65 protein-coding genes and 2 pseudogenes are annotated in these 42,648 nt (G+C 45.7%); 64 read left to right on the top strand and 3 right to left on the bottom strand.

The window, feature by feature from the left end; genetic code table 11:
* The 35 genes from Q3F21_RS23340 to Q3F21_RS23175 form a co-directional block, all read left to right on the top strand.
* Positions 1 to 317: hypothetical protein (locus Q3F21_RS23340; protein WP_340258381.1), on the top strand; the 317-nt coding region annotated here is incomplete at its 5' end.
* Positions 314 to 610 (top strand): BC1872 family protein, encoded by a 297-nt coding sequence (locus tag Q3F21_RS23335; protein WP_340258379.1) that lies wholly within the window; start codon positions 314 to 316, stop codon positions 608 to 610. The genes Q3F21_RS23340 and Q3F21_RS23335, both read left to right, overlap by 4 nt.
* Positions 611 to 646: 36 nt before the next feature.
* The gene (locus tag Q3F21_RS23330; RefSeq protein WP_340258377.1) at positions 647 to 853 is read left to right on the top strand and encodes a hypothetical protein; all 207 of its coding nucleotides are present in this window, start codon (positions 647 to 649) and stop codon (positions 851 to 853) included.
* 227 nt (positions 854 to 1,080) lie between these two features.
* The gene (locus tag Q3F21_RS23325; RefSeq protein ID WP_340256064.1) at positions 1,081 to 1,383 is read left to right on the top strand and encodes a hypothetical protein; all 303 of its coding nucleotides are present in this window, start codon (positions 1,081 to 1,083) and stop codon (positions 1,381 to 1,383) included.
* A gap of 35 nt (positions 1,384 to 1,418) precedes the next feature.
* On the top strand, positions 1,419 to 1,682 hold the full coding sequence (locus tag Q3F21_RS23320) for a DUF3850 domain-containing protein (protein ID WP_340258375.1): 264 nt from the start codon (positions 1,419 to 1,421) through the stop codon (positions 1,680 to 1,682).
* Positions 1,666 to 1,998, top strand: coding sequence for a hypothetical protein (locus tag Q3F21_RS23315; RefSeq protein ID WP_340258373.1), 333 nt, complete (start codon positions 1,666 to 1,668; stop codon positions 1,996 to 1,998). The genes Q3F21_RS23320 and Q3F21_RS23315 overlap by 17 nt, the downstream gene beginning before the upstream one ends.
* Before the next feature lie 167 nt (positions 1,999 to 2,165).
* Complete coding sequence (locus Q3F21_RS23310; protein WP_340258371.1) at positions 2,166 to 2,336, top strand: hypothetical protein; 171 nt, start codon at positions 2,166 to 2,168, stop codon at positions 2,334 to 2,336.
* Positions 2,337 to 2,366: 30 nt separating this feature from the next.
* Positions 2,367 to 3,014, top strand: coding sequence for a hypothetical protein (locus Q3F21_RS23305; RefSeq protein ID WP_340258369.1), 648 nt, complete (start codon positions 2,367 to 2,369; stop codon positions 3,012 to 3,014).
* Between the two features lie 42 nt (positions 3,015 to 3,056).
* Positions 3,057 to 3,317, top strand: coding sequence for a hypothetical protein (locus Q3F21_RS23300; protein ID WP_340258367.1), 261 nt, complete (start codon positions 3,057 to 3,059; stop codon positions 3,315 to 3,317).
* Positions 3,318 to 3,331: 14 nt separating this feature from the next.
* Positions 3,332 to 3,664, top strand: a complete 333-nt coding sequence (locus Q3F21_RS23295) for a hypothetical protein (RefSeq protein ID WP_340258365.1) — start codon at positions 3,332 to 3,334, stop codon at positions 3,662 to 3,664.
* A 201-nt stretch (positions 3,665 to 3,865) separates the two neighbouring features.
* Positions 3,866 to 4,294 (top strand): transcriptional regulator, encoded by a 429-nt coding sequence (locus tag Q3F21_RS23290; protein ID WP_340258363.1) that lies wholly within the window; start codon positions 3,866 to 3,868, stop codon positions 4,292 to 4,294.
* A gap of 674 nt (positions 4,295 to 4,968) precedes the next feature.
* On the top strand, positions 4,969 to 5,667 hold the full coding sequence (locus Q3F21_RS23285) for a Rha family transcriptional regulator (protein ID WP_340258361.1): 699 nt from the start codon (positions 4,969 to 4,971) through the stop codon (positions 5,665 to 5,667).
* 60 nt (positions 5,668 to 5,727) lie between these two features.
* Positions 5,728 to 6,054, top strand: coding sequence for a hypothetical protein (locus tag Q3F21_RS23280; protein ID WP_340258359.1), 327 nt, complete (start codon positions 5,728 to 5,730; stop codon positions 6,052 to 6,054).
* Between the two features lie 34 nt (positions 6,055 to 6,088).
* Positions 6,089 to 6,403: a hypothetical protein gene (locus Q3F21_RS23275; protein ID WP_340258357.1), complete on the top strand. Its 315-nt coding sequence runs from the start codon at positions 6,089 to 6,091 to the stop codon at positions 6,401 to 6,403.
* A gap of 66 nt (positions 6,404 to 6,469) precedes the next feature.
* Positions 6,470 to 6,916 carry a terminase small subunit gene (locus Q3F21_RS23270; protein WP_340258355.1) on the top strand — a complete coding sequence of 149 codons (447 nt, stop codon included), beginning with the start codon at positions 6,470 to 6,472 and terminating at the stop codon, positions 6,914 to 6,916.
* Positions 6,900 to 8,168, top strand: coding sequence for a PBSX family phage terminase large subunit (locus tag Q3F21_RS23265; protein ID WP_340258353.1), 1,269 nt, complete (start codon positions 6,900 to 6,902; stop codon positions 8,166 to 8,168). The genes Q3F21_RS23270 and Q3F21_RS23265 overlap by 17 nt, the downstream gene beginning before the upstream one ends.
* Before the next feature lie 4 nt (positions 8,169 to 8,172).
* Positions 8,173 to 9,669, top strand: coding sequence for a phage portal protein (locus Q3F21_RS23260; RefSeq protein WP_340258351.1), 1,497 nt, complete (start codon positions 8,173 to 8,175; stop codon positions 9,667 to 9,669).
* Positions 9,666 to 10,076 carry a helix-turn-helix domain-containing protein gene (locus Q3F21_RS23255; RefSeq protein WP_340258349.1) on the top strand — a complete coding sequence of 137 codons (411 nt, stop codon included), beginning with the start codon at positions 9,666 to 9,668 and terminating at the stop codon, positions 10,074 to 10,076. Before Q3F21_RS23260 ends, Q3F21_RS23255 begins: the two co-directional genes overlap by 4 nt.
* Positions 10,073 to 11,092 carry a minor capsid protein gene (locus Q3F21_RS23250; protein WP_340258347.1) on the top strand — a complete coding sequence of 340 codons (1,020 nt, stop codon included), beginning with the start codon at positions 10,073 to 10,075 and terminating at the stop codon, positions 11,090 to 11,092. Before Q3F21_RS23255 ends, Q3F21_RS23250 begins: the two co-directional genes overlap by 4 nt.
* A 3-nt stretch (positions 11,093 to 11,095) precedes the next feature.
* Positions 11,096 to 11,296 carry a hypothetical protein gene (locus Q3F21_RS27540; RefSeq protein ID WP_425341295.1) on the top strand — a complete coding sequence of 67 codons (201 nt, stop codon included), beginning with the start codon at positions 11,096 to 11,098 and terminating at the stop codon, positions 11,294 to 11,296.
* Between the two features lie 40 nt (positions 11,297 to 11,336).
* Entirely contained in the window at positions 11,337 to 11,693 is a 357-nt protein-coding gene (locus Q3F21_RS23245) for a hypothetical protein (protein ID WP_340258345.1), read from the top strand.
* A 133-nt stretch (positions 11,694 to 11,826) separates the two neighbouring features.
* Positions 11,827 to 12,453, top strand: coding sequence for a phage scaffolding protein (locus Q3F21_RS23240; protein ID WP_340258343.1), 627 nt, complete (start codon positions 11,827 to 11,829; stop codon positions 12,451 to 12,453).
* Positions 12,454 to 12,467: 14 nt separating this feature from the next.
* Entirely contained in the window at positions 12,468 to 12,827 is a 360-nt protein-coding gene (locus Q3F21_RS23235; RefSeq protein ID WP_340258341.1) for a hypothetical protein, read from the top strand.
* 13 nt (positions 12,828 to 12,840) lie between these two features.
* On the top strand, positions 12,841 to 13,893 hold the full coding sequence (locus tag Q3F21_RS23230) for a major capsid protein (RefSeq protein ID WP_340258339.1): 1,053 nt from the start codon (positions 12,841 to 12,843) through the stop codon (positions 13,891 to 13,893).
* A 222-nt stretch (positions 13,894 to 14,115) separates the two neighbouring features.
* Entirely contained in the window at positions 14,116 to 14,649 is a 534-nt protein-coding gene (locus Q3F21_RS23225) for a hypothetical protein (RefSeq protein WP_340258337.1), read from the top strand.
* A gap of 15 nt (positions 14,650 to 14,664) precedes the next feature.
* Positions 14,665 to 15,057 carry a phage head-tail connector protein gene (locus Q3F21_RS23220; protein WP_340258335.1) on the top strand — a complete coding sequence of 131 codons (393 nt, stop codon included), beginning with the start codon at positions 14,665 to 14,667 and terminating at the stop codon, positions 15,055 to 15,057.
* 3 nt (positions 15,058 to 15,060) lie between these two features.
* Positions 15,061 to 15,423 (top strand): ABC transporter ATP-binding protein, encoded by a 363-nt coding sequence (locus tag Q3F21_RS23215; protein ID WP_340258333.1) that lies wholly within the window; start codon positions 15,061 to 15,063, stop codon positions 15,421 to 15,423.
* Positions 15,423 to 15,869 (top strand): HK97 gp10 family phage protein, encoded by a 447-nt coding sequence (locus Q3F21_RS23210; protein ID WP_340258331.1) that lies wholly within the window; start codon positions 15,423 to 15,425, stop codon positions 15,867 to 15,869. Before Q3F21_RS23215 ends, Q3F21_RS23210 begins: the two co-directional genes overlap by 1 nt.
* 4 nt (positions 15,870 to 15,873) lie before the next feature.
* Positions 15,874 to 16,299, top strand: coding sequence for a phage tail terminator family protein (locus Q3F21_RS23205; RefSeq protein WP_340258329.1), 426 nt, complete (start codon positions 15,874 to 15,876; stop codon positions 16,297 to 16,299).
* A complete protein-coding gene (locus Q3F21_RS23200) occupies positions 16,296 to 16,484 on the top strand; it encodes a hypothetical protein (protein ID WP_340258327.1) in 189 nt (62 codons plus the stop codon). The genes Q3F21_RS23205 and Q3F21_RS23200 overlap by 4 nt, the downstream gene beginning before the upstream one ends.
* 2 nt (positions 16,485 to 16,486) lie before the next feature.
* Complete coding sequence (locus Q3F21_RS23195) at positions 16,487 to 17,803, top strand: phage tail sheath family protein (RefSeq protein WP_340258325.1); 1,317 nt, start codon at positions 16,487 to 16,489, stop codon at positions 17,801 to 17,803.
* A gap of 13 nt (positions 17,804 to 17,816) precedes the next feature.
* Positions 17,817 to 18,281: a phage tail tube protein gene (locus Q3F21_RS23190; protein WP_340258323.1), complete on the top strand. Its 465-nt coding sequence runs from the start codon at positions 17,817 to 17,819 to the stop codon at positions 18,279 to 18,281.
* Between the two features lie 13 nt (positions 18,282 to 18,294).
* A complete protein-coding gene (locus tag Q3F21_RS23185; RefSeq protein WP_340258321.1) occupies positions 18,295 to 18,714 on the top strand; it encodes a phage tail assembly chaperone in 420 nt (139 codons plus the stop codon).
* Between the two features lie 331 nt (positions 18,715 to 19,045).
* Positions 19,046 to 19,573 carry a hypothetical protein gene (locus Q3F21_RS23180; RefSeq protein WP_340258319.1) on the top strand — a complete coding sequence of 176 codons (528 nt, stop codon included), beginning with the start codon at positions 19,046 to 19,048 and terminating at the stop codon, positions 19,571 to 19,573.
* Positions 19,574 to 19,610: 37 nt separating this feature from the next.
* The gene (locus Q3F21_RS23175; RefSeq protein WP_340258317.1) at positions 19,611 to 21,548 is read left to right on the top strand and encodes a tape measure protein; all 1,938 of its coding nucleotides are present in this window, start codon (positions 19,611 to 19,613) and stop codon (positions 21,546 to 21,548) included.
* Positions 21,549 to 21,558: 10 nt separating this feature from the next.
* Here Q3F21_RS23175 and Q3F21_RS23170 read toward each other — a convergent pair whose 3' ends face one another.
* Entirely contained in the window at positions 21,559 to 21,738 is a 180-nt protein-coding gene (locus tag Q3F21_RS23170; RefSeq protein ID WP_340258315.1) for a hypothetical protein, read from the bottom strand.
* Positions 21,739 to 21,787: 49 nt separating this feature from the next.
* Here Q3F21_RS23170 and Q3F21_RS23165 point away from each other — a divergent pair, with 49 nt between their 5' ends.
* The 19 genes from Q3F21_RS23165 (at position 21,788) to Q3F21_RS23075 (ending at position 34,741) form a co-directional block, all read left to right on the top strand.
* Entirely contained in the window at positions 21,788 to 22,489 is a 702-nt protein-coding gene (locus Q3F21_RS23165; RefSeq protein WP_340258313.1) for a LysM peptidoglycan-binding domain-containing protein, read from the top strand.
* Positions 22,470 to 23,441 (top strand): XkdQ/YqbQ family protein, encoded by a 972-nt coding sequence (locus Q3F21_RS23160; RefSeq protein ID WP_340258311.1) that lies wholly within the window; start codon positions 22,470 to 22,472, stop codon positions 23,439 to 23,441. Before Q3F21_RS23165 ends, Q3F21_RS23160 begins: the two co-directional genes overlap by 20 nt.
* Positions 23,438 to 23,743 carry a DUF2577 domain-containing protein gene (locus Q3F21_RS23155; RefSeq protein WP_340258309.1) on the top strand — a complete coding sequence of 102 codons (306 nt, stop codon included), beginning with the start codon at positions 23,438 to 23,440 and terminating at the stop codon, positions 23,741 to 23,743. The genes Q3F21_RS23160 and Q3F21_RS23155 overlap by 4 nt, the downstream gene beginning before the upstream one ends.
* Positions 23,740 to 24,147, top strand: a complete 408-nt coding sequence (locus Q3F21_RS23150; protein WP_340258307.1) for a DUF2634 domain-containing protein — start codon at positions 23,740 to 23,742, stop codon at positions 24,145 to 24,147. The genes Q3F21_RS23155 and Q3F21_RS23150 overlap by 4 nt, the downstream gene beginning before the upstream one ends.
* Positions 24,140 to 25,177, top strand: a complete 1,038-nt coding sequence (locus Q3F21_RS23145; RefSeq protein ID WP_340258305.1) for a baseplate J/gp47 family protein — start codon at positions 24,140 to 24,142, stop codon at positions 25,175 to 25,177. The genes Q3F21_RS23150 and Q3F21_RS23145 overlap by 8 nt, the downstream gene beginning before the upstream one ends.
* Positions 25,174 to 25,833, top strand: coding sequence for a putative phage tail protein (locus Q3F21_RS23140; RefSeq protein ID WP_340258303.1), 660 nt, complete (start codon positions 25,174 to 25,176; stop codon positions 25,831 to 25,833). Before Q3F21_RS23145 ends, Q3F21_RS23140 begins: the two co-directional genes overlap by 4 nt.
* Positions 25,826 to 26,227 carry a hypothetical protein gene (locus Q3F21_RS23135; RefSeq protein ID WP_340258301.1) on the top strand — a complete coding sequence of 134 codons (402 nt, stop codon included), beginning with the start codon at positions 25,826 to 25,828 and terminating at the stop codon, positions 26,225 to 26,227. The genes Q3F21_RS23140 and Q3F21_RS23135 overlap by 8 nt, the downstream gene beginning before the upstream one ends.
* Before the next feature lies 1 nt (position 26,228).
* Positions 26,229 to 27,170: a Kelch repeat-containing protein gene (locus Q3F21_RS23130; RefSeq protein ID WP_340258299.1), complete on the top strand. Its 942-nt coding sequence runs from the start codon at positions 26,229 to 26,231 to the stop codon at positions 27,168 to 27,170.
* Between the two features lie 18 nt (positions 27,171 to 27,188).
* The gene (locus tag Q3F21_RS23125) at positions 27,189 to 28,091 is read left to right on the top strand and encodes a hypothetical protein (RefSeq protein WP_340258297.1); all 903 of its coding nucleotides are present in this window, start codon (positions 27,189 to 27,191) and stop codon (positions 28,089 to 28,091) included.
* Positions 28,092 to 28,096: 5 nt separating this feature from the next.
* A complete protein-coding gene (locus Q3F21_RS23120; protein ID WP_340258295.1) occupies positions 28,097 to 28,483 on the top strand; it encodes a hypothetical protein in 387 nt (128 codons plus the stop codon).
* A 21-nt stretch (positions 28,484 to 28,504) separates the two neighbouring features.
* Positions 28,505 to 28,738: a hypothetical protein gene (locus tag Q3F21_RS23115; RefSeq protein WP_340258293.1), complete on the top strand. Its 234-nt coding sequence runs from the start codon at positions 28,505 to 28,507 to the stop codon at positions 28,736 to 28,738.
* Positions 28,739 to 29,036: 298 nt separating this feature from the next.
* Entirely contained in the window at positions 29,037 to 29,273 is a 237-nt protein-coding gene (locus Q3F21_RS23110; protein WP_340258291.1) for a BhlA/UviB family holin-like peptide, read from the top strand.
* Between the two features lie 65 nt (positions 29,274 to 29,338).
* Entirely contained in the window at positions 29,339 to 29,548 is a 210-nt protein-coding gene (locus Q3F21_RS23105) for a hypothetical protein (RefSeq protein ID WP_340258289.1), read from the top strand.
* Positions 29,520 to 30,848, top strand: a complete 1,329-nt coding sequence (locus tag Q3F21_RS23100; RefSeq protein WP_340258287.1) for a glucosaminidase domain-containing protein — start codon at positions 29,520 to 29,522, stop codon at positions 30,846 to 30,848. Before Q3F21_RS23105 ends, Q3F21_RS23100 begins: the two co-directional genes overlap by 29 nt.
* Before the next feature lie 883 nt (positions 30,849 to 31,731).
* On the top strand, positions 31,732 to 32,829 hold the full coding sequence (locus Q3F21_RS23095; RefSeq protein ID WP_340258285.1) for a HigA family addiction module antitoxin: 1,098 nt from the start codon (positions 31,732 to 31,734) through the stop codon (positions 32,827 to 32,829).
* Between the two features lie 243 nt (positions 32,830 to 33,072).
* Entirely contained in the window at positions 33,073 to 33,288 is a 216-nt protein-coding gene (locus Q3F21_RS23090; RefSeq protein ID WP_340258283.1) for a WYL domain-containing protein, read from the top strand.
* Entirely contained in the window at positions 33,278 to 33,520 is a 243-nt protein-coding gene (locus tag Q3F21_RS23085) for a hypothetical protein (protein ID WP_340258281.1), read from the top strand. The genes Q3F21_RS23090 and Q3F21_RS23085 overlap by 11 nt, the downstream gene beginning before the upstream one ends.
* A complete protein-coding gene (locus Q3F21_RS23080; protein ID WP_340258279.1) occupies positions 33,505 to 33,846 on the top strand; it encodes a YolD-like family protein in 342 nt (113 codons plus the stop codon). The genes Q3F21_RS23085 and Q3F21_RS23080 overlap by 16 nt, the downstream gene beginning before the upstream one ends.
* A gap of 70 nt (positions 33,847 to 33,916) precedes the next feature.
* On the top strand, positions 33,917 to 34,741 hold the full coding sequence (locus Q3F21_RS23075) for an RNA ligase family protein (RefSeq protein WP_340258277.1): 825 nt from the start codon (positions 33,917 to 33,919) through the stop codon (positions 34,739 to 34,741).
* A gap of 18 nt (positions 34,742 to 34,759) precedes the next feature.
* Here the strand turns inward: Q3F21_RS23075 and Q3F21_RS23070 are convergent, their stop codons facing one another.
* Positions 34,760 to 35,413: a hypothetical protein gene (locus tag Q3F21_RS23070; protein WP_340258275.1), complete on the bottom strand. Its 654-nt coding sequence runs from the start codon at positions 35,411 to 35,413 to the stop codon at positions 34,760 to 34,762.
* A 169-nt stretch (positions 35,414 to 35,582) separates the two neighbouring features.
* Between Q3F21_RS23070 and Q3F21_RS23065 the strand changes: the two genes are divergently transcribed.
* The 6 genes from Q3F21_RS23065 to Q3F21_RS23040 all read left to right on the top strand — a co-directional run bounded on the left by Q3F21_RS23065 (position 35,583) and on the right by Q3F21_RS23040 (position 38,083).
* Positions 35,583 to 35,789: a helix-turn-helix transcriptional regulator gene (locus Q3F21_RS23065; protein ID WP_340258273.1), complete on the top strand. Its 207-nt coding sequence runs from the start codon at positions 35,583 to 35,585 to the stop codon at positions 35,787 to 35,789.
* Between the two features lie 252 nt (positions 35,790 to 36,041).
* The gene (locus tag Q3F21_RS23060; RefSeq protein WP_340258271.1) at positions 36,042 to 36,263 is read left to right on the top strand and encodes a DUF7667 family protein; all 222 of its coding nucleotides are present in this window, start codon (positions 36,042 to 36,044) and stop codon (positions 36,261 to 36,263) included.
* Positions 36,264 to 36,333: 70 nt separating this feature from the next.
* Complete coding sequence (locus Q3F21_RS23055; protein WP_340258269.1) at positions 36,334 to 37,053, top strand: hypothetical protein; 720 nt, start codon at positions 36,334 to 36,336, stop codon at positions 37,051 to 37,053.
* The gene (locus tag Q3F21_RS23050; protein WP_340258267.1) at positions 37,050 to 37,565 is read left to right on the top strand and encodes an accessory gene regulator ArgB-like protein; all 516 of its coding nucleotides are present in this window, start codon (positions 37,050 to 37,052) and stop codon (positions 37,563 to 37,565) included. Before Q3F21_RS23055 ends, Q3F21_RS23050 begins: the two co-directional genes overlap by 4 nt.
* Positions 37,566 to 37,570: 5 nt before the next feature.
* Positions 37,571 to 37,705, top strand: a complete 135-nt coding sequence (locus tag Q3F21_RS23045; RefSeq protein ID WP_340258266.1) for an AgrD family cyclic lactone autoinducer peptide — start codon at positions 37,571 to 37,573, stop codon at positions 37,703 to 37,705.
* A 12-nt stretch (positions 37,706 to 37,717) separates the two neighbouring features.
* Positions 37,718 to 38,083 (top strand): hypothetical protein, encoded by a 366-nt coding sequence (locus Q3F21_RS23040; protein ID WP_340258264.1) that lies wholly within the window; start codon positions 37,718 to 37,720, stop codon positions 38,081 to 38,083.
* Positions 38,084 to 38,335: 252 nt separating this feature from the next.
* Here Q3F21_RS23040 and Q3F21_RS23035 read toward each other — a convergent pair whose 3' ends face one another.
* Complete coding sequence (locus Q3F21_RS23035; RefSeq protein ID WP_340258262.1) at positions 38,336 to 38,536, bottom strand: helix-turn-helix domain-containing protein; 201 nt, start codon at positions 38,534 to 38,536, stop codon at positions 38,336 to 38,338.
* Positions 38,537 to 38,635: 99 nt separating this feature from the next.
* On the opposite strand from Q3F21_RS23035, the gene Q3F21_RS23030 reads away from it, so the two are divergent.
* From Q3F21_RS23030 to Q3F21_RS23015, 4 genes and pseudogenes are all read left to right on the top strand, one after another.
* Positions 38,636 to 38,875, top strand: coding sequence for a hypothetical protein (locus tag Q3F21_RS23030; protein WP_340258260.1), 240 nt, complete (start codon positions 38,636 to 38,638; stop codon positions 38,873 to 38,875).
* Positions 38,876 to 38,889: 14 nt separating this feature from the next.
* Positions 38,890 to 40,374: pseudogene (locus Q3F21_RS23025) on the top strand (PrkA family serine protein kinase); the annotation flags it as partial.
* Positions 40,375 to 40,489: 115 nt separating this feature from the next.
* Positions 40,490 to 41,650: a sporulation protein YhbH gene (gene yhbH / locus Q3F21_RS23020; protein ID WP_340258258.1), complete on the top strand. Its 1,161-nt coding sequence runs from the start codon at positions 40,490 to 40,492 to the stop codon at positions 41,648 to 41,650.
* A 684-nt stretch (positions 41,651 to 42,334) separates the two neighbouring features.
* A pseudogene (locus tag Q3F21_RS23015) lies at positions 42,335 to 42,469 on the top strand (transposase); the annotation flags it as partial.
* Between the last annotated feature and the right edge of the window lie 179 nt (positions 42,470 to 42,648).

Genomic DNA, 42,648 nt, shown 5'->3' with positions numbered 1-42,648 from the left:
TTCAGGAAAGGGAGGAAAGAAGAATGGAAAACAAATTGGTTATGTGGGCTGGAAATGCTGAGGACAAGGATTCTCTCGTTAATAACATCAAGGGACATCTGGATGTTGAATATTTGATTAAGGTAAGAGAATTTACGGAAACTGACAATGGATTCAGATTCCTGTTTGACGATGAAACTGGCAGCGAAATTGAAATTTCCTTCTACCAACAACAGGATAACCTTTCGGTAAGTGTGGCCGGTAATTGCTCCTGGGACGTGATCAGGCTTTACGACGAAATCCTTTCGCTACTTCCTGAAGAGGAGGAATGCGCATGACCGAGCAGCAGATCATTGTAACGCTGGCCACGAAGGTGATGGGGTGGGAAAGGTTCTTTCATGATGGCATGCAGTTGTGGGGGTGGAAACAAGATTCACCTTACTACTTCACATCTCATTGGAATCCGTTTCACAACATAGCCGATGCGTGGATGATCGTGGAAAAATTCGATGACTATAAAATCGGGAAAGACTGGTGTCGTTTATACAGGGGCGACGACAAGTGGTTCGTGTGGGGGTTCAATACCTCCCGGGAGGCAATTTGCCAAGCTGCTCTTAAATCGGTTGCTTAGCACAACGGTAATTTTGAATCTATGGAGGAAAATAGCATGGCAAAAATCCGTGTAGTAGGCGAAGCGACATTAAAGGTTCGTTTCTGGGTTGACCTTCCTATGAGTGAAGAAGAATTTGACAGACTTACTGAACGGTCGCAAAACAAACTACTGGAGGATCATATTGACTGGAGAAGTGCATGCCAGGGTGCAGATGTTGATGATATCTGGATCGATGATTTGGAAGAAATAGAAAGCGATTGAACACAACACACGATTTGTTAAACTCAAGACTTGTCCTTCTGTATAGCAGCCACAAACAAGCCACAAGTAATAAGGAAAGCAATGCCTACTCCAATCCATGATCCGTCCATAAATATCACTCCGTTCAACATATTTATAATACTTACGAATTGGATTGGAAGAAATTTCATCTCGAGCGGCAGTATCTGTCACAACAATCGATTTGTTAAATGAGAGGAGAATAAAAAATGTCAAAAATCAAAGTTGAACGAGTTCTTGTACAAGGCACTGTAACTTTCACTGTATCCTGCAACGACTTGCTGGGATTGGTCACGCCCGAGCAAGCAGCTGACGAGGGCTTTATGGCGGGATGGTTCGCAGATAAAGCAGCAAAGATGCTGGACTTGGCAGATGAGGACGTAGAACTCGACTATGTAGTACCTGTTCTGGTCAGTGAAGAGACCGCTCACACGTATACGGGGAAGATCATCACGTCATCCGATTGGAAGGCGATCAGAGCCGAACATAAAGCCAACGAAGGGTCTTCTTAACATTTCATTACTTGTGTGCCCAAGGAGGGGAAGGGATGATTCACGATCTTAAAGTTTGGCCCGGGTATTTTGCAGATATACGGGCTGGCATCAAAACCGCCGAGCTGCGATTTAATGATCGGAACTATCAGCCGGGGGACGTGTTGGTGCTGCGCGAGTACGATCCGATTTCTGGCGAATATACAGGCGCGGTAGAAACGCGAACGGTAACTCATGTGCTGGCGGGAGAACAGTGGCTGCAGCCAGGCGTGGTAATGTTGTCGATGACAGGAGGGGAACGGGATGCAAGCAGGACGTGAGCTGGATGTGAAAGTGGCGGAAGCGTTGGGGTACAAGGTCTTACGTGATAAAAAGCCGTGGATGATCGAATCAAATCCAATGGTAAGAAACATACTTCCGTCTTATTCCACTACATGGGGAGGCATGGGCGTACTGGTGGAGGAGGCAGCAAAGAAGCAAGATATTTACTTGAAGGTAGAAGCTGATCCTCATGGAGGGTATGAAGCTAGCGCCTGGGACGAGAGAGATTGGATCAACTACGAATCAATAACCGCCGAGTCCGCACCTCATGCTGTAAGCATCGCCTTCCTGGAAGCAATGAGGATTGCCATTTAACAAAAGAGAAATTGAGAGAAGAGGGTGATTGTCATCCGAATACAAGATGCATTCCGTTTAACAGTCACCTTTAAATACCTAGATGATCTGGGACTGGCGATCAAGATAGGTCGAATATTCATGAATCGCATTGAACCAGAGAAATTGTGATGAGGAGGGGACAGGCTGTGAAGAAAGTGAAGTTTCTAACCACTGATACAAAAAACGTTCCACTGAACGAACTTGAGGATCAAATAAAAACTGAAATTGAAATGATCAAAATGTTCGCTCGGACAAGCAATCCGTTGGTCGACATCAAGATTGTGGCTCATGAAAGAAGAGAAGTTGCTCCGGATTAAAAGAGAAATTGTGAAGAGAGGTGTTTAAAAATGCTCGAGCAAATTTTGGAGAAACAGCAGGAGTTTAATCAATACTTAGACAGTATTGATTTGTCGGTCCTTAAAGAGCAGTACACTAGGAGTGAATTGGACAATTTTTCAAATCAGCTCTATAGCCTGAAAACAAGAAGCCTCGCTTTCGAGGTGAAGAGATTGACCGATGAAATGAAGAAAGAGGAGTATCCAGAGCTTTTAGGAGTTCATCACTTTCCAGTTTTGCGTCAGATCGATTTCCTGACAGAGGAACAAAAAATCGAACTGGATAAATTTCTCGTCAGTTACCGAAAAGGAAATTACGTGTCTGGCTTATGGCGCATCACGAAAAAACACGGCACAGTTAAGGAGATCGAAAAGTTTCTCTTGGATAAAGGTGTAGTCGAAGAAAGGCACTATGCAATCTGCCCTAAATGTGATCAGGGATACATTTCCTCGTTGCTTACACCAGAACAAAAACAAGGCATCGAGAAAATTATCACTGAAAATGAAAGTGAAGAACGATACGAGTACCTTGATACGTTTCTGGACCATGTTTGCATGGAGTGTGATCGCAGCACTGTTCCAGAGGAAATAGAAACACTTAATTTCAAAACAGTATATAAAATGGTCCAAGAACGAGATACGAGTTTGGACAATGTATAGCAGGTGTTTAACTTAATATTTCTGGAGGAAAGAAGGCGACGAATGACCATACTCATTTCGCTGGCGGTACTTCTATCAATATATCTTCTGACGGGTTTTATTATGGCTATACGCATTGTTAAATCCGTCACAGACGAAGAGATAGAGGAGGGTCTATATGAGGAATTGAGAGGGAATCCATTCAAAGAAGAGTTTCTCTACTACGCTAAAAAAAGATGGTTACTCTTAATTGCATTCACAATAATTGGGCCAGCAGATGTGATAAACGAGTTTATAAATGGCGAAGAGGATCGCGACGAGTGAAAGGGTGATAAGCCATGAACGCCAAAGACTTACAATACCGACCAATTATTATAGACAGGCTTGATCGGCAAACAGAAAAAGGGATCAGGAAGTACGGCGGCACAATCGATAAGTCAGGACATCTTAAAACAGTCAGTGAAAGCCTGGAATATCTGGCAGAAGAATTGACGGACGCTTTAGTCTACATTGAACACGGAAAGAGACAGGTTCGTTCATTGGTCAATGAGGCAGCTACTGTCATGAGAAAGTGCGATATTGCAACGTTGGCACTCAGAGCAATTGCCAAAAGAGAAGGGGAAGAGGCATGGATTGCACAAAGGGCACTTAAAGACATGGAAGTGGAGTGATTGCTCTGAAGGATATGCTGGATATCATCCTCGCCTTAATCACAACAGCTCTGTTGATCAGCATAGGAATACCTTTGTTGATAGTATTGATTGTCGCCCTCGTTGCTACGTTACTGATTGGCTTTTTGTGCATGGGGATCGACCAGATTTTTAAACGACTAAAGGGAAGAAAGCAAAAATCGGTTTAACGGAGGAGATAGCTTGAGTGCACAAACAAAGATTAAAAAAGGTACATTCCAGCATGTCGAGTCTGAACTTTACGCATACCACGAGACGAGAAAAGAGATTGTGCGGCTGAAAAACGAAATCCTTTATTCCAACAGTTCGGCAGACGAAAACGTCGGAGGAGGGAAGGGGAACATTCCGGGGGACCCAACCGGACGAACGGCGATACTGCTGACCAGCCATAAAAAACTAGAGCAGTTGCAAATGATCGTGGATGCCATTGAGAGTGTTGTTGAAAGGCTAACAGACGACCGAAAAAAGCTACTCCGTTTGCGGTATTGGGACAAGCCACAAATATTGACGTGGGATGGAATTGCAGCAGAATTGCATGTTAGTCGCCGAACGGCCGTTAACTGGAGAGATGAGATTGTGAGGGCCATAGCCGAGAAGCTGGGCTGGAGATAATCTTTGCACTATGTTTGCACTTTTGGCCCATAAAATCGTGATAGTATGAAAGTATCAGGTAGTGGCATGATCGAAGTCTGCCCTCTGAACAAGGGATCGGGGTGTCCCGGTCGGCTCCCGTATATGATCGATTCCGCCGGGCGCGATGACGCGCCTTATACCGGTTGGCGGATAGATAGGGGTTATTGAAGGGGCTGCGCTTACGCGGGCCTTTCGCTTTCGGAGGTGCGCCGGGAAAAGGGAACGCCAGTCTGACGAGGCTGGGTTCCTCCGGGACTCCATAAATGCCCTATGTACCATGTTGTATATGAGGGCTCCGGGTTCCTATTAGGCTTCCGGATTTTCGGCTTTAACGTGGTTGAAGTGTCTGCCTGTGGCCGGGCAGTTGGAAATGATATGGCTTGTACCCGCGGCGATCGGGTTTGAATCGCAAAACCACGCACAAACACAGCGCATGACGGGCCTGGGTATCAGATTACCCGCCGTGCTTATAAAAACCGCTCGTTAATTGAGCCATACGTATCGTGTGACTCGGCTAATTGGGCGGTTTTTCATTTGGGGAAACGAATGGCGGGCATAATCTCCCGTCGCCTCATTCGTTATAAACGCCATGTCGAAGCTTGATTATGCTGGCATGGCGTCACTCCTATCAACTTTAAGGAGTGCGATAATCGATGAGTGGTCTGGTTGTAGTCAAAAAGAATCACGGTACGCAAGAATTATATGTGAGCAGTCGAGTGATAGCGGAATTATCCGAGTACCAACACGAAAGCGTCATGAGGCTCATCTACAATCATCAAAGATCGCTGGAACGTTTCGGGAGGCTCCGATTTGGAATCGGAACCTTAGAAACCAATGGTGGGGTACAAGAAGTCAAATGGGTTGACTTGAATGAACAGCAGATGACGTTGCTTGTTACGTTTATGCGTAATAACGAAAAAGTAATCGAGATGAAGATCCGGTTAGTGGAAGAGTTTTTCCGAATGCGCGAAGCGCTCCGAGAGCTTCAATCAAGCGACTGGAAGGAAACACGCATTAAGGGTAAACTCGCTCGCCGAAATGAAACAGACGTAATCATGACAAAATTGATTCCATTAGCCATATCACAGGGTAGTAAAAATGCAGAAAAACTGTATATGACATATAGTAAGCTCGTCAATGATTGTGTTGGCATCCCACCGAAGAGTAGAGACAAGGCTACTCAACGTGTGTTGGATGTCATTTTTAATTTGGAGAACCTGATTGAACACGTCATTTCCGAAGAAGTGGAGAAGGGAACGTACTACAAAGACATTTACCAGATATGCAAAGGCAAATGCAGGTTACTCACTGAATTGAGTTACCTACCCAAACAGAAAATGCTTGCGGGATAATGGATGGAGAAACAGGAAAATCCTACCTGATGTCGAAGCTTGACGTAGGGAGGGATGGATATGGAATTATTTAAAGAAGATGGGGAAGTAAAAGGGTACTATCCCCCAGGGCATGGATTTATCATGGATGGATACAGCATGTTTTTTGCTTACAAAAATCTAATGCTACTCCAATTAAATATTGCGGATTCAGCACTGGCCAGTGAAGATTGTGGAGTTAGCAGGAGCAATGCTTATCAGTGGCTTTGGGAGACCGGTAAGGAATTGATAGAGAGAGGGGAAGTAAAGACAGCCGAGACTGTAACCATCCTTTCATATGATGTTAAAAACGGGCAGTTGATTACACCATATTGCAGATTAAGGCGTGACCCAAGCTTGCGCCATTAAGGCAAAAAAGAGATTAGTAATGGAGGAGATCGCAATGGAAGATTGGAAAGAAAAAATAAAGGCGAACGTTGATGCACACAGGAAAAGAAGGGATGACGTCACAAACAATTTAAACACCATGCTTGGAGAATTAAAAGAAGTTGGGGTTGTTGCGCATCTCATCGATTCTAAAGAATATCCCTTGTCATGGACGCTTGACATTGCTGGGAAAAGATTTGAGATAACAGATATGGAGATTCAAAACAAAGAGTTTGAAACCGATGAATGGTACAGAGGAAAACAAGTTGAGGGAAGAAAAGAATTAAAGGAAGCGTTGCAGGAATTGCTTGTGAAAAAATACGAAGATTAAATGGTTTTAACGGAGCGCCCACGAGGTGCTCTTTTATTTTTGGAATATTGGTGGTGGTGATGTCATGTGAAACTAACGGAGAAACAAAAAAAATTTGCTGATTATTACATTGAAACAGGCAATGCGACAGAGGCTTATAGGCGCGCTGGTTACACAGGCAGAGGAAATGTAGCAGAAGCAGCTGCAAGCAGACTGTTAAGTAATGTTAAGGTAAGGGAATACATCGACAACCTCATTGCTCAGAAAGACAGTGAACGCATTGCCAGTCAAGATGAGATCCTGGAGTTTCTGACTAGCGTATTGCGTGGGCAAGTGAAAGAACAGTTTCCGCTTGGCTTGGGGATGGGCGAACAAACTCTCGTCAAAAAGGAATTGGACGGCAAAGATCGGATCAAAGCAGCAGAATTGCTTGGTAAACGATACGCCATGTGGACGGATAAACAACAGGTAGATAGCAACGTAGCCGTACAAATCATCGACGACATTGGAAGTGGCGATGATGAAGCAGATTAAGCTGTCCAACATCGTTACACCAAAGTTCCAGTCATTCTGGCAAGCATCAAATTCACGTAAATACCTGCGGTACGTTCTGAAAGGTGGACGCGCATCGTCTAAATCTACGCATGTGGCTCTGAAATTGGTCAAAGACATGATGAAGTACCCGGTTACAACCCTGTGTATCAGGAAGGTCGCCAGGACACTTGAGGAATCGGTGTTTGAGCAATTGAAAGAAGCTATCGACATGCTTGGAGTCTCCGAGTATTGGCGTGTGGTAAAAAGTCCGCTTCAGCTCGTCTATTTGCCCCGAGGAAACAAAATTATATTTCGTGGCGCCGACGATCCAATGAAGATTAAGTCGATCAAAGTCAGCAAGTTCCCAATCGCTTTTCTGTGGATTGAGGAATTGGCAGAATTCAAAACTGAAGAAGAAATATCGACCATCGAAAATTCTGTGCTTCGTGCAGAGTTGCCGGATGGTCTTTTTTATGCGTTTTATTACAGCTACAACCCACCAAAACGAAAGCAGTCATGGGTGAACAAGAAGTATGAGTCGCACATGATACCGGCGAACACATTCATTCATCATTCGACGTATCTGGATAACCCCCACATATCAAAAGCCTTTATCGAAGAGGCTGAACATGTGAAGGTGACAAGGCCGGATAAATACAAATGGGAATATCTCGGCCAAGCAATTGGCTCAGGAGTCGTTCCGTTTGAAAACCTGGTGTTCAGGTGCATTACAGACGAGGAAATGAAGACGTTTGATAACATCAGGCAGGGCGTTGACTTTGGTTATGGTCCAGACCCGTATACATTCGTCAGGTGGCACTATGACAAGACGAGACGGCGCATTTATGCGTTGGATGAACATTATGGGCAGAAGATTAGCAACCGAGAAGCAGCAAAGTGGATCAAGGAAAAGGGATACCATTCCATACAAACAACAGCTGACAGTGCAGAGCCAAAATCAATTGATGAGATGAAGGAGTATGGCATCCGCATTAAGGGAGCCAAGAAGGGGCCTGACTCTGTTCAATATGGAGAGGAATGGCTTGATGACCTAGAGGAAATTGTAATCGACCCGGAGCGAACACCAAACATTGCTCGAGAGTTTGAGAACATCGACTATGCAACAGACGCTGACGGCAATCCGAAAGCGCGTTTAGAGGACAAAGACAACCATACGATCGACGCTACAAGGTATGCCTTTGAAGGCGATATGAAGAAATCCGGCGTCTGGTTCCCGGATGAAAGGAGGTAAAGGTGTGGGATTCTTAGATCCAAACATATTTGACAACAATCCACAACAGCAGATCGACAGCATCATCCTGAAGGGCAAGCAATCAGCCATGAAGGTTGAAGATATCATCAACCAGGAAGTCAGCGAATGGGAATCATCTGAAAAACTCAAATGGATGCTCATTGGCGAAAGATACTACCGCAACAAGACGGATATTCTGGGCAGAGTGAGAAAGGCTGTAGGAGAAAGTGGCGCATTGGAACCGGTAGCTAACCTCGCAAACAATAAACTCGCCAATGCGTTTACTCGTAAACTCGTTGATCAGAAGGTAGGCTATCTGCTTGGCAAGCCTTTAAGTGTGCAGACAGACAAAGAAGCGTATGCAAAAGTACTCACCTCGTATTTCGATAAAGCCATGATGCGCCGACTGCAATCACTCGGTAAAGAGGCGGTCAACAAGGGTATCGCGTGGCTACATCCGCATTACGACGAAAACGGTCTTCTCAGCTTCAAGAAGATGCGTAGCGAGGAAATTATACCGCTTTGGCGTGACGCCGCTCATACGGTTCTGGATGCCGTTATAAGGGTGTATGAGGTTGTGGAATTCGAGGGAACGCAAAAGAAAACAATCAAGAAGTTCGAGTGGTGGGATACAAAAGGGGTTCGTCGCTTCACGAACAGCAATGCTGGCTTTGTTCCTGATGTAGAAGCAGGAGAGGCAGGCGGACACTTTAGCGTTATTTCTGGCGACAAAGAGATTCAGATGAGTTGGCAGCGAGTTCCGTTCATCGCTTTCAAATACAACGAAGAAGAGCAGCCACTTATCGAGATCATCAAAAGCCTGGTGGATGACTACGACAACCGAAAAAGTGACAACGCAAACAACCTTGAGGATTTGCCAAACAGCATCTATGTGGTTAAGAACTTCAGTGGAACGAAAGCCGAAGAGTTCCGGAAGAATATTTCTACTTACCGAGTGGCATTTGTTTCAGATGACGGTGGTATCGATACGGTTGGCATCGAGATTGATACAGAAGCATATAAAGCACACATGGAAATTGCCCGCAAAGACATTTACGAGTTCGGTCGTGGCGTTGATACACAGGCCGACAACTTTGGCGGAGATAAATCCGGGGTTGCGTTTAGATTCCTCTATGCTGATCTGGATATGGACGCGAACCTGATGGAAACCGAGTTCCAAGCCAGCTTAGAACAGTTGCGCTGGTTCATCGATACACACATTTACAACACATCTAAAGTTGATTACAGCAAAGAACAGGTGGACTTCATCTTTAACCGTGACATGATCATCAATGAGTCACAAGTGATCGAGGATATCAAGAATAGCATGGGCATTCTGTCCGAGGAAACATTGGTCGCGAATCACCCATATGTAACGGATGCTCAAGCAGAGATGGAGAGAAAAGCGAAAGAAAGAGACGAATCTTTTGAAGAAACTGATCCATACAACAACCTTGGGCCTGAGCAGCCGGGCGAAGAAGGAGGGGAGGAAGAGTCTTGATTATTGAGGATTGCGTTCATGATGCGCTAAACACGCTGAGAGATATAGCGACGGATGAAACTGTTGATGCTGAAGCGCGGATTAATGCTGCAGAGAAGATTTTGGACTATGCTGCCAGGTTAGGCGAGTATCAAGACAACAAAATGGATGCTATCGGCTTTACGGCGGGAGACCATGCAGAGCAAGATTTCGGGGAATATTTCAGGAAGATAAGAAAAGCAGCTGGCTTTAAAACTCAGAAGCAATTAGCTCTGGCTTCCGGAATATCTCAAGCAACTATTTCAAGAATTGAAGAAGGAACTCAGAAACCGCAAGTTGGCACTTTAACCATCCTTGCTGATTATCTAGGTGTGCCTAATTCATTGTTGATTGATAAAGTCGGTTACCTTCTGAGTGATTCTGCATGAAATCATCAACATACTGGCAGAAACGCTCTGAGCAGCTTCACAATGAGCAATTCCGCAAGACCGACAAATACATCGACACAACGCTAAAACGCGAATACGACCGCGCTACAGCCTCCATACAGCGTGATATTGAGGTGTTCTACCACAGGTTCGCTGTTAACAATGAGTTAAGCCTTGCAGATGCCCGCAAGCTTCTGAATAGTGACCAGCTTAAAGAGTTCAAAATGTCGCTTGAAGAATTTACCGAGCTGGCAAAAAACAATCCCGATGGCCGATGGACGCAGCTGCTTAACAACGTCTACTACAAGGTGCGTGTTACACGTCTGCAAGCCCTGCAAATACAAATTGAGGCGGCTATCCAAGCGGTAAACATGAAGCAGAATGAGCAGATGACGGGCCTCTTGGACGATATTTACAAAGACACCTACTACCGGACGATATTTGAGATACAGAAGGGCTTGGGTATCGGGGCTTCCTTCGCCAAAGTTGACGACGCCAAGAGGATCGTTCAGCAGCCGTGGCTTGAAGAGAACTTTTCAAAACGCATCTGGAAAGACAACGCCAAGCTGATCCAGCAGCTACAAACGCAGTTTACACAGGCAATCATCCGAGGGGATAGCACAGACTTCACGGCCAAGGTAATTGCAGAGCGAATGGGAGTGGGCTACAGGGCCACGCAACGGCTTGTGAGGACAGAAGCCAGCCATATCCAAAACGAAGCCTCATTCAACGCTTATAGGGCGTCTGGTGTAGTGCAAAAATATGAGTTCTTGGCAACGCTGGACAGTCGGACAAGCTCAATTTGCCGGGCCATGGATAACCATGTGTTTACCCTGGCAGAGAAAGAGATTGGCGTGAATTTCCCGCCTCTGCATAGCAATTGCCGATCCACGACAGTTCCGTATTTTGACGACGAAATTGATCCTGGTGAACGGATTGCCCGGGATTCGAGGGGCACGTACTACGTTACCGGGAATATGAGTTATAATCAATGGCTAGATGAGCATGTCAAATAGGGAGTGATACCGTTGGATTCCCGCAGTTGGTTTTCTGGAACTTGTAAAGCCTGTGGTTATAATGTTGTGGTCACACAACCAGACGTCAAAAACTTTCCTTATGCAGATTATTGGTGGTATTGCAGCAACAAGAAATGCAAGAATCATGAACTAGGTGAGCATACAGGAGATATGGATTTTCCAGAATGGGTAGTCGCTGAGTAGGCGGCTTTTTCTTTTTTCTATAGGCAAAGGGGTGTAGTCATTGAGGAGGATTAATGCCGGTGAAGTGCTATACTGCCGAAAGTGCGGACAGGATATATACAAGATCAAGACAGATGTTAACTCCGCCGATATAGTTAATTACAAGTATTTGGAGGGCATCGGAGACATCCCTAGCCCAACAGAACAAACGTTGATCAATTGCCCTTTGTGCGGGTTTTCTGGCGGGCTTTCCGGCTGTTACCCGGAGAATATTTATCGTTTTAAAGGAACGGAGGAACGAAGTTTTGGAGAACTGTTTGAGCAGGTACAAAAAGACAAAGTTCCTGACCGCAAGATACGAGTAGGTTCGATAGAGGCTGCTTCGAAGTTTGTTCAGGGGTTATTCAACAAAAAATAGCTTGATTTGGGCCGTGAATGAGACTTTCGCGGCCCTTTCGTCTGCCCTCTTTAAAGGTTCGGGGTAAAACTGAACGAAAACCGAATGCTGGCGGGTTACCAGCCTAAAAACCTAATCGGGAGAGTGTAGATACATGGATTTGAAAGAACTGTTGGGAGAAGAGTTGTACAAGCAAGTAGCTGAAAAGGCAGGCGACCATAAACTTGCGGTGGTATCTGATGGAAGTTGGTTTCCAAAAAGTAAGTTTGATGAAGTCAACGAGGCGAAAAAGTCATTGGAAACCGCCTTGAAAGATCGAGACAAGCAGCTTGAAGACTTGAAAAAGTCGACAGGAGATAACAAGGCGCTCCAGGAGCGAATCGAACAACTTCAGACGGAAAATAAAACAGCAAAAGAGAAGTACGAAACCGAACTAAAGGAGCTTCAGACAAACACCGCTTTGAAGTTTGCATTGTCTGGAAAGGTTCATGACCCCGACCTTGTAGTTGGACTTCTGGACAAATCAAAAATCGAACTGGACGAAACCGGCAATGTAAAAGCTGGCTTCGACGATCAACTGAAAGCCCTGCAGGAAAGCAAGGCTTTTTTGTTTGTTCCTGAAAAGAAAGACGAGGGCTTCACATTTAGAGGCATGCAACCTGCAGATGGAGCCGAAGGGGGCGGGGGCGGAGGACAACCAAACATCGGTAAGCAGCTGGCCGCACAAAACAAGCAATCAAGCGAAGCTTTGCAAGAGGCACAAGCAAGCTATTTCAAATAACGGAGGTAAAGACAATGAGTAAGTTTACTGTTACCACATACGGTACGCCGAAACAAATTCTCAAGTTCCCTGATCATTACGTCGCGCTAGCGATTACAGTCGATGACACAGGGGTTACAGCAGGGCCAGATGGCAAGAAGATCGTGCCTGCAGGAACAATCATTGGTGGCGGGTTCCTGTCGGACGAAACGAAAAAGGCTGTAAAAACAAACGGCGCAGGGGCAGAGGGCGTTTTGTTCAACGATACGGACGTAACATATGGCCCAGCTCCGGGTGCAGCTATTATCCACGGCTTTATTGCGGTAGATAAATTGCCAGAAGCGCCTGTTGCTGAAGCTGTCACAGCACTGAAACAAATTACATTCGTGAAGTAAAGGAGAGAAACACATGGCTACAATTTTTGATTTGATCAATGCGCGAAACATCGCCACATACTACGAGGAAAACGGGTCAAATAAGATTCCATACCTTGGTGAGACGCTTTTCCCGGCCAAGAAACAACTCGGCCTTGATCTTAGTTGGATCAAAGGATTTAACGGGCTTCCTGTTCAATTGAAGCCGTCTGAATTTGATGCAAAAGCAACTTTGCGTGATCACGTTCAAATGAGCAAAGTAGATACCGAAATGCCTTTCTTCCGCGAGGCAATGCGTGTAGGAGAGAAAGAACGCCAGGAACTACTGCGCCTGATGTCATCCACAAACTCGCAGTACCTTATGCCAGTTATCAACCGCATCTACGACGATGCCACTAACCTGGTTAACGGTGCTCGCGTAATTTCCGAACGGATGATTATGCAGTTGCTCTCTACTGGTAAAATTTCGATTGCCGCCAATCGTCAAGATTACGAATACGATTACCAAATGCCCGCTTCTCATCAGGAGACACTGACTGGGACTGATCAATGGAGCGATCCGAACAGCAACCCGGTAGATGATATTCGTACCTGGCAGGATAAAGTCGAAGATGACACAGGTGTTCGTCCGACTCGTGCAATCTGCACTCGCAAAACATGGAACTACCTGCTGGCAAACGCAAAAATCCGTTTGGATATGAATCCCGCCGGTGGACAAAACATCATTTTGACTGACTCCATGCTGAAACAATACCTGGAGGCGAAACTCGGGATCACCGTTGCGGTATATGGCAAAAAGTTTGCTCTCGAAGTCGGCGGAGCGGCCCAAAATTTCTATCCAGATGATTACTTCACACTCATTCCTGAAGGTAACCTTGGAAATTTGTACTACGGCACTACGCCGGAAGAGGCTGACCTGATGAGTGGCGGAACATCCGCAAACGTTCAAATTGTGAATACTGGGGTAGCGATTACAACGATCAAAGAGCCGCACCCTGTAAACGTAGAAACCATTGTTTCTCAAATCTGCCTGCCTTCCTTTGAAACGATCGACACTATCTTCATTGCGAAAGTAGCAGGCAACTAGGGAGAGGTATAAAGCCTCTCCTATTTTCATGGAGGTGTAAATATGTCTGACGAGCAAAGACAAGATGAAAAACCTTCTCGCAAACCCAAACCACAGAAGGTAAGGTTGCTCAAAAATATCAAGTACAACGGCAAGCGATACAAGATCGGAGAAGAAATCGAAATTGACGGAAAAGACGAGGACACTTTTGTCAAAGCCGGAATCATCGAGGGGTGACGATCCTTGAGTAAGGCAGTAATGCAGTATTTTGACCGATCCAAAGGGGAGTATGTAACAGTCACCCCAGAAACGCCTTTGCCGACATCTGGTTCCAGTGGCGGAGGCGGCGGAACAACCAACGTCAACGTAACGGGGCAATCAGCCGGATTGGCGACGGCGGCTAACCAAACATCAATGACGAACGAGATCAAGAAGTTGGCTACAGCCGCGGCGCAATCACAAATCCTTGCTGCTGTTCAAGCTAACAAACCCGTTGTGCCCGTGGGGGTAGCCTTTCTTTCCGGTGAAGTAGATCCTTCATCCGGGAGTGATTACCCCAAATTGATTGATCTAGCCAACGAAGGTGCGGTTACGATCAAGATTCAATGCCCGAAAGCAAACACAGCCCCGTTGCTTGTATCTAACGATTCTTTAGGCTTTGGTCAATGGGAGATTCAACCCGGAGAATCCGAGGAGTTTCATTACAACAAGCTGTATGTGTCAACTACGGGGCAAGCCAAGCAAAACCTAACTTTCAAGGCGTGGAAGTATGCGTAGAAAAGAGGCGACTTCATGACTTGGGAAAACCAAATAGACAAGGTGCTTGAAACGGTCAAGTTACGCCTTGTCCTCAATGATACCGCACATGATGCGCTAATCACCTCCTACATTACGGAGATAGGTTGGCGTATTAAGCATTATTGCAACATTACGACCATTCCTGATGATCTGATTTACGTATGGGCCTCTATGACGCTTGATGCTGTCCGCGTTGATCTTCCGAATGTCGATGAGATTTCCGACAGCGTTGGTGGCGGAGGGGCAAACGTCAAAGTTGGCGATACATCTGTTTCTGGCGGCGGCGGATCAGGTGGAGGATTATCAAACACGGCAAAGACGGCAATCGACAGCGTAGTTTTCAACTACCGGCTGGATCTCCACCGGTATCGTCGGATGAGGTGGTAACCTATGGGGATGATCAACTACAAGGCTCATAGGAAACGAATCGAACGGCTGTATATAGATAAATGCACCATATACCGCTATCAGAAAGTGTCCGAAGGCGGCGAAACCATCCTGAAACCAGCGCCGATTTATACAGACCAACCTTGTCTTATCTCACAAAAGACGCTCGGAGCCAACAATCAGACGGATGCACAGAACAACATCCAGTACGAAACGAAACTGTTCATCGCTCCTGAGTTGGAAATCAAGCAGGGAGACATGATAGAGGCAACCAGAGGCGCTGTAACGAGGAAATATGAAGCAGGCGAGCCATTCCCCTACCCTTCACACCAGGAAGTGTCAATACAGCGTAAGGAGTGGGCCTAATGGCTAAATGGGGCAGTTTTGATTTTGGCGAGTTTAAGAAGTTGGCCGATGCGTTTCAAACTACCCTAGATCAACGTGTAATCGACCGGTTCATGCAAGATTTTCTCATGGAAATGGCGATGCGATCACTCAGGAAGATTAAGAAGCGTACTCCTGTTGGCAAAGATACTCCATCTCCAGGACAACTGAGAAATGGTTGGCAGGTAGGAAATATCGAAAAACGTGGCGATTCCTTGCAGGTTGAGGTCTATAACAATACGCATTATGCCAGCTTTGTGGAGTACGGACACAGGACAGGTAAGGACCTTACCGGATGGGTGGAAGGTCGGTTTATGATGACCATATCCATGCAGGAGATCGAGAGAGAGTTACCGCGTTATCTTGAAAAGCGAATGGTCGAGCTGCTAGACAACATCATGAACGGCAGGCCGCCTAAGAAGGAGTGAGGACATGCAGCCCGTCACCTTTCTGGATGTGCGTACAGGAGTGTTCAAAGCCTTGGAGACAGCCTTTCCCGGGGCTGATAGATACGGCGAGGAAATCAAGGAGGGATTAACTACCCCTTCTTTTTTTGTGAAGCTTTTGGAGCCTACACACACCCAAGAATTAGACAGACGATACGTCCGGGAGCTGCCTTTTGACGTGCATTACTTCGCTGATTCAAATAAAGACCGTATTACCACGGCTGAGCAGTTGACCAGCGTACTCGGAACTATCCAGGTAAACAGCCGGCCTGTTTGTGGAATCAAGATGTCCTGGGAGATCATAGACGAGGTTTTGCACTTTTTCGTTACGTACCGCATGCAGGTTTGGAAGCAGAAACCTGACGTTCCAAGTATGCAGACGCTTGATATTGAGGAGGCGATCAAGATATGACCCAAAAAGCAAAAGAAGCAAGCGCCAAAGACCCGTTGTTCACTAAAGCGCTAATCTTAACATCCAAGCGGTTCAACCCTTTGGAGAAAGATTTTCTTCAGGCCGTTCTGGATGAAGGCAAGTCGTATTCCGTTGAACAAGTAAACGAGATACTTAAAAAAGCACTGACAAAAGAGGTGAAGTAGCTTTGGCGGGTGGAAACTTTACATTCCAAAACAAAGTTCGCTCGGGCGTTTATGTCAATGTGAAAAGCCAGAAACGCGCAATGGGGACGATTGGGGAACGAGGAATCACAACGTTGCCTCTACCTCTCTCTTGGGGGCCAGCAAAGCAGATTATTAAGCTTGACTCTAGCGAAGACCCTACGGATGTTCTGGGTTACCCAATTACAGCGTCGGAAGTCTTGCTGATTAAAGAGGCTATGAAACGAGCAAAAACTACTCTGTTGTACCGTTTGAACGAAGGTACAAAGGCAACTGCTACAACCGGATCACTGACGGTTACCGCGAAATACGGAGGCGTCAGAGGTAACGATATCACAGTAACCGTCACGCAAAATATCGATGAAACTGACAAGTTCGATGTCAAAACCTTTGTCTCTGGAGAAGAGGCAGACACGCAAACAGTTGCTACCATCGAAGAGCTTGTGGCGAATGACTGGGTTATATTCTCAGGAACGGGTGACCTAACTGCTACTGCAGGGGTTCCGCTCACCGGGGGAGATGACGGGACAGTTACAGCTCAAGATCATGCTAATTTTCTTTCGGCTGTAGAAGTTGAAGAGTATCAAACGATCGGCCTCACTGTGACCGACCCAACGATCAAAGAAGTATATGTTGCGTTTTTCAGACGGCAACGTGAGGATGAAGGCAAAAAAGTACAATTGGTTCTCGAAAATTACCCTACTGCCGACTATGAAGGCGTAATCAGCGTCAAGAACGGCGTTGTGTTGGCAGATGGCACTAAGCTAACAGCAGCACAGGCAGTTGCTTGGGTGGCAGCTGCAACAGCCGCAGCACAGGTTAACCAGTCGCTCACTTATGATGCTTACGATGGAGCTATTGACGTTGAACCAAAATACACAAACAGCCAAATCATCGATGCACTCAGGAAGGGCGAATTTTTGTTCATCGCAAACAACGGGAAGGCTGTTGTTGAGCAGGATATCAACACGTTTACGAGCTTTACACCGGATAAAAATAAGTCTTTCAGCAACAACCAAGTCATCCGTGTTGTAGATGGTCTTGCCAATGATTATTACCGCATCTTCAGCGAGTTCTATCTTGGCAAGGTGCAAAACAACGATGACGGACGCAACCTGCTGAAGTCCGAGTGTATTAACGTTTCGCAACAATATCAAAACGTCGAGGCGATCCAAAACTTTGACCCGCAGACCGATCTTGAAGTATTACCGGGGCAAGATGTTGATGCGGTTGTAATCAATCAATGGATTCAGCCAGTTTCTGCAGTTGCGAAAATCTACATGACCATTACGGTTGAATAGGGGGGGATAGTAGATGTTCTTTAATGTACAGGACGCGATTAGGGGTCAACAGGCAAAAGCGTATGCGAACATTGACGGTAGGATCGAAGAACTGTTTTATGGGCGAACATTAGAAGCCACGATTGAAAAGAAAAAGACAGACGTCCCTATCTTGGGTAAAACAACAACGCCTCAGCGTGCAGCCGGATGGACCGGCTCTGGTACGCTGAACGTTTATTATGTCACGTCTGTTTTCCGCAACTTGATGCTTAGGTATGTTAAGGCAAATCGAGATTTCTATTTTGATTTGACTGTAGTTAACGAGGATCCGGAATCTAGCGTAGGCAAACAGACTGTGGTTCTCAAAAACTGCAACCTGACGAGCATTACTATTGCCAAGTTTGATGCAACGTCTGACGAGATGCTGAATGAAGATTTGCCGTTTACGTTTGATGACGTTGATATTCTGGACCAATTTGGTAAGCCAATAGGAATCTAAGGAGGACTAAAAAATGAACACATTGCAAGAATTTCTTAATGCCAACCCAGTAGATAATTTGACTGAGGAAGTAATCATTTCCGATCGTTTTAAAGACAAAGATGGGAACATCTTTAAATTCAAGATTAAAGCAATGACTAACGAAGATTTTGAAATCGCTAGAAAGAAGGCAATGAAACTAAATCTTCAAAAAGGGAAAAAGGAAATGTCGTTTGATAACCGGGCATTCAATGAATCCATCGTTATTAACAATACACTCTATCCAGACTTTAAAAATACGGAGAGTATCAAGGCGTTAGGGTGCATGAGTCCAGAGCAATATCTAAATAAAGTGCTGCTCTCTGGTGAAATTGCTGAACTAGCTCAACAAATTCAAGTGCTAAGTGGATTTGAAAAAGACCTGAGCGAACTGGCAGAAGAAGTAAAAAACTAATAAAAGAGGGGGAAGGGGACTGGAATTACGCTTACTTCTCCCTCTTTAAGTTCAAGTTGATGCCGTGGGATTACGCGAAACTGGACATAAGAAGTAAGGCCCTCCTCATAGGTATGATTGATTATTACACCGAGGAAAGAAAAAAACTGGAGAAAAACCCAAAATAGCCATAGACTTAAAAAGAAAGCCGTACTATGATAATGGGAAAAATTACTCATTGAGGAGGCTAAAAGTGCTGTACCTTTTTATGTCTCTGTGGATTATCTTCGGCGTGTTGTTCATTGGTCTGTTGATATACTACCTAGTTAAACGAAAACATGGGAGGCTTGCCTTGGGGTCGCTATGCGTATCTGTTGCTTGTTTAGTTGCTGGGATAATTGTTAATAGCCAAAACTCACAGATAGTGGCAGCAGAACAACCTGAACAACAAAAATTAAGTAAACAGGAGTCAAAATTTGTCATGGATGTGACGCAATTTAGTCTAAAAACTCCTTCAGAATTGACTAAGTTGATAGGTGAATCCGAATCAGTGAATGAATGGGAATTTAGTAGTCCGAATGGCAACAAATATAAAGCAAAGACTTATTCATATGAAAATGGCAACAAAGAATTCTTAGTTATTGATAATAAAGTCGTCCGGTTAACTTTGAATGAAACAGGGTTTTATACGTCCACTCGGGAAGCTCTAGAGATTTTTGGGGTAAAACCAAACCCCGAGTTCATTGCAAAAGTAGACAATGATCTTACGATGCGATATCTTAACATTTCTGAAGGGGTAGATGAATTCTGGTTAATATCTGACGGGAAAGGTAAAGTGACAACCTTAAAGGTAACCTACGATAAAAGTTATTTTGAATAGGCGCTCAGTGAGCGTCTTTTTTTATGGAGGTGAAACGGTGGCTACCGTAACATCAACTTTAAAAATGTTTGATGCTCTCTCCGGGCCGTTAAAAGGGATAACGCAGAGTCTGAATATGACGATTTCGGCCATGCAGAGTATGCAGAATGCAGCAAATAACAATGTCAAAATTGATAAAACTCTCGTTGCAGCAAAGCAACAACTCGCAAAAGCGGAAACCGAAATCAGACGTCAAATCGAAAATTCCACAAAAGAGCAAGAACGCTTTAACCGATCCGTGGGTAAAGGCAAGAAAGGAGTAAGCGAACTATTACAAACCTTAAAAGGTGTAATGGCGACATATTTAACCTTAAATGCTGCTCAGGGTATTGCAAAGGTAAGTGATGATTATATCAATACACAAGCTCGGATAAAAATGATTAATGACGGCTTACAAACAGCCGCAGAGTTACAAGAGAAAATTTTTGCATCAGCAAATAGGTCTCGCGGGAGTTATACAGATATGGCCGCCGTTATTGGGCGGATGGGAGTTCTTGCGAAAGATGCTTTTAAAAACAATGAAGAACTTCTGGCTTTTACGGAGTTAATGCAAAAATCTTTTAGAGTCGGCGGGTCATCGACGATGGAACAGCAAGCTGGGATGTACCAACTGTCTCAGGCTATGGCAGCAGGGAAGTTACAGGGGGACGAGTTTCGTTCTATTATGGAAAATGCTCCTTTGCTTGCTGAGTCTATTGCTAAGTTTACTAACAAGTCAAAAGGCGATCTGAAAACAATGTCAGCAGATGGGACAATTACTGCTGATATTATTAAAGGAGCAATGTTCGCGGCAGCAGACGAGATCAACAAAAAGTTCGAAGAAATGCCCAAAACATTTGGAGATGTACTAACGAGATTAAAAAATAGTGCTGTACAGTATTTTGCGCCAGCAATTGAAAAAATGAACGAGATGCTAAATAACGAAAAAGTCCAACAAAATATTACGAGCTTAGGGAAATTGTTTGGTGACGCTGCTATCGCTGCCATAGGGTTACTAAATGCAGTTGGATATGTCTACAATTTCGTGTCAACAAACTGGGCAGTTATTGAGCCTATATTGTGGGGGATTGTTGCTGCAATTGGTGCGTGGAAAATAGCTCAAATAGGTTTGAATATTGCCATGATGGCAAATCCAATTGGCATAACCATAATGCTTATTGCAGGGCTAATAGGCGTAATCGTTTTTCTGGTTAAATGGTTCATTAACGCTTGGGAAACTAACGACCAATTTGCTGCCGGTTTATTAAGGGCGTGGAATTCAGTCCTGAACTTTTTTGATCAAGTCCCTATCTTCTTCATGAAAGTTGGCTTTGGAATTATCAATGCTTTTGAAACCGCAAGAGTGGAATCATTAAAGTTAATGGAAGACTTGGTTAATGGATTGATTCTGCGCATCAATAAACTAATAACTCACTTGAACAAAATTCCAGGTGTGAGTATCGACGCAATAAACAAGGTTGAGTTCACGGTAAGAGCATCTGCTGAAGCCGAAGCAATAAAAAAAGCGGGCGATAAGGCTATCGCTGCAATGGAGTTAAGTGCTTCAAAAAAAGCAGCTGAACGAGAGCAGAAGGTATTGAACATGCTCGATGATCGCGCAGCAAAACGTGCAAACGCAGTATCGGAATTAGAAAAGGGATCTGATAAAGGGTTTGACTTCGGAAAGTTTAAAATCGGGTTGGATTCAATCGACAAAGTCGGAGAAGTGGGCAAGATCAAGAACAAAGTAGACATCTCCAGCGAAGACTTGAAAACCATGCGCGAACTGGCCGAAATGAAAAACATCCAGAACTTTGTGACGTTACAGCCGCAGTTTACATTTGGTGATACACACATTAAACAAGATGGTCGATCTGTTGATGAGATCATTGCCAACATCACTGATCGCTTAGAGGAAGATATTGTTGCATCAGCAAAAATGGCTTTAGGTGTGTAAAGACCGCATTTTAGCGGTCTTCACTTTCTTTTTCTTGAAGTTTCTGATGATATTCCTGGATGGCAATCGCTGCGACTCTTGAAGCAATTTTTGCAAAAGAAGGAGCAAGTGGAACATCGTTTTTAGACATAGAGTCCATAAACCGTTTCACTGTCGCTTCCTCAATTTCAGCAAAGTCCTTGTCGTCCATTGATAGATCACCACCTTCCTACAACATTTTACCATATGGGGGTGCAACCTTGGAGTACGGCATCTTTTTATCGTTCAACAACCAACAAGAGGGTTTCCAAATCCCCATCAACCCCGGCTCAATTGAAATAGGGGACGGAAACAATAGTTCCACTTATGACATTGTAGGATTGGGCGAAATCAACGTAATCAAAAGTCCGAAGCTTACAACCTTCAGCTTCAGCAGTTTCTTTCCAGCGCAGCCATACCCGTTTATCTCGGCGAGCGTTGTCCTTGAACCAAATGAATACGTGAACATGATCAAAAGATGGATAGAGGCTAAGCGTCCTGTCCGTTTTGTTTTTACTGGGGCCAGCTTCGATATTAACGAGGCGGTCAGCATTGAGGGATTCGACTGGAAAGAGGTTGCTGGCGGCAGCGGAGATATTGAGTTTACCCTGAACCTGAAGAAGTATGTTTTCTATTCGGCCCAGCGTGTCAACGTGGTAAGCCGGGAGGAAAACAACTCTACAACACAGGTAATTGAGAAGGGAAGCAAACCACGCCAGAACGACCGACAGCCACCGAAAACTCACACTCTGGCTCCAGGGGAAAATCTCTGGACAGTTGCAAAAAAGCAGCTTGGTGACGATTCGAAATGGAGAGAGATTCAGAAACTGAACAGCATTTCAGATGCACAGTTAAAGAATCTGAAGGTCGGTATGGTGCTGAAACTTCCAGGAGGTACCGCAGATGTACGAGGTATTGCTTGACGATAAGCAAGGGAATGTATGGGACATCTCAGGTATTGTCACGGGCATAACGTGGAAGACAAGCAGACTCGGAAGTCCCGGAAGCCTTGACTTTACGTTGATCAAAGGGGCAATTTATCAGGACATTTCCTTCAAGGTTAACAACGGCGATATAGTCCGTTTTCGATACAATGACCAAAACGTATTCTACGGGTATGTCTTCTCGGTTGACGGAGGAAAAGACGAGAGCGTTCGCATCAAATGCTACGATCAAATCCGTTATCTGCTAAACAAAGACACTTATGTTTTTTCTAAGGTGACAGCCTCTGAAGTTGTCATGCGGATAGCAGATGACTTTCACTTAATGACAGGGCAAATCGCAAACACCGGATATGCTATACCAACCATGGTAGAGGATAATCAAACACTACTGGACATCATCGAGAAAGCGCTTGTCTTAACCATTTGGAACACCGGACGAAACTATATCCTCTATGATGAATTCGGCTCTCTGACTCTTCGGAACGTGGAGGAGATGCTTGTCGACTTCATGATCGGAGATAACAGTTTAATGACTGACTTCGTAATCAAATCGAGTATAGACCAAGACACCTACAACAGAGTGAAACTGTACAAGGACAACAAAAAGACCGGCAAACGTGAAGTCTACCTTGCTAAGGACAGCGCAAATATCGCCAAATGGGGATTGTTGCAGCTCACGCAATCAGTAGATGAGGATAAAACGGCAGCCCAGATAAACGCCTTGTTGGACCAGTTGATCACGATCAAGAACCGGGAAACGAAAACGCTCCGAATCGAAGCCATTGGAGACCCTCGGGTAAGGGCCGGTTGTTATGTACCGATCGTCATTCAAGAGTACCAAATCAATCAGCCGTTTCTTGTAAACGAAGTAACACACCGATTCGACGGTGATGATTATACGATGTCGCTTGAGTTAAAGGTGATTTCATGAGTAGCATGTTAGGTTTGATCAAGAAAGCTGCCATGGATGCTACTTCTGCATCCAATCCGGTCGGAGTTTTTTATGGGACGATATTAAGCGCTGCCCCTCTCAATGTGGAGGTTGACCAGCGCTTTGTTTTGACCGAAGAATTCCTAGAGCTGACCGAATCGACCAAGGAATTAAAGGTTCCGGTTGAGGGAGGCGGTTACTACACATTACGGAGGAAGCTTGAGCAGGGGGACAGGGTGATTCTCTTGCGTGTCCAAGGAGGCACTAAATACATCATCCTAGATCGGGTGAGAGATGAATGATACCAACCGGAGCCAGCATTATAAATGCACCTGTAGAGGAGCAACAACAACCATCTCTAACATGGATGCTTGACCTTGAGAATAAACGGATCACTAGGACGATAGACGGGATGGACGCAGTGAAGCAAGCCGTCTTCAAAATCCTAAGTACAGAGCGTTATCAACATTTAATATATAGCTTCAACTATGGGGCGGAACTGAGCGACTTAATTGGTTCCAGCCCTATTTTTGTTCAGTCAGAGTTAAAGCGAAGGGTGACTGAAACTCTGTTGCAGGATGACCGAATCACAAGCGTTGAGGACTTTAAGGTTACTTTTCAAGGTGAAAGTGCCTTGGCAACCTTCACGGTAGTGAGTGTATTCGGAAGCTTCCCGTTTACAAAGGAGGTGAACAGGCGTGTATGAAAACCAGACGTTCCAGGTGATCCTGCAGCGAATGTTGGATCGGGTTAAATCCCAGCGCGATAAACGGGAAGGGAGCGTTATTTATGATACGGTTTCTCCCGTAGCAGCTAAGTTGTCGCAGTTATACATGAACCTGGACGTGAATCTAAACCTCGTCTTCGCAGACACCGCGACCGGCATTTACCTGGACTACTTGGCAGACACACTGGGCATAGCTCCAAGAAAACCAGCGACAAAAGCGGTCTGGAAAGGTGTTTTCACCGATAACTCGGGCAACCCCTTTGATGTGCCAATTGGCAGCCGGTATTCCATTGAAAACCTGAACTATACGGCCACAGAGAAAATTGCAACCGGCCAGTTCAAGGTTGAATGTGAAACGGCCGGAGAAATCGGTAATTCTTTATCTGGATCATTAGTGCCTATCGAATATATTCCTGGCCTGAAAACGGCCCAGCTAACCGAGATCCTTACACCTGGAGAAGAACAAGAAAGCGACGAGTCATTACGCAGCAGATACATTAAACGAGCGAGAGAGCCGATTACTAGCGGAAATGCCCATCAATACGAGATGTGGGCATTAGAGGTATCCGGAATCGGTGGTGCAAAGGCTTATGAAGTGTGGAACGGACCAGGAACCGTTAAAGTCGTGGTTCTGGACGACAACATGCGAGCGCCAACTCCAGCTAAAGTCGCCGAGGTGGATACGTATATCAAATCTGTTATGCCGGTTAACGTTGATCTAACTGTTTCTGCAGCAACGGAACTGCCAATCAACATAACGGCAACGTTAACGCTCCAACCAGGTACAACAACATCGTATGTCTCCGCCCAGGTTCAGGCGAGTTTAATTGCTTATCTCAAGTCTGTTGCCCTAAAAGAGTCCCTCATTCGCGTTTCGCGTGTAGCAAACTTGATTTTGGATGTCGAGGGAGTCATCGACTATGCCAATCTGAAGCTAAACGGGAATACAGGCAACGTAACAGTGCCGAATGGTTCCGTGGCGGTTGCTGGGACGGTGAACTTCACATGACGGCTGAAGAAATAAAGCAGGAGTTGCTTGGATATTTACCCTCTTACTACGAAGGCATCGAAGAAATGGACGAGATTATGGATACGGTGGCGAAAGAGATTGCCAAGCTGTCGCAAGCCATCGAGGACACTTTGAACCAATCATTCGTTGATCTTGCTACCTGGGGGTTGGACCGGTGGGAAAAAATCTTCGGTCTTAACTCTAACAAGTACGCAGAACTGACGTGGGACACATTGGAACAGAATGTAGCCACTTGGGATGAGATGGAGCAATTCACCTGGGACCAACTATATACGGCTCCTTTTGTTACGCGACCATATGACGACCGGAGAGGGGCTATAAGAGCCAAAATCAGAGGGCAGGGCGTTGTGACCAAAGCGTTCCTCAAGAACCTTGTAGAGTCGTTTACAAACGGGGAAGTGGAGATCATCGAAGACCCACATCGGTACACTGTAACGATTAAATTTGTCAGTACAGTCGGAATCCCTCCGAACTTCAATACAGTGAAGCAAATCGTCCGTGAAATCTTACCTGCTCACTATGCAGTTGAATATACGAACGAATACACGATTTGGGATGACCTGCGGAGAACAACATGGGGCAACCTTGCTAACTATACGTGGGGAGACGTAAAAGGAGGACTGTGGAATGCCTAACGTGACGTCGCGCCTCGGGTTAAAGAAACCGTTACCGACAGAGGTTGCGGACATTTCCGTGATAAACGAGAACTACGATACATTAGACCAACGAGTAGCTTTGCAAGCTGATTTAGAAGCTCTGATAGGAACAAATAACCGATCCGTAAATTTTGTGAAGGCATTAAACCTCTCTATTGATACGAGGTCTTCCGTTTTAACATACACAGCGGGACAACTTACGAAAGTTGAGGAGAAAGACGGTTCTTTCGTTGTCAAGTCTACTTCGATTACCTACGACAGCCTGCGCCGCGTTTCTACCATTACGGAATCAGCTGGCGGCAAGACCGTAACCACTACGCTGCAATATAACATCGACGGCACGCTTGGATCAGTAACAAAGGCGGTGAAATAACGTGGACGCAATCGGATTCGCCCTCGCGCAGTCGACAGAACCTTACCGTTGGAAAAGGATTTCAACCATCCCGTTCTCTGACGGAGAGATGCGCGCAGAGATTGTCGGGGACAAAGTGTACGTCATCTCTCGTAATTACAATCAAGTCTATGATCTCCGCTCAGGGACTTGGGCACAGGAACCAGCACTTCCCGAAGAACGTCGTCGTTCTCGTTTTTCGTCCTGTGTAGTCGGGACAAATATTTATGTGATCGGCGGGTCTAAGGTTATCGACGACAATTTGGATGACCGTAACACACCGCTGTTCGTGGACATCTATGACACCGCGAATAAAAAATGGAGTATCCTTGCAAGCGATACCTTTAACGTACACTCTGCGGGTTGTGCAGCAGTCGGTGACAAAATCTATCTGTTTGGTGGGGCAAATCGCGCATTGTACGGATACCAGCAACCACTATCAAGTGCGCGCGTTCTTGATCTTGCTACTTCGGTTTGGTCTAATACCGCACAAATTCCTAGAGAGATTTCTGAGATGGGAATCGCAGCCCTTGACAATAAAATATACCTTCTTGGCGGTTATACAATCATCAGCTTTACAAACAAACAACTACTCAAGGAGGTATACGCCTACGACATAACGGCAAAAACCTGGGGGCGCTGCCCTGACCTCAATTCTGCTCGAACAGCCCTTGCAGGAGCCAGCGTCGGGAAAGAAGTATTTGCGCTATGTGGCATCGAGTCTGCCATGGTCGAATCCTATTCGCCACAAAGCAATGCCGTCGCAATACGTCAGTCTCCAACTTCCGTACGTTCCTATTTTGGCGCGGTTCAATGGAATGGTTCCATCTATGTGTTCGGCGGTGATAAAGAGCATAGCGTTGAGGTTTTTCAGCCAAACGGCACGAATATGGACGCGCTGCTTGCCTGGTTAGCGACAAGGTAATGGAGGGAGATAAGATATATGGCTTCAAGTAAAACACCAAACCTCGGCTTGAACATATGGTCTGGCTCAGATCGCGTAAGTAGACCGGAGATAAACGAAAATTTTCAACGGTTGGATACTCTAAAAGCTGAGGACATCGGGCTATCAAGCCCGCAATTCACGGAGCAAAACGTAAAGGCCGCGCTTGAAGGTTTAAAGGCTGGTGCCAGTGACGTAAAGATAAAGGTCGCCAACGCGATCACTGGCAAAGGTGTTCCGGCGTCTCCGTCGGATACTGGCGATCAGTTGGCGGCAAAAATCGGTCAAATTCCAACTGGTACGGATACATCCGACGCAACGGCGACCGCTGCCGATATTCTTTCCGGCAAAACGGCCTACGTAAAGGGAAGTAAATTAACCGGGACTATGACGAACCGTGGCGCTGGAGGAACGGTTATTCCTGGTACAACGGACCAAACGAAAGCTGCCGGTTATTATACTAGTGCGATCACGATCAAAGGGGATGTAAATCTAAGACCGGAATTTATTCTACTTGGGAAAACAATTTTCGGAGTTACCGGTAATGTCATAGCTGGTAAACAATTTGCACAAGGAACTGTCACTCCCTCGGTCGGCATCTACAGAGTTACAGGGTTGTCTTTTAGGCCGAAATGGGTGTTTGGGTGGTCACAAACGTTGAACTCATCTACTAGCGGTGGTACCGGAAAACCTACCTTATTTGTAATGGGTGACGGCAATGTCATCTCATACACCTCTTCCGGTAGTAATACCTACTACTACGCTATGTTGATCGGTGATGGTCAGGGTGTTACAGAGAGAGCGACAGGTACAGACGCAACCATGATGGATGACGGGTTTCAGTTCACAAGGGCACGATCAAATGATACATCTCCTTATAACTGGTTCGCTGTAGGAGCGTGATAAGCATGGATCAAATAGGAAGCAGAGTATATTTTGACAAGGTAACGGGAGATGTCCTCGTTAAAACAGCGGAACGTTCCGGCGTGGTTCACGAAACTACTGTTGACGAAGACTTCACGCGCTATACGGCCCTCGCCGAGCGTGTCCGCGAAACAGTCGATTACATCCAGTTAGAATACGGACAGTACGCGCAAGACTTCGCGGAGTGTAACGGATACCGTGTCAATCCCGAAACACGCACGATAGAGTTTTCGTATCCGGACCCAAACGCACCGGAAGAAACGCCAGTGTACCGGAAATCCCTCTCGGAAGAGAACGAAGAGTTACGCGAGCAACTCGCCGCCACCAACCGCGACCTCCAGGACATCGCGGAGCACGTATTTGGCGCTTAATTACGAAAGGAGTACGATAATATGACGGTAAATAACACGTTAGTCCGCATCTACGCACGTAACATCTACCTGTACGGTACCGAACGATTCACGGCGCGCGACGGATTTAGCGGCATCCCTACGGCCTACCACGATCCAGTTCAGACGCACGCCGCCACCACGTTCTCGCGTCCGCAGCTCGACAATTCGTTCGTGTACGGCTATACGAACCAACCCGAATATGACGAAACCGTCGCGCTCATTCCGGGCGCTTAATTTATTTTCGAAAGTATGTTTTGAAAATTGAAAGCGAAGGGATACAAAACAATTGGCGACGTTCCGGAGGCTTGCAGGGAACAAACGAGGGAAGTTCTGATTCAACTTGAGATGCCGCATTTGGCGGAGTCAACGTGTCCAGATGAAACGGTGGCATAGTTTCAGAGTATAAAAAAATCTGCGTGAAGTAACCGGAGGGAGTGCAGGCACACTTTCCTCCGGATCATCCGCCCACACAGAAAAGCGAATGACAGGTGAATTGTACCATTTTTAGAACACACAGAAAAGAGGAACTTATATGGAAAATGAGTTGTGGAAGTTTTTCTTAACCCAGGGGCCGTTTGCGTTGCTGTTTGTTTGGTTGCTCATATTCGTGCTGAAGGCCAATAAAGAGCGTGAAATGCAAATCATGAAGGATTCCAAAGAGCGTGAAATGCAACTGATGGAAACTCTGGATAAGTTCAGCGAAAAATACGATTTGATTCTGGAAGAAGTGCGTGACATCAAGAGCGAAATGATCAGAAGAGGCGGTTAATTTTGACGGTGCTATTCGGCATCGTCTTTTTTGTTCACTAACCAACATTAAACGGAGGGATATTCATGCTTGAAAGAGTAAAAAATCCGATCTTTATCGCCGCTGCTGCCAGTTTGATTTATCAGGGTTTGGCCAAATATGGAGTGGCCCCTACATTTGATCAGTACCAATTATTCGTGGATCTTGCCACATATCTGTTTATCGGTGTAGGAGTCTACAATCAGTTCAAACCAAAGGACGATCAAGATGACAAAACAACAGACGTTCATCGATAAGATTGCACCCGCAGCTGCGGAGGACTGGAAAGCATACGGCGTTCCAGCCTCCCTTACAATTGCACAGGCGATCCTTGAAAGCACATGTGGTACATCTGAGCTTGCAGTCAAAGCAAACAATCTCTTTGGCATCAAGGGGAACGGACCGGCAGGCACATACACCAAAGTATCTGACGAGTATTACAACGGTCAGAAGGTGAAGAAGCCATCTGACTTCAGGAAATACAACTCATGGGCAGAATCGATCCGGGACCATACCCAATTCCTTTTGAAGCCGCGTTATACAAAAGTAATTGGAGCCGACTGGAAGACAGCATGTCACGAGGTATACGATGCTGGCTATGCAACAGACCCAGCTTATCCCGAAAAGCTAAATCGGATTATCGAGCAATATAAGCTATACGAGTACGATCGGAAGGACGGAGTTCAGATGAGGCCTATTCTTATCATTGACGCAGGCCACGGTGGGAGCGATCCTGGAGCCGTTGGAAACGGGCTTAGAGAGAAGGATTTAACGCTGCAAATCAGCAACTACCAGTATGCTCGGTTTCAAGCTCTCGGCGTTCCTGTGGCTCTTACCAGGACATCGGATGTATCGTTGACGCCAGACCAACGTACAAAGCTGGTCAGAGACAGCGGCGCAAAGTATTGTCTAAGCAACCATATCAACACAGGTGGTGGAAGTGGGGTAGAGGCAATCTACTCCGTTTTTTCATCGGACAAGCTGGCGAAGACGCTCGCCCAAGCTGTGGCGGGTTGCGGCATGAATTTCCGGAAGGTGTTCGCACGAACCGGAACCGGCGGTAAAGATTACTACTTCATGCACCGCGAAACCGGCAGCGTGGAGACGGTAATTCTGGAGTATGGCTTCATTGATAATGCAGTTGATGCCCATAAGCTGAAAGACAACTGGAAAACCTATGCTGAGGCTGTCGTAAAGGCGTTTTGTGAGTACATTGGCGTATCCTACCACTTACCAACAGGTCCATCCACAAAGAATGTGAATAATGTTTCCATCGAGGTAATCGGTGTCCAGCTGCCCGTCAAAGGCTACCTGCAGAGTGGCGTTTCTTATCTGCCGGTTAGGGCCGTTTCTGAGGCTGTAGGGGTGTCTCCTGAATGGGATTCGGCGACGAAACAGGTAAAAGTCAACGGGCGGACTTTGGCAGTAGCTATTGCTGGTGGGGGTTCTTATGCTCCTGCTCGGGAACTAGCGGCTACACTTGGGCTGCAGGTGACATGGGATGGAACGACAAAGACCGTAAAACTAACAAATGGATGCGCATGCCCTCACTCTTAATGAGTGGGGGCTTTTTTATTTTTTGAAAAGTTTGTATGATAGAGCAAAAGAAAGGAGGCGGTTGTATGAATACATACTTGCGTGGTCCGTCTGACCCTCCATCTCCACTTGTTGGCCCAAGTGAAGAGAATAGTTTAGAGCCGATCCGTTTTACAGGTCCTGATTGGCAGATACCCCATTTCCCATTGTCTTTTGAGTTTGGCGAAAGGCCAACTCCAATGATGTGTTTTGACATTGGCGAAAGGCCATGCCCTGTAACGCTCCACTAAGAAATGAAGAACCAATGCACTTCCCAAAGAAAGCCGATAGCCCTCTGGTGTAAGTTCCGCTGGAGGGTTATTGTTGTTGGTACAAAGTCGAGACAAAAACAATACATATACAGATTGCAAATGCGGTAACGTATAGTTAAATAACCACAAGACAACTTGACTAAGTATATTGACTTACCCGTCTATTCAAATTATCCTGAAAGCTATATGACCTTAGATCTATAGCTAACGTACAAACCAAAAAAGTTAACCAACCAGGTTAATTAAAGTTTGACGGGAGACAATAATGAACATATACTATAAGAGTAGTAGGGTAGCAAAAACGTTTAACTCCAAAAAAAGTTTGGACCAAACTTTTGGACCTGAAATTTCCAAAAAGATACAAAAACGACTTATTGAGTTAAACGGTGCTGAATGCTTAGAGGACATAAGCCATTTGCCGCCAGCTCGGTGTCACGAGTTGTCAGGCAAAAGGACAGGGCAATTTGCGGTTGATTTAAAACAACCGTATAGACTCATATTTATTCCAGAAGATCCAGTGCCACGGAAATCAGATGGTAGCATTAACAGGAGGCTTGTTACGTCAGTAATCATTCTTGAGGTGGTGAATTATCATGACTAAACAACTGTATAGTTTTGACCCAGATTATGTCGTGCCGCCCGGAGAAACTTTACTGGAGACAATTGAATCTCTTGGAATGAGCCAAGCTGAACTTGCAGAACGTACTGGAGTAACAACAAAACATATCAATGGAATAATAAAGGGAAAAGCTGCAATTACCCCTAGAACTGCATTGCAATTTGAAAGGGTGTTAGGAGTTCCTGCTACTTTTTGGAACAACTTAGAAACTAATTATCGCGAAAAGTTGGCCGAACTCGAGGAAAGAAAACAACTGGAATCGGAAATTTTGTGGTTGAAACAACTTCCGCTAAAAGTTCTTTTGGATCGAGGGTGGATGAAAAAGGGGCACGATAATGTAGAGCAGGTTAAAGAGGCTCTTAATTTTTTTGGTTGTGCTTCTGTTGAAAAGTGGAAGGAGCTGTGGCAGAAGGTACTAAACTCACCTGAAGTAGCTTACCGTAAATCTGTTGCTTTTGAAAGTGAGGTAGGCGCCGTATCTGCTTGGCTTAGACAAGGTGAACTTGAGGCACAACATATTAATTCTAAACCCTTTAATGCTGCAACCTTTAGAAAAGCTCTCAAAGAAATTCGTCTTTTGACAAAAGAAGACCCCGATATTTTTGTCCCTCGAATGGTTGAGCTATGTGCTGAGGCGGGGGTTTGTGTAGTCTTTGTTCCGGAAATACCTAGATGCAGAGTAAATGGTGCTACTCGATGGCTAACACCAACAAAGGCTTTAATTCAACTTAGTCTTAGATATAAAACTGATGATCATCTTTGGTTCACTTTCTTCCATGAAGCAGGCCATATTCTTTTACATGGGAAAAAAGGTTATTTTTTGGAAGTAGCTGATAATCATAACGATCAAGAAGATGAGGCAAATAAATTCGCAGCAGATTTTTTAATACCTCATGATAGTTACAAAACTTTCCTGAAAGGTAAAATTACGAAGTCAAGAGTAATATCATTTGCTAATCAAGTAGGGATTGCTCCGGGTATTATTGTTGGTCGTTTACAACATGATGGCTATTTAAGTTATAGATTTTTTAATGACCTTAAAGTGCGTTTGGTATGGTCTGATGATATTTAAACATGTACCCAACATTGAGGAAAAGTCGAAAGCGGCAAGATGTGACATTTCACTGCGCTCTTTGATCCACTCAGCGTCACACTTTGGTCCTGATGAAAACCACTCGACTAGTATATATTACGTCACGGGCGAGAGATCATATCCCAAAATACTCCACCTATTAGTGGAGTATTTTTATGCTTGAATACAGAACTAACGTTCGCATATAATACAAACAAACGTTCCTATTCGGAGGCGAACAGCATGAAAAAGGAGCTTCAAAGAGCAATAGCCCATCAACAACAGCTTGACATCATCTATTTTGGAAACCAGGGCAAGACCTCCAAGCGAACTATACGGCCACTGGAGATTGCAGGAGACCGCCTGAAAGCGTACTGCCTGACGCGAAAGGCACCGCGAGTCTTTGTCATCGATAACATCCTCGCGATTCAACCGGCGGTGATTAATCGTGTTGTCTGATATTGAACGCAAGGTACTCCGAATCATTTACAATTACTCAATAATTCGTCGGCGGCCACCTTCTATCGATGTGATTTCTGTCAAGACTGGCCGGGATCGCGACGGCGTAATAGCCGTATTGGATGTTCTGGCCCGCGAGGAGTATATCGAGTGGGACCGATCAAATCCGGATCACATGGTCGTTATTGAAGGCTGGGAGCGAAGGGATGACATCAGATGGGGCGGAAACTAGATGATTTATTCGGCAGCATGCGTATGATATTGCCCGAGCATAAAACAGAGATTCAGCGGATGAACGAGGACAGAGGCCTAGAACCTCGACCAGACGTTGACGATGCGGACTTCGATGAAGCCTGCTTTCGTATCTACGACAGCACGCTGTACGACTATGCGATAACCGTAAAATGGTTTCGAGAGGTGCGGCGCGGGCTTGGCGTTTTCGAAACGGATTGGGGCGTCGTAAAGGAGATTGACGCTCGCGGACGGAGGTTCCGGCTGGTCTGCGATTGGGACGCGAAGTGGATCCGGATTGAGGACGTGGTGAGCGTGACGAAATAATTACCATCCCGTCCACATCCACGTATTGGTACAATTATATCGGTGATGATATATGGAGTTTATATATCCGATGTTGCTTGAGCAAACAGACAAACCTTTCTCGGACGGTCGATACATCTTCGAGCCAAAGATCGACGGGCACCGGCTGATCCTATCACGAAGGGGCGGCGTTACAAAGCTGTACACGCGCCACAACAACGACGTGACGGAAAAATACCCTGAACTGATTACGGATGGCCCAGATATAACTCTGGACGGTGAACTAGTGGTCATGGACCCTGACACGGGGATACCAGATTTTGAATTGACAATGGCCCGGTTCCAATCGAAGAAATCACTGCTGCAGGTTTCCTATGTTGTGTTCGATATCCTGCACTTTGACGGTTCTGATCTTCGCTCTCTGCCTTTATTGGAACGCAAAACGATACTTGATCAGGCCATCGAGGACACGCCTGTAATCAGCAAAATAGCCCACATTGACGGCAGGGGTGAAGACCTATTTGACTGGGTGTTAGAACGCAAAATGGAGGGCATTGTAGCCAAGAGAAAAGACTCTGTTTATGCAACTGGGAAACGGTCAGATAGTTGGCTGAAAGTGATCAACTATGCCTATGCTGATGTGTTTATCGGCGGTTGGCGCAAAGAGGAATTCGGGTGGCTTGCTTATGTCCCTACGAAAACTGGGCAACTGCGTCCAGCTGGGGTAATTGAGTTTGGCGTCCCACCAGCTCACAAGCAGGCTTTTTATGACGTAGCAAAAGAGTTGATTGCCGGAGAGGATCGGGAATTTGTTTATGTAGAGCCAAGGATTAAGGCCCGGGTAAAATTCCGCAACTGGACAAAGAGCGGTAATTTGCGTTCGCCGGTGTTCGTTGATTTTCTCTTGGCAGTATAGGTATGCAATTGATTTAAGTTACCTAATTCTATAGTCAGGCATTTTCCCTTCGCTGACGAGCTGCTTCCAATTGCGCTCGTCTTCTTCTTTGGCCCGCTGCCTTTCTTCCGCCGCTTGTCGATCTTTCAGGTTTTTTTCTGCACTGCTTATCAGGCGCGGAATGGCGGCCCGTATCAGGCTGCCCGGCGTGCTGAAACGCTTGTTGGTGAACGGGCAGATGTACTGCGGTTGCGTCTTGATCTCCGTCAGCTCGCTGCCGCCGGGGAATAGGTTGCGGAACAGTGCGTCATGAGCCTTTTCTAGCGTTTTCGGCGTGTGCTGTCCGCCTTTCTCCAGATGTATCTGCCAAAGTTGTTCCACGTCGCGACTAGTCAGCCGTTCGACTTTTTGATTTTGGTTACTTTTTTCTAATTCGTGCTTGAGAACGGCAATCTCTTCGACCTTCTCCATCACTTCCATACGATACTTCTCCGCGTCCTCTTTCCAATAGGCTGAAACCATACTATCGTCGCTTTGCTTCGGCTGCCGCATCAACCTACGAACAAAATCAGCTACTGTTCCTCCGTCTTTCTCAATCTCTGCCCATTCTTCTGCTGTGAGTGTCAAAGATATCTTTCGAGTAATCCCTTGTGCCTTGCGTCCAGCGCCTGCCCTTTTACCGCCTTTCGCCATGCGTATACGCTCCTTTGAATTAAGTTACTTAAATCATAAACCGGAAGAGTGGTGTTGTCAATTGATTTAGGTAACTTTTTTCATAAGATTAGACGTTCGCAACAATAGCCTTTTTTCGTCAAAGGATTCGACAAGCCGGGGAGCGAAGTAGCCTCATGAGGTGGGGGCTTTGACTGTTAAGAACCGGCTTAAAGACATTCGTCATGACCACAGAATGAACCAGATCGAGTTTTCAGAGTTTCTCGGCGTAAATAGGCAGCTGTACAACCGATGGGAGAACCAAGCCACACAGCCAAGTCTGGAATGGGTATTGCGTATCAGCAAGAAAATCCAACGACCATTAGAAGAAATCATTTATCTGGATGAGCCTGAATAGGGCTTATTTTTTTCCTCGGTATGTCGCTAACCAGAAAACTTTTGTCGCGGGATAGGCAATTTTATTTCCTGAGTAGCATATCTTTTACCATAAAGCGAAAGGGGAGAAGGATATGAAGGCTTTAATAAAACTCTGGTTAAGGGTGAGGATAGCAAATGAACTAATGGCCTTGTGTGTGACGGCGGTATCGATTGTCTTGGCGATCTGGTTTATTTTTTTCTATCTGCCGGTTTGGTTAGGGGGCATGTTCTGATGTGGATTGTACACAAACGTATGGCGGAGTTGTACAACATCAACAGGAAGCGTCAATTAACCGCGAAGGAAATGGATGAAATGGCACTATGCCTACAAGCGAACTTCAACAGGGTATGGGAGATAGCAACGCTCAAGAATCTATCAATGTTGGCTCATATGACCAATGATGTAGAGTGGCAACACGAGATTTGTTCAAAGTTGGAGAAGATACAAAACTAGTCGTTTGCCAATGCAAAGAGTCTGTTCTCTTAAGAACAGGCTTGCTAATTTAATATGAAAAAGAGACCATATGTTTACGGAAAATATGGTACTATCAGATTATTGGAGAAACGAAAAAGGTGATCGTACTAAGATGGAGTTCATTGGTTTCTTTTTATTTTCAATCCTTGAGTATGTAGCCATTTTTTCATTGATGTTCTCGTTGTATCGGTTGCAAAGTAGATTTTATTGGATAGAACAATTGATCATATCTGCCATCCTTTCTTTTATCTCGTATTCATTACGTGAACTATTTCACACTGAAGTTTTCACTCCGGTTGTACTGATCGCTTTAATGTCGATACTCCTTTGGATAGTACTCCGAATTCCGTTTTTCTACATTGCCTTAATGACGGTTCCGACTTATATAGTTTATGCACTCATACAATATGGAGTCATGGAGGTTTTGGATCATTTCCAAATCATCATGTATTCGCAAGCGTTCGAAAATAATGGGGCAAACTGGTACGGGCAAGTCATTCAAGGGGTAACAGCGGCGGTCACCTTTATAATTTCGTGGGTAATTTCTAAATTTGGAATCGGTTTCAGTTTTATTCCAAGCGGGTATGTTAAAATAAAGTTAACCGGATTGAATCTGATTATTGCGATTGCTCTGACAGTCGGTTTTTTAGCCTTTATCTTTTTTAACTATTGGATAAAATCGAGAGCGCAATTTGCGGCATTGTCATCCCTATACATAATCGTGCTTGGTGTATTGATCTACTTATCCAGGAAGAAGGATTACGAATGATCGAATCCATGGCTGAACAAATAGCTGTTTCTATAAAGCGAGCAAATGAGAAGGGAACAGTAAGCGTTGAAGTGATGAAGTTTAGCCTAACCATAATTTTGAATACAGCAATCATACTAGTATTGATCACTATCGGCGGGACATTAACCGGTAAACTCCCAGAAACGCTTTGTGCATTTTTGGCGTTTGCTGGGTTAAGGATCGTCTCTGGCGGCTTTCACTTCAATACTGCATTATTATGTACGCTTGCTTCTACTCTGCTTTTAGTGGTTATCCCCCACGTTCCAATAACTAAATATTGGGATATCTTACTGCTGTTTTTGAGCCTACTATTGGTGGGCATATATGCACCATCGAACCTTGAAGGTCACTCGCGAATAGGGAGGGAGCGATATCCCTTGTTAAAAGGGCTTTCGTTAGTCATTGTAGGGATGAATTTCATATGGCTTAACCCGATCTTAACCAAGGCGTTTTTAGCTCAATCCTTGTTACTAATTAGAATAAGGAGGTGATAAGTATGAAAAAAGTGTCGGCTAAACTGGCTGCAGTTGCGTCATCCTCACTCGCAATCCTGGCTTCATTCTTTGTGGGAACCGCATCTGCTTTCGCTATTCACCAACCTAAACCCCCAGATGAGCTTTTGAAGAAGTAAGAGTGGTGTCCAATGGAAAAAATCCCATTATTACAGCAAAAGGAAGACGGCAACAGTAAGGCAACATGGGTCCCAATCAAAGACATTTTGCTTTTTAAAGCCGCAAAGCATGGATATGCTGTCTACGCTAAATCGGAAAAAGAGGAATCTCTTCGTACATTCCATATCCTTGAGGATTGGATGGTTTTGTTAAAACCGTATGGATTCGAACGAACGGACGTAGGGAATATCATTAATATCAGCGAAGCTAAGCATTACGTCAACAAACAAGTTTACTTTGATGATGTACTTAATACCGAAAGCCCCGTATTCGGTACAGTTTCTAAACCAAATTTCAAAAGGCTTGAATCATTTTTAAAGACTATTAAAAGAGACTAAGGTCTCTTTTTTCTTTGCACAAGTGTAAGAATTTGTCAAGATACGATTCATTTAAATCAATCGATCATCCAATTTAGGGCCATACGTGGTATTATTTGCCATGCAGGGGAATCAATGTAGTTGAAATTGGTTTATGGGGGAGTGGGGAAATGAATTGAACCAAATTCTAATTAAATAGCTTTAGAGGGTTAGTGTTTACAAGCAGAAACTTGTCTATATGGCAAGTTCCGCTGCAGGGAGGAGCTTCACAGCTCACTGCCGTTTGCCTTTTTCAACTATGATCCACTCATAAAAGTCTTCTGCATGACAGTCTAGAATCCGGGCGCCTAAGACAGCATTCTCGTAACTCATTTCACGCTCGCCGGAAATCCAGCGACTTACGGTTGACTCGGCGACTTTCATTCGACGAGCGAATTCAGCAGGCTTCATTTTACCTCTCAGTATTTCAGACAAACGGCATCTCCCTTTACGGAGAGCCATATGCACACCTCAAAAATGACTTTTCCAATGGATTATAATCCCAATGGGGTCAATACACAAGGAGATGATTAGATGTTGATGAAGTGGTTAGAGCCAACTATCGAAAAGAGAGTTGACGAAATATTTGACGAATTAATCCAAAAAGATCAACTAGACCTATATCAAAAACTCATTGAACTTGTGAAAAATCGCGAAGAAGTTGATGGTGAATTAATATTTGAGATTGAAAATTCACTGCTTTTGATGATTAAATGCGCGGTTGATACCTCTTATCGAGCAGGTCTATATGAAATGTCCGAGTTAAAAAAATAAGGTGTACTTACGGTATGAATGGGGAGCCGCTCCACCTGATTCCGCACGAATTGAGGCCGGAGATCGAAGAGGAGCTGGGGGTCAAAATCGAAGGGGAACTGACTCCTTACAACCGCATGCGCTTGGAAACGGAGTACGGAGGGAGAATCGAAGACTTCCCTGTCAAGCGGATTTTTTTCTCAGAGGCGGAGCGTGTCGGGATCGGCACCTTCAGCCCGTCTGATCCCAAGTCACAGGATATTGCCGATTTGACGGGAAGCATCGATTTTTCCACCATCACCAAATACGGCTCGGAATCAGATCCCCGCGCCTACCGCTTCGATGGCGAGCTGAACAAGGCCAACCGGGGACTGATGGAGTTCCAGGAAATGCTGAAGTGCGACGAAAAATTCCTTTGGCATTTGCTCTCGCTTACACAGGAAGGCAACTTCAAGGCCGGGCGCTTTGCCTTGATTTCCGCCGATGAGCTGATCGTTGCCCACACAAACGAATCGGAGTACAAGGCCTTTGTCGCCAATAAAAAGAACGAAGCGCTGCAGTCTCGCATCATCGTCATGCCGATTCCCTACAACTTGCGGGTCAGCGATGAGGAAAAAATATATGCGAAGCTGATCAAGCAGTCCGATTTGGGACACGTGCATATCGCGCCGCATGCTTTGCGGTCGGCGGCGAATTTCTCCATTTTGACACGTCTGAAGGAGTCCAAGAAACAAGGCGCCGATCTCTTGAAAAAGATGCGGCTCTACGACGGCGAGTCAGTGGAGGGCTTCAAGGGATCCGATCTGGACGAACTGCGCAACGAGCATGCCGACGAAGGAATGTCAGGTATCGATCCCCGCTACGTCATCAACCGGATCTCCAGCGCCCTGATCCGCAGGGATACCGAGTGCATCAACGCGCTTGATATTTTGCGGGCGTTGAAGGAGGGCTTTGACCAGCATCCATCCATCACCAAGGAGCAGCGGGAGCGCTATCTCAACTTCATTTCCATAGCACGCAAGGAGTACGACGAGCTGGCCAAAAAAGAAGTGCAGAAGGCGTTCGTATACAGCTACGAGGAATCCGCCAAAACGCTGATGGACAATTATCTCGACAATGTGGAAGCCTACGCAAACATGAATAAGCTCAGAGACCCGGTCACCGGTGAGGAGATGGATCCGGATGAGCGCTTGATGCGTTCCATCGAGGAGCAGATCGGCATTTCGGAAAACGCGAAGCGGGCATTCCGCGAAGAGATTTTGATCCGGATTTCCGCCTATGCCCGCAAAGGAAAGCGGTTCGACTACAGCACGCACGACCGGCTCCGCGAAGCGATCGAGAAAAAGCTGTTTACCGATCTGAAGGACGTCGTGAAGATAACAACCTCGAACAAGACGCCGGATGAACACCAATTGAAGAAGATAAATGAAGTGACGCGCAGACTGATCGAGGAGCACCACTATTGCCCTGTTTGTGCCAATGAGCTATTGCGCTATGTGGGCAGTCTGCTGAACAGGTAAAGGCTTAGGAAGTATTTCGGCGCAGCCGCGCCAGTAGGAGGCACCCAAAGGGCACTTTGGATCTGGCTTGGCAAGGAAGTATTTCGGCGCAGCCGCGCCAGTAGGAGGGGACCCTATGGAGGATTCGGTACCGTTTGTCGTCTCCCGAGAAGACTGGTCGCTGCACCGCAAAGGGTACCAGGACCAAAACCGCCACCAGGAAAAGGTGAAGGAAGCGATCAAGAAGAACTTGCCCGACCTGGTCAGCGAAGAAAATATCATCATGTCAAACGGACGCGACGTGATCAAAATCCCGATCCGCTCGCTCGATGAATACCGGCTGCGGTACAACTTTCAAAAAGGAAAGCACGCCGGCCAGGGGAAGGGAGACACCAAGGTAGGGGATGTCATCGCCAAGGACGGTGATCCCGCTCAAGGGGCCGGGAAGGGCCAAGGAGCCGGAGATCAGCCGGGCATTGACTATTTCGAAGCGGAAATCACTGTAGAAGAGCTGGAGGAAATGCTCTTTTCGGAGCTGGAGCTGCCTAATCTGCAGCGCAAGGACGAAGATCAAATCGTGGTGGAAGAGACGCGGTTTAACGACGTTCGCAAAAAAGGCTTGATGGGCAATATCGATAAAAAGCGGACCTTGATCGCGGCGATTCGCCGCAATGCGCTTGCCGGGTACAGCGACATGGAGCTGGGGATCAGCGATGAGGACCTGCGCTTCAAGACGTGGGAGGAAATCATCAAGCCGCACTCCAATGCGGTGATCATCGCGATGATGGATACTTCGGGAAGTATGGGCGTTTTTGAAAAGTACATCGCCCGCAGCTTCTTTTTCTGGATGGTGCGCTTTCTGCGGACCAAGTACGAGAAGGTGGACATTGCGTTTATCGCCCATCATACAGATGCCAAGGAAGTGCCGGAAGAGGTGTTTTTCTCCAAGGGAGAAAGCGGAGGAACGATTTGTTCGTCGGCCTACAGAAAGGCGCTTGAGATTATTGACAGCCGCTATCCGCCTTCGCATTACAACATTTATCCGTTTCACTTTTCCGACGGCGACAACCTGACTTCGGACAATGAGCGCTGCGTCAAGCTGGTCAAGGAATTGATGGAGCGGTGCAATATGTTCGGGTATGGGGAGGTTAATCAATACAACAGGCACTCCACTCTGATGTCGGCTTATCGGCATATCAAAGACCCGAAATTTATGCATTGCGTGATCAGGGAAAAAGGCGAGGTATACAAAGCGCTGCGGACGTTTTTCGGGAAGAAGGAAGAGATTGTAAGGTAGCGGGAGAAGTAATACGTCAATGAATCCGAAATAAAGTGCATCTCTGCAAGAGGTAATAAAAACGCCTTTTCTCAAATCGAGAGAGGCGTTTTTCATGGGGAGCTGCTGCCGCGGCTCCCTTTTTTCTCTGAACGTGTAGGCAGTTAACTTTCGATAGCAGACGCAGATTCCATGCTGTTTTATGCTTTGATTTGCCCGTTGTAAATGTTTTCTTATCCGTTGATGGAACGCCGTGTGCGATGAAAGTCGCCCGCACGGTGTAGGCTCGAACGAAAACCCTCAAGAGAAGGGAATAAGTCGAGAATAGCGATACGAAACCAATTAATGATGTTGTAACTTCTGGGTCTGGTTGGCATGTGTCTCATGGTAGATTTCTTGATTTTTACTACACCGCCCCACAGGACGCCGCATCTGAGAAAGTCTTACAGTCTACGGACAATGGAGAAACTTGGGAGGATGCTTACCTGCCATTAGGGATTAAATCCGGATCCGCTAATGGGATTCCCAAGCATATTGTACGTGCTGCTCAGTTAGAGGCAGGAAAAACCTATCTATTTAAGGTTGTCATTACAGGTGGTAAGAACGAAGGTGAATCAAATGTTATTATTCACACTGTAATGTAATCCATCAACGGCCCTCGGGAAATCCCGGGGGTATTTATTATCACCAAGACCATGAGCCAGCCTCGAACCAATCACTTTCTTTAAATACCCGCCAGAGATTCGAAAGCCGATCTAAACAACCAACGTCATCGAGAGTTATCATCGACAGCTTCGAAAAGTTACAAAGGGAAAAGCCATGTTTCCCACTGTGAATGCTAATCTAATAATTGACCACCTAGTGGCACATCGCTCATAAAAAAGTTGACCACCTGAGCACCTCTTTCCTGTATCTTGTAGTTGTCTAGACAGCAAGATATAGGAGGAAAGGAAATGCTTCAGATGGCTAATTACGAGTTTATCAGGAAACAACACATTCTGCTAGGGAAACCCATACGC

The sequence above is a fragment of the Brevibacillus borstelensis genome, assembly GCF_037834415.1.
GTDB classification, from domain to species: domain Bacteria; phylum Bacillota; class Bacilli; order Brevibacillales; family Brevibacillaceae; genus Brevibacillus; species Brevibacillus borstelensis_A.
This window is presented reverse-complemented; position numbering and strand designations above follow the sequence as displayed.

Excerpts from the sequence above, each read along its gene's own strand:
- Q3F21_RS23280 (WP_340258359.1), top strand. The coding sequence starts at position 5,728 with ATGGAATTATTTAAAGAAGATGGGGAAGTAAAAGGGTACTATCCCCCA.
- Q3F21_RS23215 (WP_340258333.1), top strand. The coding sequence starts at position 15,061 with ATGGGGATGATCAACTACAAGGCTCATAGGAAACGAATCGAACGGCTG.
- Q3F21_RS23265 (WP_340258353.1), top strand. The coding sequence starts at position 6,900 with ATGATGAAGCAGATTAAGCTGTCCAACATCGTTACACCAAAGTTCCAG.
- Q3F21_RS23275 (WP_340258357.1), top strand. The coding sequence starts at position 6,089 with ATGGAAGATTGGAAAGAAAAAATAAAGGCGAACGTTGATGCACACAGG.
- Q3F21_RS23135 (WP_340258301.1), top strand. The coding sequence starts at position 25,826 with ATGCCTAACGTGACGTCGCGCCTCGGGTTAAAGAAACCGTTACCGACA.
- Q3F21_RS23220 (WP_340258335.1), top strand. The coding sequence starts at position 14,665 with ATGACTTGGGAAAACCAAATAGACAAGGTGCTTGAAACGGTCAAGTTA.
- yhbH (WP_340258258.1), top strand. The coding sequence starts at position 40,490 with ATGGAGGATTCGGTACCGTTTGTCGTCTCCCGAGAAGACTGGTCGCTG.
- Q3F21_RS23250 (WP_340258347.1), top strand. The coding sequence starts at position 10,073 with ATGAAATCATCAACATACTGGCAGAAACGCTCTGAGCAGCTTCACAAT.
- Q3F21_RS23230 (WP_340258339.1), top strand. The coding sequence starts at position 12,841 with ATGGCTACAATTTTTGATTTGATCAATGCGCGAAACATCGCCACATAC.
- Q3F21_RS23185 (WP_340258321.1), top strand. The coding sequence starts at position 18,295 with ATGAACACATTGCAAGAATTTCTTAATGCCAACCCAGTAGATAATTTG.
- Q3F21_RS23160 (WP_340258311.1), top strand. The coding sequence starts at position 22,470 with ATGTACGAGGTATTGCTTGACGATAAGCAAGGGAATGTATGGGACATC.
- Q3F21_RS23240 (WP_340258343.1), top strand. The coding sequence starts at position 11,827 with ATGGATTTGAAAGAACTGTTGGGAGAAGAGTTGTACAAGCAAGTAGCT.
- Q3F21_RS23200 (WP_340258327.1), top strand. The coding sequence starts at position 16,296 with ATGACCCAAAAAGCAAAAGAAGCAAGCGCCAAAGACCCGTTGTTCACT.
- Q3F21_RS23150 (WP_340258307.1), top strand. The coding sequence starts at position 23,740 with ATGATACCAACCGGAGCCAGCATTATAAATGCACCTGTAGAGGAGCAA.
- Q3F21_RS23325 (WP_340256064.1), top strand. The coding sequence starts at position 1,081 with ATGTCAAAAATCAAAGTTGAACGAGTTCTTGTACAAGGCACTGTAACT.
- Q3F21_RS23105 (WP_340258289.1), top strand. The coding sequence starts at position 29,339 with ATGCTTGAAAGAGTAAAAAATCCGATCTTTATCGCCGCTGCTGCCAGT.
- Q3F21_RS23155 (WP_340258309.1), top strand. The coding sequence starts at position 23,438 with ATGAGTAGCATGTTAGGTTTGATCAAGAAAGCTGCCATGGATGCTACT.
- Q3F21_RS23335 (WP_340258379.1), top strand. The coding sequence starts at position 314 with ATGACCGAGCAGCAGATCATTGTAACGCTGGCCACGAAGGTGATGGGG.
- Q3F21_RS23050 (WP_340258267.1), top strand. The coding sequence starts at position 37,050 with ATGATCGAATCCATGGCTGAACAAATAGCTGTTTCTATAAAGCGAGCA.
- Q3F21_RS23205 (WP_340258329.1), top strand. The coding sequence starts at position 15,874 with ATGCAGCCCGTCACCTTTCTGGATGTGCGTACAGGAGTGTTCAAAGCC.
- Q3F21_RS23305 (WP_340258369.1), top strand. The coding sequence starts at position 2,367 with ATGCTCGAGCAAATTTTGGAGAAACAGCAGGAGTTTAATCAATACTTA.
- Q3F21_RS23055 (WP_340258269.1), top strand. The coding sequence starts at position 36,334 with ATGTTTACGGAAAATATGGTACTATCAGATTATTGGAGAAACGAAAAA.
- Q3F21_RS23315 (WP_340258373.1), top strand. The coding sequence starts at position 1,666 with ATGCAAGCAGGACGTGAGCTGGATGTGAAAGTGGCGGAAGCGTTGGGG.
- Q3F21_RS23060 (WP_340258271.1), top strand. The coding sequence starts at position 36,042 with ATGTGGATTGTACACAAACGTATGGCGGAGTTGTACAACATCAACAGG.
- Q3F21_RS23320 (WP_340258375.1), top strand. The coding sequence starts at position 1,419 with ATGATTCACGATCTTAAAGTTTGGCCCGGGTATTTTGCAGATATACGG.
- Q3F21_RS23295 (WP_340258365.1), top strand. The coding sequence starts at position 3,332 with ATGAACGCCAAAGACTTACAATACCGACCAATTATTATAGACAGGCTT.
- Q3F21_RS23090 (WP_340258283.1), top strand. The coding sequence starts at position 33,073 with ATGAAAAAGGAGCTTCAAAGAGCAATAGCCCATCAACAACAGCTTGAC.
- Q3F21_RS23120 (WP_340258295.1), top strand. The coding sequence starts at position 28,097 with ATGGATCAAATAGGAAGCAGAGTATATTTTGACAAGGTAACGGGAGAT.
- Q3F21_RS23080 (WP_340258279.1), top strand. The coding sequence starts at position 33,505 with ATGGGGCGGAAACTAGATGATTTATTCGGCAGCATGCGTATGATATTG.
- Q3F21_RS23210 (WP_340258331.1), top strand. The coding sequence starts at position 15,423 with ATGGCTAAATGGGGCAGTTTTGATTTTGGCGAGTTTAAGAAGTTGGCC.
- Q3F21_RS23140 (WP_340258303.1), top strand. The coding sequence starts at position 25,174 with ATGACGGCTGAAGAAATAAAGCAGGAGTTGCTTGGATATTTACCCTCT.
- Q3F21_RS23115 (WP_340258293.1), top strand. The coding sequence starts at position 28,505 with ATGACGGTAAATAACACGTTAGTCCGCATCTACGCACGTAACATCTAC.
- Q3F21_RS23075 (WP_340258277.1), top strand. The coding sequence starts at position 33,917 with ATGTTGCTTGAGCAAACAGACAAACCTTTCTCGGACGGTCGATACATC.
- Q3F21_RS23030 (WP_340258260.1), top strand. The coding sequence starts at position 38,636 with ATGTTGATGAAGTGGTTAGAGCCAACTATCGAAAAGAGAGTTGACGAA.
- Q3F21_RS23170 (WP_340258315.1), bottom strand. The coding sequence starts at position 21,738 with ATGGACGACAAGGACTTTGCTGAAATTGAGGAAGCGACAGTGAAACGG.
- Q3F21_RS23040 (WP_340258264.1), top strand. The coding sequence starts at position 37,718 with ATGGAAAAAATCCCATTATTACAGCAAAAGGAAGACGGCAACAGTAAG.
- Q3F21_RS23070 (WP_340258275.1), bottom strand. The coding sequence starts at position 35,413 with ATGGCGAAAGGCGGTAAAAGGGCAGGCGCTGGACGCAAGGCACAAGGG.
- Q3F21_RS23100 (WP_340258287.1), top strand. The coding sequence starts at position 29,520 with ATGACAAAACAACAGACGTTCATCGATAAGATTGCACCCGCAGCTGCG.
- Q3F21_RS23110 (WP_340258291.1), top strand. The coding sequence starts at position 29,037 with ATGGAAAATGAGTTGTGGAAGTTTTTCTTAACCCAGGGGCCGTTTGCG.
- Q3F21_RS23300 (WP_340258367.1), top strand. The coding sequence starts at position 3,057 with ATGACCATACTCATTTCGCTGGCGGTACTTCTATCAATATATCTTCTG.
- Q3F21_RS23045 (WP_340258266.1), top strand. The coding sequence starts at position 37,571 with ATGAAAAAAGTGTCGGCTAAACTGGCTGCAGTTGCGTCATCCTCACTC.
- Q3F21_RS23095 (WP_340258285.1), top strand. The coding sequence starts at position 31,732 with ATGACTAAACAACTGTATAGTTTTGACCCAGATTATGTCGTGCCGCCC.
- Q3F21_RS23285 (WP_340258361.1), top strand. The coding sequence starts at position 4,969 with ATGAGTGGTCTGGTTGTAGTCAAAAAGAATCACGGTACGCAAGAATTA.
- Q3F21_RS23330 (WP_340258377.1), top strand. The coding sequence starts at position 647 with ATGGCAAAAATCCGTGTAGTAGGCGAAGCGACATTAAAGGTTCGTTTC.
- Q3F21_RS23235 (WP_340258341.1), top strand. The coding sequence starts at position 12,468 with ATGAGTAAGTTTACTGTTACCACATACGGTACGCCGAAACAAATTCTC.
- Q3F21_RS23190 (WP_340258323.1), top strand. The coding sequence starts at position 17,817 with ATGTTCTTTAATGTACAGGACGCGATTAGGGGTCAACAGGCAAAAGCG.
- Q3F21_RS23125 (WP_340258297.1), top strand. The coding sequence starts at position 27,189 with ATGGCTTCAAGTAAAACACCAAACCTCGGCTTGAACATATGGTCTGGC.